The 57,671-nt window shown below is 70.2% G+C and carries 43 protein-coding genes, 4 tRNA genes and 1 pseudogene (2 of these 48 running past the window's edge); 21 read left to right on the forward strand and 27 right to left on the reverse strand.

Annotated features, from left to right (window positions below; translation table 11 throughout):
* From ABFC67_RS06515 to ABFC67_RS06530, 4 genes are all read right to left on the reverse strand, one after another.
* On the reverse strand, window positions 1–660 hold the 5' portion of the coding sequence (locus ABFC67_RS06515) for a hypothetical protein (RefSeq protein WP_318159400.1). The gene continues 639 nt to the left of window position 1, outside the view; the window shows 660 of its 1,299 coding nt (coding positions 1–660); the start codon lies at window positions 658–660; the stop codon falls past the left edge of the window.
* A gap of 86 nt (window positions 661–746) precedes the next feature.
* Window positions 747–1,067, reverse strand: coding sequence for a helix-turn-helix transcriptional regulator (locus ABFC67_RS06520; RefSeq protein WP_318159399.1), 321 nt, complete (start codon window positions 1,065–1,067; stop codon window positions 747–749).
* Window positions 1,067–1,429: a type II toxin-antitoxin system RelE/ParE family toxin gene (locus ABFC67_RS06525; RefSeq protein WP_318159398.1), complete on the reverse strand. Its 363-nt coding sequence runs from the start codon at window positions 1,427–1,429 to the stop codon at window positions 1,067–1,069. Before ABFC67_RS06525 ends, ABFC67_RS06520 begins: the two co-directional genes overlap by 1 nt.
* Before the next feature lie 76 nt (window positions 1,430–1,505).
* Window positions 1,506–2,858: a site-specific integrase gene (locus tag ABFC67_RS06530; protein ID WP_318159397.1), complete on the reverse strand. Its 1,353-nt coding sequence runs from the start codon at window positions 2,856–2,858 to the stop codon at window positions 1,506–1,508.
* A 299-nt stretch (window positions 2,859–3,157) separates the two neighbouring features.
* Here ABFC67_RS06530 and ABFC67_RS06535 point away from each other — a divergent pair.
* A tRNA-Thr gene (locus tag ABFC67_RS06535) sits at window positions 3,158–3,232 on the forward strand.
* Window positions 3,233–3,291: 59 nt separating this feature from the next.
* On the opposite strand, the gene ABFC67_RS06540 is transcribed toward ABFC67_RS06535, so the two are convergent.
* Both ABFC67_RS06540 and ABFC67_RS06545 read right to left on the reverse strand, forming a co-directional pair.
* Entirely contained in the window at window positions 3,292–4,422 is a 1,131-nt protein-coding gene (locus ABFC67_RS06540; RefSeq protein WP_346737190.1) for an HD domain-containing phosphohydrolase, read from the reverse strand.
* 637 nt (window positions 4,423–5,059) lie between these two features.
* On the reverse strand, window positions 5,060–7,009 hold the full coding sequence (locus tag ABFC67_RS06545) for an SUMF1/EgtB/PvdO family nonheme iron enzyme (protein WP_346737191.1): 1,950 nt from the start codon (window positions 7,007–7,009) through the stop codon (window positions 5,060–5,062).
* 86 nt (window positions 7,010–7,095) lie between these two features.
* Between ABFC67_RS06545 and rnd the strand changes: the two genes are divergently transcribed.
* The 3 genes from rnd to ABFC67_RS06560 all read left to right on the forward strand — a co-directional run bounded on the left by rnd (window position 7,096) and on the right by ABFC67_RS06560 (window position 9,270).
* Entirely contained in the window at window positions 7,096–8,217 is a 1,122-nt protein-coding gene (gene rnd, locus ABFC67_RS06550; protein WP_346737192.1) for a ribonuclease D, read from the forward strand.
* 1 nt (window position 8,218) lies between these two features.
* A complete protein-coding gene (locus tag ABFC67_RS06555) occupies window positions 8,219–9,145 on the forward strand; it encodes a homoserine kinase (protein WP_346737193.1) in 927 nt (308 codons plus the stop codon).
* 49 nt (window positions 9,146–9,194) lie between these two features.
* A tRNA-Ala gene (locus ABFC67_RS06560) sits at window positions 9,195–9,270 on the forward strand.
* A gap of 73 nt (window positions 9,271–9,343) precedes the next feature.
* Here the strand turns inward: ABFC67_RS06560 and ABFC67_RS06565 are convergent.
* A complete protein-coding gene (locus ABFC67_RS06565; RefSeq protein WP_346737194.1) occupies window positions 9,344–10,303 on the reverse strand; it encodes an alpha/beta hydrolase in 960 nt (319 codons plus the stop codon).
* 42 nt (window positions 10,304–10,345) lie between these two features.
* The gene (locus tag ABFC67_RS06570) at window positions 10,346–11,041 is read right to left on the reverse strand and encodes a hypothetical protein (RefSeq protein WP_346737195.1); all 696 of its coding nucleotides are present in this window, start codon (window positions 11,039–11,041) and stop codon (window positions 10,346–10,348) included.
* A gap of 209 nt (window positions 11,042–11,250) precedes the next feature.
* Here ABFC67_RS06570 and ompR point away from each other — a divergent pair, with 209 nt between their 5' ends.
* Window positions 11,251–11,982, forward strand: coding sequence for a two-component system response regulator OmpR (ompR, locus tag ABFC67_RS06575; protein ID WP_346737196.1), 732 nt, complete (start codon window positions 11,251–11,253; stop codon window positions 11,980–11,982).
* Complete coding sequence (locus ABFC67_RS06580) at window positions 11,979–13,268, forward strand: ATP-binding protein (RefSeq protein WP_346737197.1); 1,290 nt, start codon at window positions 11,979–11,981, stop codon at window positions 13,266–13,268. The genes ompR and ABFC67_RS06580 overlap by 4 nt, the downstream gene beginning before the upstream one ends.
* A gap of 156 nt (window positions 13,269–13,424) precedes the next feature.
* Here ABFC67_RS06580 and ABFC67_RS06585 read toward each other — a convergent pair whose 3' ends face one another.
* Window positions 13,425–13,868 (reverse strand): Hsp20/alpha crystallin family protein, encoded by a 444-nt coding sequence (locus ABFC67_RS06585; protein WP_346737198.1) that lies wholly within the window; start codon window positions 13,866–13,868, stop codon window positions 13,425–13,427.
* Window positions 13,869–14,058: 190 nt separating this feature from the next.
* Here ABFC67_RS06585 and ABFC67_RS06590 point away from each other — a divergent pair.
* From ABFC67_RS06590 to ABFC67_RS06620, 7 genes are all read left to right on the forward strand, one after another.
* A tRNA-Arg gene (locus ABFC67_RS06590) sits at window positions 14,059–14,135 on the forward strand.
* Between the two features lie 145 nt (window positions 14,136–14,280).
* Entirely contained in the window at window positions 14,281–15,816 is a 1,536-nt protein-coding gene (locus ABFC67_RS06595) for an aldehyde dehydrogenase family protein (protein ID WP_346737199.1), read from the forward strand.
* Window positions 15,817–16,096: 280 nt separating this feature from the next.
* Window positions 16,097–16,390, forward strand: coding sequence for a DUF4190 domain-containing protein (locus ABFC67_RS06600; RefSeq protein ID WP_346737200.1), 294 nt, complete (start codon window positions 16,097–16,099; stop codon window positions 16,388–16,390).
* A 7-nt stretch (window positions 16,391–16,397) separates the two neighbouring features.
* Window positions 16,398–17,435 carry a quinone-dependent dihydroorotate dehydrogenase gene (locus ABFC67_RS06605; RefSeq protein ID WP_346737201.1) on the forward strand — a complete coding sequence of 346 codons (1,038 nt, stop codon included), beginning with the start codon at window positions 16,398–16,400 and terminating at the stop codon, window positions 17,433–17,435.
* Window positions 17,425–18,468: a UDP-N-acetylmuramate dehydrogenase gene (murB, locus tag ABFC67_RS06610; RefSeq protein WP_346737202.1), complete on the forward strand. Its 1,044-nt coding sequence runs from the start codon at window positions 17,425–17,427 to the stop codon at window positions 18,466–18,468. Before ABFC67_RS06605 ends, murB begins: the two co-directional genes overlap by 11 nt.
* A 43-nt stretch (window positions 18,469–18,511) precedes the next feature.
* Window positions 18,512–18,895 carry a hypothetical protein gene (locus tag ABFC67_RS06615; protein ID WP_346737203.1) on the forward strand — a complete coding sequence of 128 codons (384 nt, stop codon included), beginning with the start codon at window positions 18,512–18,514 and terminating at the stop codon, window positions 18,893–18,895.
* Window positions 18,805–19,632 (forward strand): alkane 1-monooxygenase, encoded by an 828-nt coding sequence (locus tag ABFC67_RS06620; RefSeq protein ID WP_346737204.1) that lies wholly within the window; start codon window positions 18,805–18,807, stop codon window positions 19,630–19,632. Before ABFC67_RS06615 ends, ABFC67_RS06620 begins: the two co-directional genes overlap by 91 nt.
* Here the strand turns inward: ABFC67_RS06620 and ABFC67_RS06625 are convergent.
* Together ABFC67_RS06625 and ABFC67_RS06630 are read right to left on the reverse strand one after the other, a co-directional pair.
* Window positions 19,586–20,815: an MFS transporter gene (locus tag ABFC67_RS06625; protein ID WP_346737205.1), complete on the reverse strand. Its 1,230-nt coding sequence runs from the start codon at window positions 20,813–20,815 to the stop codon at window positions 19,586–19,588. The genes ABFC67_RS06620 and ABFC67_RS06625 overlap by 47 nt on opposite strands.
* 103 nt (window positions 20,816–20,918) lie before the next feature.
* A pseudogene (locus tag ABFC67_RS06630) lies at window positions 20,919–23,186 on the reverse strand (thiamine pyrophosphate-dependent enzyme).
* A 154-nt stretch (window positions 23,187–23,340) separates the two neighbouring features.
* On the opposite strand from ABFC67_RS06630, the gene ABFC67_RS06635 reads away from it, so the two are divergent.
* The 3 genes from ABFC67_RS06635 to ABFC67_RS06645 all read left to right on the forward strand — a co-directional run bounded on the left by ABFC67_RS06635 (window position 23,341) and on the right by ABFC67_RS06645 (window position 26,762).
* The gene (locus ABFC67_RS06635; RefSeq protein WP_346737206.1) at window positions 23,341–24,825 is read left to right on the forward strand and encodes a UbiD family decarboxylase; all 1,485 of its coding nucleotides are present in this window, start codon (window positions 23,341–23,343) and stop codon (window positions 24,823–24,825) included.
* A gap of 61 nt (window positions 24,826–24,886) precedes the next feature.
* Window positions 24,887–25,882 carry a peptidase U32 family protein gene (locus ABFC67_RS06640; RefSeq protein WP_346737207.1) on the forward strand — a complete coding sequence of 332 codons (996 nt, stop codon included), beginning with the start codon at window positions 24,887–24,889 and terminating at the stop codon, window positions 25,880–25,882.
* 7 nt (window positions 25,883–25,889) lie between these two features.
* Window positions 25,890–26,762: a U32 family peptidase gene (locus ABFC67_RS06645; RefSeq protein ID WP_346737208.1), complete on the forward strand. Its 873-nt coding sequence runs from the start codon at window positions 25,890–25,892 to the stop codon at window positions 26,760–26,762.
* 127 nt (window positions 26,763–26,889) lie between these two features.
* On the opposite strand, the gene ABFC67_RS06650 is transcribed toward ABFC67_RS06645, so the two are convergent.
* From ABFC67_RS06650 to ABFC67_RS06680, 7 genes are all read right to left on the reverse strand, one after another.
* On the reverse strand, window positions 26,890–27,744 hold the full coding sequence (locus ABFC67_RS06650; RefSeq protein ID WP_346737209.1) for a chorismate mutase: 855 nt from the start codon (window positions 27,742–27,744) through the stop codon (window positions 26,890–26,892).
* Window positions 27,745–27,816: 72 nt separating this feature from the next.
* Complete coding sequence (locus ABFC67_RS06655; RefSeq protein ID WP_346737210.1) at window positions 27,817–28,419, reverse strand: glutathione S-transferase family protein; 603 nt, start codon at window positions 28,417–28,419, stop codon at window positions 27,817–27,819.
* Window positions 28,420–28,441: 22 nt separating this feature from the next.
* A complete protein-coding gene (locus ABFC67_RS06660) occupies window positions 28,442–28,909 on the reverse strand; it encodes a hypothetical protein (RefSeq protein ID WP_346737211.1) in 468 nt (155 codons plus the stop codon).
* A gap of 23 nt (window positions 28,910–28,932) precedes the next feature.
* On the reverse strand, window positions 28,933–30,102 hold the full coding sequence (locus ABFC67_RS06665; protein ID WP_346737212.1) for an acyl-CoA dehydrogenase family protein: 1,170 nt from the start codon (window positions 30,100–30,102) through the stop codon (window positions 28,933–28,935).
* A 79-nt stretch (window positions 30,103–30,181) separates the two neighbouring features.
* Window positions 30,182–31,108: a 5'-nucleotidase gene (locus ABFC67_RS06670; protein WP_346737213.1), complete on the reverse strand. Its 927-nt coding sequence runs from the start codon at window positions 31,106–31,108 to the stop codon at window positions 30,182–30,184.
* Between the two features lie 84 nt (window positions 31,109–31,192).
* Window positions 31,193–31,957 carry an NAD kinase gene (locus ABFC67_RS06675; RefSeq protein ID WP_346737214.1) on the reverse strand — a complete coding sequence of 255 codons (765 nt, stop codon included), beginning with the start codon at window positions 31,955–31,957 and terminating at the stop codon, window positions 31,193–31,195.
* A gap of 224 nt (window positions 31,958–32,181) precedes the next feature.
* Window positions 32,182–37,125, reverse strand: a complete 4,944-nt coding sequence (locus tag ABFC67_RS06680) for an NAD-glutamate dehydrogenase domain-containing protein (protein ID WP_346737215.1) — start codon at window positions 37,123–37,125, stop codon at window positions 32,182–32,184.
* A gap of 348 nt (window positions 37,126–37,473) precedes the next feature.
* On the opposite strand from ABFC67_RS06680, the gene ABFC67_RS06685 reads away from it, so the two are divergent.
* On the forward strand, window positions 37,474–38,628 hold the full coding sequence (locus ABFC67_RS06685) for an efflux RND transporter periplasmic adaptor subunit (protein WP_346737216.1): 1,155 nt from the start codon (window positions 37,474–37,476) through the stop codon (window positions 38,626–38,628).
* Between the two features lie 10 nt (window positions 38,629–38,638).
* Window positions 38,639–41,761, forward strand: coding sequence for an efflux RND transporter permease subunit (locus ABFC67_RS06690; protein WP_346737217.1), 3,123 nt, complete (start codon window positions 38,639–38,641; stop codon window positions 41,759–41,761).
* Between the two features lie 292 nt (window positions 41,762–42,053).
* Here the strand turns inward: ABFC67_RS06690 and ABFC67_RS06695 are convergent, their stop codons facing one another.
* Both ABFC67_RS06695 and ABFC67_RS06700 read right to left on the reverse strand, forming a co-directional pair.
* A complete protein-coding gene (locus ABFC67_RS06695) occupies window positions 42,054–43,217 on the reverse strand; it encodes an acyl-CoA dehydrogenase family protein (protein WP_346737218.1) in 1,164 nt (387 codons plus the stop codon).
* Window positions 43,218–43,304: 87 nt separating this feature from the next.
* Window positions 43,305–44,096, reverse strand: coding sequence for a PHB depolymerase family esterase (locus ABFC67_RS06700; protein ID WP_346737219.1), 792 nt, complete (start codon window positions 44,094–44,096; stop codon window positions 43,305–43,307).
* A gap of 109 nt (window positions 44,097–44,205) precedes the next feature.
* On the opposite strand from ABFC67_RS06700, the gene ABFC67_RS06705 reads away from it, so the two are divergent.
* Together ABFC67_RS06705 and metH are read left to right on the forward strand one after the other, a co-directional pair.
* Complete coding sequence (locus ABFC67_RS06705; RefSeq protein WP_346737220.1) at window positions 44,206–45,147, forward strand: metalloregulator ArsR/SmtB family transcription factor; 942 nt, start codon at window positions 44,206–44,208, stop codon at window positions 45,145–45,147.
* Window positions 45,148–45,297: 150 nt separating this feature from the next.
* Window positions 45,298–48,966 (forward strand): methionine synthase, encoded by a 3,669-nt coding sequence (gene metH, locus ABFC67_RS06710; RefSeq protein WP_346737240.1) that lies wholly within the window; start codon window positions 45,298–45,300, stop codon window positions 48,964–48,966.
* 13 nt (window positions 48,967–48,979) lie between these two features.
* Here the strand turns inward: metH and ABFC67_RS06715 are convergent, their stop codons facing one another.
* Complete coding sequence (locus ABFC67_RS06715; protein ID WP_346737221.1) at window positions 48,980–49,345, reverse strand: lipid-A-disaccharide synthase N-terminal domain-containing protein; 366 nt, start codon at window positions 49,343–49,345, stop codon at window positions 48,980–48,982.
* 135 nt (window positions 49,346–49,480) lie between these two features.
* Here ABFC67_RS06715 and ABFC67_RS06720 point away from each other — a divergent pair.
* Window positions 49,481–49,555 (forward strand) — tRNA-Val (locus ABFC67_RS06720).
* A 65-nt stretch (window positions 49,556–49,620) separates the two neighbouring features.
* Here the strand turns inward: ABFC67_RS06720 and ABFC67_RS06725 are convergent.
* The 6 genes in view from ABFC67_RS06725 to ABFC67_RS06750 are tightly spaced (at most 19 nt apart) and all read right to left on the reverse strand, a layout consistent with a single transcriptional unit that may run on beyond the window.
* Window positions 49,621–50,211 (reverse strand): GspH/FimT family pseudopilin, encoded by a 591-nt coding sequence (locus ABFC67_RS06725; RefSeq protein ID WP_346737222.1) that lies wholly within the window; start codon window positions 50,209–50,211, stop codon window positions 49,621–49,623.
* A gap of 11 nt (window positions 50,212–50,222) precedes the next feature.
* Window positions 50,223–50,645 (reverse strand): DUF4124 domain-containing protein, encoded by a 423-nt coding sequence (locus tag ABFC67_RS06730; RefSeq protein ID WP_346737223.1) that lies wholly within the window; start codon window positions 50,643–50,645, stop codon window positions 50,223–50,225.
* Between the two features lies 1 nt (window position 50,646).
* Entirely contained in the window at window positions 50,647–51,057 is a 411-nt protein-coding gene (locus ABFC67_RS06735; RefSeq protein ID WP_346737224.1) for a type IV pilin protein, read from the reverse strand.
* A 9-nt stretch (window positions 51,058–51,066) separates the two neighbouring features.
* Window positions 51,067–56,631, reverse strand: coding sequence for a hypothetical protein (locus tag ABFC67_RS06740; RefSeq protein ID WP_346737225.1), 5,565 nt, complete (start codon window positions 56,629–56,631; stop codon window positions 51,067–51,069).
* Window positions 56,632–56,650: 19 nt separating this feature from the next.
* Window positions 56,651–57,325, reverse strand: coding sequence for a PilX N-terminal domain-containing pilus assembly protein (locus tag ABFC67_RS06745; protein ID WP_346737226.1), 675 nt, complete (start codon window positions 57,323–57,325; stop codon window positions 56,651–56,653).
* On the reverse strand, window positions 57,322–57,671 hold the end of the coding sequence (locus ABFC67_RS06750) for a PilW family protein (RefSeq protein WP_346737227.1). It continues 796 nt past the right edge of the window; only the last 350 of its 1,146 coding nucleotides appear in the window; its start codon lies off the right edge, out of view; the stop codon is at window positions 57,322–57,324. Before ABFC67_RS06750 ends, ABFC67_RS06745 begins: the two co-directional genes overlap by 4 nt.

Genomic DNA, 57,671 nt, shown 5'->3' on the forward strand with positions numbered 1-57,671 from the left:
TACCTGCTGCGCCCACTCCGGCGTAAGTTCGGCCAGCGTCATCTCGGTGATGTCGATGGAGATGAGCGGAAAGCCGAGCGACTTGCCGATCAGCGCCTTGCGCCCATCGAAAGCGTGCCCAAGTTCGATTTCCACGCCGCCGAGAACCATTGGTTCCGTCTGGACAGGTGGGCCGAGCACAGCGACGTCAAGCCGGAACCGACTGCCGAAAGGAGTTTCCAGCGGATGTTCGGTCGCCACGCTGTCAGCGCCGAGCAGCAAGTTGCCTTCCAACGGGTAATCCGACGCATCCACGTCCTTGAATGACCAAGGCATCGCAAGCCCGGCATCCATGCGCCGCGCAAGCTCTGCGGCGACCAATTCCTTGGCGCGCCGGTGTTCGGAGCTTTCTTGCACGGTGCGCTGCCGACGACCTTCTTCGTCGTCGAAGTGTGCTCTTAGGTTGTACGCGTGATCGGCGGGAAGCTGCCGGAAGTGGGAACGACGGCGTAGCTTCCCGTTCTCAAAAGTGGGACTAACCCACGTCACCATCTGCTTCAACGCATCAGGAGACACCAGAGGCCATAGCTTGCGCGCGTGTTCCCGACTACGCACATCGCGCGCAGTGATTCGGGTCTGAAACAACCCTTTCCGCGAGAAGACGACGACGGCCTCATCCATGCTTGATGTTCAGCACTCTTGCGTCACGGTGCAGCGTCCGAGCGAAACCTGGCCCGAGTGCGGCGTACCGGCAACGCGCGACATGGTCAAGCGGCAACGGAAATACCGGGCGCATGGGTGCGCCGTGCCGGCTGCACAATGATTTCGACACGCTGGTCCAGCGACACCAGCGCCTGCATCAACCGTTCCAACGAAATATTCTGGAGCTTGTAGCGGCGTACCTGCGACACCTTGGGCTGGGTCATACCAGTGATCGCCGCCGTCTCGTTCTGACTCAGACCACGCCGGTCAATCAGCTCGTTGAGCTTGAGTGCAAGCGCCGCCTTCGCCGACAGTTCTTCCGCGTCGTTGAAACCGAGATCCAGCAGCACGTTGTCGGTGCCTTGTGGATTGTTTTTGCGAGCCATCACGTTCTCCCGCCCGCCCCATAGCGGGCGAGCACTGCTTTCAGCCGCTTCTCGATCAGTTCCACGTCCGGCTGCGGCGTGGCGATGCCGGACTTGGATTTCTTCTGGAACGCATGCAGCACATGCACCGCGTCGCCAAGCCGCACGGTATAGACCGCGCGGAAGGTGTCGCCCCGGTGGTCTTCCACCAGTTCGTACACCCCGGAACCCAGCCCTTTCCAAAGCTTGGCCGAATCCGGCGTGCCGCCCAGCTGGACGACAAACAGCGCCACACCCATGTCCTTCTGCACGTCGACCGGGAACTCCTTGAAGTCCTTTTTCGACGAGCCTTCCCAATAGAGAAGCTTGCGTTTCTGTACCATGAAATTATATCCGTTCGGGTATGAATGGCAAGCCCTGAATTGTCGTATCGCTGATACGCCAATTCAGGCACCACGTTCAGGAGCCGATCGCCGCCGGCGCTTCTGGCGCCGCGCGCTTTGTGCCAGGCGGCACTGCGCGCTTCGGGCTTTTTCGGTGGCGATAGGGTCGATAGTTGCCCTGACTGGTGCGGGTCTTCTCGCCTTCCGCGACGGGGTAAGCGGCCGGCGGCTGCACAGTCGGCGTAGCCGACGCCCGGCTGTCGATAGCGTCTCGCCGCAGGTTGGCGACCCTCTCAGCAGCCGCCCGCACCGGGTCATCCTCGGTATGCACATACGTCATGAACTGCGTGACGGTCTTGTGCGCGGTTAGCGCCATGCCTACCTTGATGGGAACGCCGGAATTGGCGATGTCAGTGGCTGCGCGATGACGAATGCCGTGCGTGCCGACATGCGGCACCTTGGCCCGTTCCAAGATGCGCCGCCAGGAGTTGTAATAGGTGCTTTCAGGCAGCGGTTCCTCGCTGTCGAAGATGGCCGGGCACACGTAAGGCGAATCGTTGATGCGCGGGGCATTGGACAACAGTTGGTAGGCTGCTTCGCTCATCGGCTTGGAAATGTCGCCGGTCTTGCTGTCTGGCCAGACGACGCGGCGATTCTCGAAATCGACCCAAGCCCATTCAAGCGTGCGGATCTCTATCATGCGTGCCGAAAACTCGAATTGCAGGCGGATCGCCAACGTCAGGGTCGGGTGTTCCAGCCCTTCGGCATCCGCCCGGTCGAGATAGGCATAGAGGCGCGCCAGCTCGTCGTTGACGATGTAGCGCGTCTCGCCATCTTCCCGGTACTTGGGGACGTGGCGGCACGGGTTTGAGCCGTCCGGCCGGTAGCCCCACACCTCGGCCATGTTGAGCATCTTGCGGAGGCAAGCCAGAATCCGGTTGGCCGTGACGGCGATATGCGCCTTGTCCCGCATCAGCGCCGTAATGTCCGCGCGCGTCAGGTCGGGCACCTTCATCTTGCCCAACGTCGGGATGATGTGACGGTCGATGTAGCCCTGGTAGGTATCGACCGTTCGGGGCTTGTTGCGCGGCTTCGAGTATTCCTCGATGAACTGCTCACACAACTCCTTGACCGTGGGGGCCATGCGCGCGGCCAGCTTGGCGGCACTAGGGTCGCTGCCCTTGCGCACGTCGGCCAGCCAGTCCTGCGCGATCGAGCGGGCCTGCTCGACGGTCAGCTCGCCGAATTGGCCGATTTTCGGCTTGCGGCGCTCGCCCCAGTTCGTGCGGTACTGGAGCATGAAGACCTTGCGGCCGTGGGCGGTGACTTTGCAGAGGAATCCAGGGACAATGGTGTCCCGCAGCTCGTAGTCTTTGCTGGTGATTTCGGCCGCATCGACGGCGGATTTGGTGAGCTTGATCTTGGCCATGACGCCTCCTAGTTCGAGATCGAACGCAGGAACCAGCCAGGAGCCACGGCATCGGAAAGTGTGCCGCAATCGGTCTGGTCAAGGCGTAAGGTTAGACGGGACTAACTCTTTGGAAAACCAAGCCCAGCAAGGCTTAGCGGGTTCCAGCGTAGCCCCATGCTATTCCTCAAGAACAATCTCAAAATCCGTTTCTGGCGACAGAGTGTGGGTTCGAGTCCCACCTTCGGCACCAAGCACTTAGAGAAAAACCTTGGAGATCCTCTAGGTTTTCGGTGCGGGATTTGTGCAGACTTTCATGCGCCGGCATAGCTCAGTTGGTAGAGCAGCCGCCTTGTAAACGGCAGGTCGCTCGTTCGATTCGAGCTGCCGCACCACTCTCCCTCCCAAGCCCGGCCGCCCGCCCTCACGGGAACGTTGCCGGGACGCCCGGCAGCTAATCGAGCGCCGCGTCCTTGCCCCACAGCGCCCGCATGTTGACGGATTCGCCGAGCGCGTCCCGGGGCAGCGAATCGCGTATGGCGTAAGCCGGTTCGCTGGTATCGCGCCGGATCGGGGTGACCATGCGCAACCCGCCGGGGCCGATGACCGAACCGACGCGCGGCGTCGTACCGCTCTCCCCGCGCTGGATCACCACGGCAATGTCGCCGTTGTTGAGCCGAACCACCGCGCCCGGCGGATACACGCCGAGCACCCTGATGAACTGGCCGGCGAGCTCGCGATCGACCGGCACGCCCTCGTCGAGGAATATCCGCCGCAGCGCAATCCTGGAATCGAGCGCGGGGCGGTAGGCGCGGCCGGAGACGCGCGCGCAATAGACGTCGGCCAACGCGACGATCTGCGCCAGATACGGGATGTCGGCACCGCGTTTCCGCGCGGGATAGCCGCTGCCGTCGATCACTTCGTGGTGATGCCTCACGGCCTCGATCCAGCCGGCGTCCTCGACCCCGCAGGCGATCAGCATCTGCGCGCTGCGCTGCGGATGCTCGTGGACGCTGCGGCGCTGATCGTCGCTGAGGGGCGCCTGCTGGTACTGCAGCGCGTCCCGCAGGGCCATCATGCTCAGATTCATGGTCAACGCGGCGGACGTCGCCGCGACGGCATCGACCGCCGACATCCCGAGCGCGGCGCCGACCACGTGGCAGGCGGTCGCGCTGTCTACGGCGTGGCGGACCGAATAGGGGGCGTCGCGCTGCAGCATGATGGCCGCCAGCGCGACATCCGGATTGACGCTGCATGCCTCGCGCAGCAGGCCCGCAATGCGCCAGACCTGCGCGGGTAGCTCGTCGCCCGGCGACCGCAGGACGCAGGCGGCCTCCAGTTGCCGGCGCGCTTCGAGGATCAGCGCCAGCGGCGAGCGTTCGGGCGGCGCCTGCGCGCTTTCGTCGTGCGCGCGGGTCACGTCGGCGTCGATGAACAGCCCGAACGCGATCAGCTTTTCGAGCTGCCGTTCGGTGGCGACGACGGCCCCCTGGCGCAGCAGAAGCACCCCCTTGGCCTCGTAGACGTCCCAAGGCAGCGGCGTGCCGACCGCGATATCAGCCCGTTCGATGCGACGCCGAGGCACGGCCCGCGCCCCGCTGGCGAATTCGCCGATCGCGCATGGCTGGTGGAGATACCGTGGATGCGTGCAACCTGGTCGCGCCTCACGCAAGGGCTGGAATCGGCTACCGCGCCCGGAACCCGGCCGGCGTCCTGCCGCGGACGCCCGACGCGCCCGGGCGAACCGGCCGGAGAGTCGGCAGGCGAGCGTCGCGCAGCCCGCCGCACGCTCCGTGCCTGGCAGGTTCGCCACGCTAGCGGCGGACGACGCCGGATCTTGAATCGCCGTCGATGGTGCGCGACATCGCTGCAGGCGCAGGCCGGCAGAGCGCCGCGGGCACACCGCAGGTTCGCACTCCGGCCGGGGCGCGAGACATCACTTCGACCGCAGCGGCCGGGCGGGCGCGGCGCGGCGCCGTAGGCATCGTCCTACGTCCGCACGCGGCCGCCGCCGACAGACGACGCGGCGGCGTGGGCGCAGAGTCATCCGCGTACGCGCCGGCGCGTCAGGGGCGACGCACCCGACAGGAGGCCGGCCGGCGCGTGCACGGCCCGCAGCAATGTCGCCCGTGTCCTGCCGCCATGATTCCGCAGGCCGGGCCGATGAGCCGGGCTCCCTGCCGCCCTGTGCCGGGCCTGCCGGCCCAGCCTGCCGACGCCGCTCACAGATCCCGCGCGACGCGAAAGCCGAGCCGGCCACTGCGCGTGTCCGCGGGCGCGGGCAGGCGGAACGCCGAGCGCACCTGGTCCGGGTCGCTGCCCCAGGAACCGCCACGCACCACGCGACGCTCGCAGCCGGGGTTGATCCAGGCGCTGCCGTCGCGGGCGGCGCGCGTGTAGTTGTCGTGCCAGCAGTCGTCCACCCACTCCGACACGTTGCCGCCCATGTCGTACAGGCCGAACGGGTTGGGCGCGAAGCTCATCACCGGCGCCGGGCCCCAGTAGCCGTCGCGGTAGCCTGGAAAGGCGTTGCTCCACAGCCGGTGGCTGGGCGAGCGGTCGCCGGCGCCAGTGACGTTCTCGACCGGCTTGCGCGGCGCGCCATCGCCCCACCAGTAGCGCGTCACGCTGCCGGCGCGCAGCGCGTATTCGAACTCGGCCTCGCTGGGCAGGCGGTAGCGTTTGCCGGTGCGCTGCGACAACCAGCGCGCGTAGGCGTCGGCGTCGTTCCAGGACACGTTCACCACCGGGTCGCCGTCTCGCGCGCGCGCGCCGGTGTAGTCGTCCTGCCAGGTCGCGCGGCGCGAATCGCGCATGCTGCCGCTGGCCTCGTCGTACACGCTGGATCCACCGAGGCGCTCGGCGCTGGTGACGTAGCCGGTGGCGCGCACGAATTCGCGGAACTGGCCGACCGTCACCTCGCTGCGCGCCAGCGCGAAACCGTTGGCGATGTCGACCTGGTGCTGCGGCCCCTCGCTGGCGCGGTGGCCGGGCTCGCCGTCGGGCGAACCCATCAGGAAGCTGCCGGTCGGCACCACCACCATCGACGGCCCCTGCCCAGCGGTGTCGAGGAAGCGGTCGGCGAACACCTGGCCGGGGCGATAGCTGGCGTACAGCCGCGCGTTGCGCAGGCGCACGTTGAACTCGTCCACGCCGGGCACGTCCGGGCTGATGGCCAACGCCTGCCGCGCCAACTGCTGCGCCAGCGCGGGATTGCCGGCGTCGAGCGCCGAGCGTGCCTGCGCCAGCACGCTCTCGGCGCGCTGCCGGCGGATGCCCTCGACGCGGCCGCGCGTGTCCTGCAGCGCCTGCGACCCGGGCAGGATCGCCGCCGCCTGGGCCAGCGCCGCGTCGACCCCGGCGAAATCGTCCTGCGCGACCGCGGCCAGCGCCTGGTCGAGCGCACCGCGCTGGATCTGCTCCAGCCCCTGGTGCGCGACCGCGTTCTGCGGATCGGCAGCCAGCGCCTTGCGGTACAGGTCGAGCGCGCTGGCGCCGGCCGGTGTCGTCGCCTTGCCCTGTTTGAGCAGGTCGGCCGCCTGCACCAGCAGCGGGCGCACCTGCTGTTGCGCCTTGATGCGCTGGTCGAGGCGCGCCGCGTCGGCGTCGGAATCCGGTACCTGCTTCAGCGCGGCGAGCACATCGCCGGCCGCGTCGTCGTCGCCGGCGGCCAGCGCCTGCTCGCTTTCCGCCAAGAGGCGCGCGCGTAGCTCGGCGAGGCCGGCCTTGGCGCGGCGGTTGTCCGGCGCCAGCCCGAGCACTGCCGCGTACAGCGACAGCGCGGTGTCCGCGCCCGGCCCGACCAGGCGGCCACCCTGATAGGCCTTGCGCGCGCGATCGAGCAGCTTGTCGATCTCGGGCGTGGACGCCGCCTCGCCGCCGGCGACTGCCGCCGCCGCGTGGCGCCGTTCGATCACCACCGCGGGCGCCAGCGAGATCGGCGGCCCGGCGTCGCGCTCGGGCGCCTGCGACGGCGTGCCGGCCGGACGCTGCTCGAAGCCCATCGGCGCGGCCGCATTGTCCGCGATGCGGTCGCGCTCCTGCGGCGGCGCGCCGGGGCGCACGTGCAGCAGGTCCGGGTAGAAGCGATACAGCAGCGCGAAGCCGAGCAGCGCCACGCCCGCCGCGCCCCCGAGGGCGTGCTGGCGGCGGACGGTTTCGGTGCTGGGCATGGTTGGGTCCGGGCGGTGGCGCTGCTATCGTGGGGCGTTCACCATAGGCAATGCCACGCGGTTGGGCAACGGGCCCCAGGAGGCGCATGCAGCACATTACCGGACACCCCGCGCAGGCGGCATGGATCGCCGACGATGCGACCCTCGCCGCATTCATCGACGCCCTGCCGGCCGGCGCACCGCTCGGTCTCGACACCGAGTTCATGCGCCGCAGCACTTTCTATCCCCAGCTCGCGCTGCTGCAGCTCGCCGCCGACGGCCACGCGGCGCTGGTCGATCCGCTCGCCTTCGCGCCGGGCGCGGCGTTGCGCACGCGGCTGGCGGACCCGGGCACGACGTGCGTGATGCACAGCGCCAGCGAGGATCTCGAAGCGCTGGCCGCGCTGCTGCCCGCCGATCCGATCCGGCTGTTCGACACGCAGATCGCTGCGGCGATGGCCGGCATGGGCTTCGGGCTCAGCTACCAGAAGCTGGTCGCGGCCGTGACCGGCGTCGAACTGCCCAAGGGCGAGACCCGCTCGGACTGGCTGCAGCGCCCGCTCACCGCCTCGCAGCGCGAATACGCCGCCCAGGACGTACACCATCTCGATGCGCTGCACGCCGAGCTGCGCGAGCGGCTGGCCGCGCGCGGGCGCCTCGCCTGGCACGCCGAGGACTGCGCCCGCCTGGTCGAGCGCGGCCGCGCACGCGAAGGCGACGCGCAGCCGCAGCGCGCGTTCCGCAGCGCCGCCGACTGGCCGCGCGAGCAGCAGGCGCTGCTGCGCCGCGTGCTGCGCTGGCGCGAGTCGACCGCGCGCACGCAGGATGCGCCGCGCCCGTGGCTGCTGGAAGACGCGCAGGCGCTGTCGCTCAGCCAGCAGCCGCCGCGTTCGCTGGGCGAGCTGCACGAGCGCACCAAGGGCCAGCGCGCACTGCGCTCGGCACAGCGCGCCGACCTGCTCGACACGCTGCGGCGCCCGCTCGACGTCGCCGAGATCGAGGCCACCGCCGCGATCCCGGGCGCGCCCGAGGGCGAAGCCAAGCGCGCGCTGGCGGCGATGAAGCAGGCCACCGACGCGCTCGCCGTCGAACTCGACCTGCCCGGCGGCCTGCTCTGCCCGCGCCGCGCGCTGGAGGAATACGTCGTCACCCGCACCTGGCCGGAGCTGCTCGAAGGCTGGCGCCGCGAGGCGCTGGAAGCGCGTCTGGCGCGGCTGCTGCCGGACTGAGATGGCGACCGTCGCCACCGCGTTCGCGCCCGCCTGCGTCGGCAACGTCGCGGTTGGCTTCGACATCCTCGGCCACAGCATCGAGGGCCCCGGCGACAGCGTGCGCGTGCGCCGCATCGACGCGCCCGAAGTCCGCGTCGAGAACGTGCACGGCACCGTCGACGACCTGCCGCGCGACTCGCGCAACACCGCGGTCGCCGCGCTGCAGGCGCTGCGCAGCGCGTGCGGCATCGAGCACGGCTACGCCGTGTCGATCGGCAAGGGCATCCCGCTCGCTTCCGGCATGGCCGGCTCGGCCGCCAGCGCGGTCGCGGCGGTGGTCGCGGCGAACGCGCTGCTGCCGGCGCCGCTGCCGGCCGAGGCGCTGTTCGAGCACGCGCTGAGCGGCGAATCGGTCGCCAGCGGCGGCCGCAACGGCGACAACGTCGGCCCGCTGCTGCTCGGCGGCCTGGTGCTGGCCGCGCGCGGCAGGCTGGTTCCGATCGAAGTGCCGCCCGCGTGGCGCTGCGTGCTGGTGCACCCGCACGCGCACGTGCTGACCCGCGTCGCGCGCGAGCGCCTGCGCGAACCGTTCGCGCTGGCGACCGTGGTCGAGCAGACCGCCAACCTCGCCCTGGTGCTGGCCGGCTGCCAGCGCGGCGACGCCGCGCTGGTCCGCGCCGGCCTGGCCGACGCGCTGGCCGAACCGCGGCGCGCCGACCTGGTGCCCGGCTTCGCCACCGTGCAGCGGGCGGCGCGCGACGCCGGCGCGCTGGGCTGCAGCCTGTCCGGTGCCGGCCCGAGCATGTTCGCGTGGTTCGCCGACGCGAGCGCAGCGCACGCCGGAGCCGCGGCGATGCGCGCCGCCTTCGCCGCCGCCGGCCTGGCCAGCGACGCCTGGATCTCGCCGATCGCCGGTCCCGCCGCGCGCGTGCTCGAGGTGGCCTGACGGGGCTTGGCGACGCGCGCGCGCTGCTGCTAATATTCGCGGCTCGCGTGGGGCGGTAGCTCAGCTGGGAGAGCGTCGCGTTCGCAATGCGAAGGTCGGGAGTTCGATCCTCCTCCGCTCCACCACTTCCATCCAGACGAAGACGGCGCGTCGACGCTCGCAGCGTGACGCGCCGTTTTCGTTTATGCGCCACCTCGTTCAGCGGCCGGGCGCAGTCGCCGTCGAGGGACCGTCGAGCAGGCGCGCCACCGCCGGGTCGAGGCTGCGCATGAACGCCTCGACCTGCGCGGTGTAGGCGGAAGCCGTTCCCAGCGTCTCGTTGATCTCGCGGTGCGAGAGGTCTTCCTCGATCACCTGCGCGCGCGTGCCCAGCGACCTGGCCTTGGCGACGAAGCCCTGCGCCTGCGGGCAAGCGTTGTCGCGACGGCTGGAGCACACGGCAAGGAACGGCGCGCCCGCGGCGTCGAGCCGCACGTCGGGCGAAGCCGCGGCCCAGGTGTCCGGGTTGCTGCCGAAGGCATCGTCGAACAGGCGCATGTGCCGCGCCCGCATGACCGCGGCCACGTCGTAGGCCGCGCTGTCCAGCGACACGACGCCCAGCCACGGCGCAGCCCCCTGCGCCGTCGCGATCGACGGCGCGGCCTCGAGCAGCGACACCAGGTGCGCGCCGGCGGAATGGCCCATCAGGATGAAGCGCGCGCCGTCGCCGCCCCACGATGCCGCCTGCCGCTGCGCCGTCGCCAGCGCGCGTCCGACGTCGTCGGCCTGCTGCAGCGGCGCCGTGTCCGGCAGCATGCGGTAGTCGATCGAGATCAGCACGAAGCCGCGCGGCACCCAGCGCGCGACCTTGTTCTCGATCACCCTGCGCATGGCTTTGTCGCCACGCGCCCAGCCGCCGCCGTGCACCATGAAGATCACCGGCGCGTCCTGCGCGTGGGCGGGCGCATAGACATCCATGCGCTGCCGCGGATCGGGGCCGTACGGCACGTCGCGCACGACGCGGATGCCGGGCGGCAGCGTCGCCGGCCCGTCGCGGTCGCCCGCCTGCGCGCGCCGCTGCTGCAGCAGATCGCGCAGCGGACCGGCGGCGGCGGTCTGGTACGGCAGGGCCGCGGCCATGGCAAGCACACAGGCCAGCAGCATCGTCGGTTTCGTCATCCTGATTCCTCCGTTCGCATCATCGCGCATGTCGGTCGGCGCTCAGCACTGGATCGGGTTGCCCTGCGCATCCTTGCACGAGCCGCTGTGGGTGAGGCCCTGGCCTTTGGTGTAGCTGGTCTCGCCCTGATAGGTGTCGCCGCTGGCGCCGGTGACAGTGCTGTCGTGCGTGATGGTGCCATCGGCCGCGGTGGTGCTGCCGGCGTAGCTGCCCTTCGCGCCGCTGGCCGTGGTCTGGCGGCTGCTGCTGCGCTGGCCGTCGGCGCTGCGCGATGTGCTGCCGCTGCTGGAGAAGCTGCCGGCCGCTGCTGTGTTGAAGCTGTTCTGGTAGATGGGCTGGGAGGATCCGTCCGCGTTGCGCGTGTAGCTGTTGCGGCCGCTGTCGCTGCCGCCGTCGGCACCGGCGACCGTGTGGCCGCCCTGGTGGACGATGGTGCCGTCGGCCTCGCGCGTGGTGACGCGGCCGGCGCGCGCCGTGCCGCCGGGCCCAACGTAGGCGCCGCCGCTGACGTGGGTCACGCTGCCGTCGCCGTTGAAGCGGGTACCGCCGACGTGGATGCCGCGTTTGCCCGCCGCACCGCGCGCCGCGATGGCGTGCCCGGTTTGTGCGCCGCCGCCGGCGGTGCGCCGCGAACCCGCGGCTTGCCACGCGCCGGCGGCGGACGGTTGCGCCATCGCCAGCGCGGCTGCGCAGACGACGGCGAGCGGGACAAGGCGGATCATCGGCGAATTCGACATGGCGGGTTCCTCGACGGGTGATGGGTGCGCCGGCGAACCGCCCGGTCCGCGACGCGCCGCCATCGTTCCCCAATGCCGCCGCCGAGGTGTTTCCGGACGAGCGCAGGATGTCAGCGCCTGTTTCCGCAAGGCAGTCCGGAAACATCCGCTTACATACCCTGCCACGCCGCGCTTGCCGGCGTTCCGGGCACACGACATAGTCCGCGCCCATGGAAACCGCCCACATCCTCGTCGTCGACGACGACCTGCGCCTGCGCGACCTGCTCGAGCGCTACCTCGGCCAGCAGGGCTTCCACGTGCGCGGCGCGGCGCATGCGGCGGCGATGCGGCGCGCGCTGGCGGAGCACCACGTCGACCTGATCGTGCTGGACCTGATGCTGCCCGACGCCGACGGCCTGGAACTGTGCCGCACATTGCGCGCCGAGGGCGTCGAGACGCCGGTGATCATGCTCACCGCCAAAGGCGACGAGGTAGACCGCATCGTCGGTCTGGAGATCGGCGCCGACGATTACCTGCCCAAGCCGTGCAGTCCGCGCGAGCTGGTGGCGCGCATCCGCGCCGTGCTGCGCCGGCGTCCGCGCGCGCCGGCGGGCGCGCCGCAGGCCGCGCTGGCGACGGTGCGCTTCGGCCGATTCCGCTTCGACCCGGCTACACGGCAATTGCTGGACGGCGAGACGCCGATCAGGCTGACCAGCGGCGAATTCGCGGTGCTGGCGGCGCTGGCCGCACATCCGTTCGAGACGCTCAGCCGCGAGCGCCTGATTGCGCTGGCGCGGGGACGCGACCACGAAGCATTCGACCGCAGCGTCGACGTGATGGTGTCGCGCCTGCGCCGCTACCTCGAGGACGACCCGCGCCAACCGCGCTGGCTGCAGACGGTGTGGGGCGAAGGCTACGTGTTCGTGCCCGACGGATCCGTGTCCGCGAGGAACCCGCCGTGAAACGCGGCCCGAGCACGTTCGCGCTGGTGCTGGCGCTGGTGGCGCTGGCGCTGCTGCTGGCGCTGGGCCTGTCCGGCCTGCTGTCCACGCGCGCCAGGCTGCACATGGTCGGCGAGACCTACGGCCGCCTGATCGTGGTCGCCGCGCTCGCCGCCGACGACGTGGACGCGCGCCGCAACGCGGGCTCGGCGGCCACCCTGGCCGAACTGGAACGCGCCGGCGCGCGCTTCTCGACGCAGCAACCGCCCGCGCCGACGATCCGCGTCGCGCCCGCGCTGCTGGAAGTCGGACGCACCGTCGGCCGCCTGCTGGGCGATCCCGCGCGGGTGGCCGTGACGCAGACGCCCGAATCGCAGGTCTGGGTGCGCAGCGCGCACGATCCGCGGCGCTGGATCGTGCTGCGCGCGGCCAGCTACCGCCGTGCGGTGATCCAGTCGATGCTGCTGACCGCGCTGATCGCCGGCCTGATGGCGCTGGCGGCGGCGGCGCTCGCCGCGCGTCTGCTGACGCGGCCACTGGAGCGGTTGGCCGTCCGCGCGGAAGCGCTGCTCGCCGGCGCGCCGGTGCACGACACCCTCACCGGCAGTCCGCGCGAGGTGCGTCGCCTCGCCGACGCCATCGGCCAGGCCGGCGCACGCCTGCGCGGCGTCGCGCGCGAGCGCGAGCTGATGCTGGCCGGCATCTCGCACGACTTGCGCACGCCGCTGGCGCGGCTGCGCCTGGCGCTGGAGCTGGGCGACGCCGGCGATCCGCAGCGGCGCGCGGCGATGGTCGCCGACCTGGAACAGCTCGACGGCGCGCTCGAGCAGTGCCTCGCCTTCGTGCGCGACGGCCGCGACGAGGCGACGCGCGAGGTCGATATCGCCACCCTGGCCGGCCAGCTGCTGGCCCTGCGCGGGCAGCCCGACGACTGGCAGTTCGACGGCCCTGCGCAACTTCCCGCCCAGGTACGGCCCAGCCTGCTGCGCCGCGCGATCGGCAACCTGATGGACAACGCCGAACGCCACGGCGCGGCGCCGTTCCGGGTCGCGCTGGACAGTGATGCGCACGGCATCCTCGTGAGCGTGTCCGACCACGGCCCCGGCGTGCCGCCGGAACTGCTCGGTCAGCTCGGCCGTCCTTTCCTGCGCGGCGACCGCGCGCGCAGCAACGCGGGCACCGGGCTTGGCCTCAGCATCGCGATGCGCGCCGCCGAGCTGCACGGTGGCCGGCTCGATCTGCGCAATGCCCATGGCGGCGGCTTCGTCGCCACCCTGCACCTGCCCTGCTCGCCTGCGGCCCCCTGAGAGGGAACCGCTCCCCACGCGTTCCGCCGCACCCGTCCACCGCCTGCGCGCCCGTCACGACCGGCGGCGCGTGCGCCCCGGACTGTCTGCGCGCCGCGCGCTCGCGCCACCGCTACGGCGGCGACGCGGCGCGCAATCCCTGCGTGTCGGTTGCGCTCAGCTGACCGCGATCCTGCGGCCGTGACCGTTGCCCTTCTTGGGCAGCGTCAGCGACAGCACGCCGTTGTCGTAGTGCGCCTCGACCTTGGTGCTGTCCACTTCGGCCGGCAGCGCGAAACCGCGCAGCACCTTGCCGTAGTAGCGTTCCTGGCAGACCTCGGACTCACCCTTCTTCTCGGTCTCGCGCTTGACCTCGGCGCTGATGGTCACGCGATTGCCTTCCACCGACACCTCGATGTCTTCCTTCTTCACGCCGGGGATCTCGGCGTTGACGCGGTAGGACTTGTCCTCCTCGATCACGTCCATGCGCATGTCGGGCGTGGGCTCCATCTCGCGCCAGAACGGGCGCATGCCGACGTTGCGGAACATGTCCTCGAAGTCCATCGACGGATCGATGCGGGACAGGGTTTTGAATGGATTCCAGCGAGCCAACTGCGTCATGACAACCTCCGGGTCGAATGTTCGGCCGCGTCAGGAAACGCGACCGTCGGATTTCCGCATCTGCGGCGGCAAGGCCTGCTGCTGCGGACACCGCATCGAGGCTAGACGGCGCGGCGCGGCGGTTATTGAGCGAGGTCAACAACCGGCACGGATTGGCTTTGCGGCAACGTCCACGCACAATAGTCGGGCCGGCCCCGTAGCTCAGCTGGATAGAGCGCGCCCCTCCTAAGGGCGAGGTCACAGGTTCAAATCCTGTCGGGGTCGCCACGTTTTCCCGCGTCGGGCTCGCGGCGGACGCCGCCATGCGCGTCCCCGCCCGGCGGGCCACGTGCAGCGAGCCGCTTCCGCGCCTCTGCTAAACTTGCGGCTTTACGCGGCGCCTCGCGTCCGCCCGTTTCCCGCAGGAGCTCCCATGTCGCAGCAGATCCTCAAGGCGCTCGGCCTCGCCGAGACCAACTCCGGCACCTACCTCGGCAACGGCGAGTGGTCGAAGACCACCGACGCCGGCGTGCTCGCGCCGGTCAACCCGGCCACCGACGCGGTGATCGCCAAGGTGTACGCGAGCTCGGCGGCCGACTACGAGACGATCGTCCGGCGCGCGCAGGAGGCGTTCAAGGCCTGGCGCGCGACGCCGGCGCCGAAGCGCGGCGAGGCGGTGCGCCTGTGCGGCGAGGCGCTGCGCCGGCACAAGGACGCGCTCGGCTCGCTGGTCGCGCTGGAGATGGGCAAGATCAAGCCGGAAGGCGACGGCGAAGTGCAGGAGATGATCGACATCGCCGACTTCGCCGTCGGCCAGAGCCGCATGCTGTACGGCTACAGCATGCACTCCGAGCGCCCCGGCCACCGCATGTACGAGCAGTGGCACCCGCTCGGCCTGGTCGGCATCATCTCCGCGTTCAACTTCCCGGTCGCGGTGTGGGCGTGGAACAGCTTCCTCGCCGCGATCTGCGGCGACATCTGCATCTGGAAGCCGTCGCCGAAGGTGCCGCTGTCGGCGGTCGCCACCATGAAGATCTGCAACGAGGCGCTGCGCGCCGGCGGCTTCCCCGACCTGTTCTTCCTGTTCAACGACGCCGGCACCGAGCTGGCGGCGAAGTTCGTCGACGACCACCGCATCCCGCTGATCAGCTTCACCGGCTCCACCGCGGTCGGCCGCCAGGTCGGCGTGCGCGTGGCGCAGCGCATGGGCCGCTCGCTGCTGGAGCTGGGCGGCAACAACGCGATCATCCTCGACGAGAGCGCCGACCTGAAACTGGCGATCCCGGCGATCGTGTTCGGCGCGGTCGGCACCGCCGGCCAGCGCTGCACCAGCACGCGTCGCCTGATCGTGCACGAGTCGATCGTCGGCGCGGTGGTCGAGAAGCTGGCCGCCGCCTACAAGCAGGTCGAGACGAAGATCGGCGATCCCACCGATCCGAAGACGCTGATGGGTCCGCTGACCGACAAGGGCGCCGTGCAGCGCTACCTCGCCGCGGTCGAGAGGGCCAAGGCGGCGGGCGGCACCGTCGTCACCGGCGGCAAGGCGCTGAGCGACCGTCCGGGCAACTTCGTGCTGCCGACCATCGTCACCGGCCTGAAGAATTCCGACGAGGTGGTGCAGACCGAGACCTTCGCGCCGATTCTGTACGTGCTGCCGTTCAAGACGCTGGACGAGGCGGTCGAGATGCAGAACGCCGTGCCGCAGGGATTGTCCTCGGCGATCTTCACGCAGAACGTGAAGGCCTCCGAGCGCTTCCTGTCGGCGGCCGGCTCCGACTGCGGCATCGCCAACGTCAACATCGGCACCTCCGGCGCCGAGATCGGCGGCGCCTTCGGCGGCGAGAAGGAAACCGGCGGCGGCCGCGAGTCGGGTTCCGACGCGTGGAAGGCGTACATGCGCCGCCAGACCAACACCATCAACTGGTCGGACGCGCTGCCGCTGGCGCAGGGCATCAAGTTCGATTTCTGACGGGATTCTGGATCCGGAAAGGCACGATCGCGTAGGTGGGCCTTGGCCCACCGCATGCGCGGCATGATGTCGATACGGTGGGCTGAAGCCCACCCTACGCGACGTGTGTCATCCGGCGCGCCTCCGGAATCCGGACAGCGCCCGTGGCAGGAGCCTGCGTGCAGGCGACCTGTCGTCCGGCGGCTTCCTCATGCAAGCGGAAAGCCGCAACGGACGGCACAATGGCTTCCCGCTTGCGCGGGAATGACGACCATCCAATGGTTCCGGGGAGACCATCGCCATGAGCACGCCACTGCCCGCCCGCCGCACCAGCACCCTCGCCGTGGTCAGCCTGGTGTTCGGCCTGCTGTGCTGGTTCGCGCTGCCGGTGATCGGCGCGCTGATCGCGGTGGTCTGCGGGCACATGGCGCGCAGCGAGATCCGCCGGAGCCGCGGCGAGCTGGAGGGCGACGGCATGGCGGTCGCCGGGCTGGTGCTCGGCTGGCTGCATCTCGCCGCGGCGATCCTCGCCGTCGTCAGCGCTTTCCTGTTCTTCGGCGGCCTGGTCTGGTTCGCGCATTTCTTCCACGGTTGACCGCTCCTTGTACGCACTCGCCCGCCCACTGCTGTTCTGCCTCGACGCCGAGCGCGCGCACGATCTCGGCCTGATCGGCATCGAATCCGCCTACCGCACCGGCCTGAACGCGCTGCTGGCGACGCGCCCGGCGCCGCTGCCGACGCGCGCATTCGGGCTGGAATTCGCCAACCCGGTCGGCCTCGCCGCCGGCCTGGACAAGAACGGCGCGCATGTCGACGCGCTGGCCGCGCTGGGCTTCGGCTTCGTCGAGGTCGGCACGGTCACGCCGCGGCCGCAGCCCGGCAACCCGAAGCCGCGCATGTTCCGCCTGCCGGAACACCAGGCGGTGATCAACCGCATGGGCTTCAACAACGACGGCGTCGACGCGCTGGTGCGCAACGTCGAGCGCGCCCGCTACGACGGCGTGCTCGGCATCAACATCGGCAAGAACAAGGACACGCCGAACGCGCGCGCCGCCGACGACTACCTCGCCTGCCTCGAACGCGTGTACGCCCGCGCCAGCTACGTTACCGTCAACATCTCCTCGCCGAACACGCAGGGGCTGCGCGACCTGCAGGGCGAGGAGGCGCTGAAACGCCTGATCGGCACGCTGCGCGACGCGCAGGAGCGGCTGACCGTGCAGCACGGCCGCTACCGGCCGATGCTGCTGAAGATCGCGCCGGACCTCACCGAAGCCGAGCAGGACGGCATCGCCGAGGCGCTGCTGCAGGTCGGCGTCGACGGGCTGATCTGCACCAACACCACCATCGACCGCGACGCCATCGCCGGCCATCCGCTGGCGCAGGAAGGCGGCGGCCTGTCCGGACGCCCGGTGTTCGCCAGGTCCACCGCCGTGCTGCGCGGCATGGCCGAGCGCCTCGGCGACCGCATCCCGCTGGTCGGCGTCGGCGGCATCCTCGGCGGCGACGATGCCGCGGCCAAGATCCGCGCCGGCGCCGCGCTGGTGCAGTGCTACACCGGCCTGGTGTTCCGCGGCCCGGAACTGATCGGCGAATGCGTGGAGGCGATCCGCACCCTGCGGACGCACGCCGATGCGGCCTGAGCGCGTCGACATGGGCGGCTACGCGCTGACCGAGGACGCGCCGCTGGCCAGCCGCAACACGCTGCGCGTCGCCGCGCGCGCGGCGCTGCTGGCCGAAGTGCACGACGCCACCGTCCTGCCCGGCCTGTTCGCGCAGCCGGCACTGCGCGACGGCCGCGTGCTGGTGCTGGGCGAAGGCTCCAACGTGCTGTTCACCCGCGACTATCCCGGCACCGTCGTGCAACTCGTCACCCACGGCGTCGAGGTGCTGGAAGAACGCGACGGCGTCGCGCGCGTGCGCGTCGCCGCCGGCGAGCGCTGGGACGACTTCGTGCGCTGGTCGCTGGGCCAAGGTTTCGCCGGGCTGGAGAACCTGATCCTGATTCCCGGCACGGTCGGCGCCGCGCCGATCCAGAACATCGGCGCCTATGGCGTCGAGGCCGGCGAATTCGTGCACGCGGTGGAGGCGTTCGATCGCCGCACCGGCGCTACCGTGCGCCTCGACCGCGCCGCCTGCGCGTTCGCCTACCGCGACTCCGTGTTCAAGCGCGAGCCGCAGCGCTGGGTGGTGGTCGCCGTCGAGTTCGACCTGCCGCATGCGCACGCGCTGAAGCTGGATTACGCCGGCGTGCGCGAGGAACTGGCGGCGATGGGCGTGGACAAGCCCGCGCCCTACCACGTCGCCGAGGCGGTGGTGCACCTGCGCACGCGCAAGCTGCCCGACCCGGCGGTCATCGCCAACGCCGGCAGCTTCTTCAAGAACCCGCGCGTGCCCGCGGTCCAGGCCGAAGCGCTGAAGCGCGAGCACCCCGCCTTGCCGCTATGGCCGACCGCCGACGGCGCCGCCAAACTGTCCGCCGCGTGGATGATCGAAGCCTGCGGTTTCAAGGGTTTGCGTGAGGGTGATGCGGGCATTTCCAACCGGCACGCCCTGGTGCTGGTCAACCACGGCCGCGCCAGCGGCGCCGAACTGTGGGCGCTGGCCGAGCGCGTGCGCGAAGGCGTGCGCGCGCGCTTCGGCGTGACCCTCGAACCGGAGCCGGTGATCGTCTGACCCGCGTGGCGCGGCGGGCGGCGACGGGCTTACATTGGCCGCCATGCAAGCGCGCGACCTCGGTTACCTCGCCGTGTTCGTCCTCGTCCTGCTGCCGCCGGCAGCCGCGGGTCTGGCGGACGCCGGGCTCGCGCCCGGCCTCGCCGCCTGGCTGCCGATGGTGGTCGTGTTCGGGCTGGTGCCGCTGGCCGACGCGCTGATCGGGCAGGACCGGCACAACCCGTCGCCGGCCGAGGCCCACGCTCGCGAGGAGGCGCGCGTTTTCCGCTGGCTGACCTGGCTGTGCGTGCCGGCCTGGCTGGCGCTGCAGGCGTGGTGCGCGGCGCGTTACGCGGCATGGCCGCCGGGCCGGCGGGACGGCTCGGCTGGCTGCTGTCGTGCGGCGTGCTCGGCGGCATCCTCGCGATCAACGTGGCGCACGAGCTGATCCACAAGCCCGGACGCCTCGAACCGTTCCTCGGCGGCGTGCTGCTCGCCAGCGTCGGCTACGTGGGCTTCAAGATCGAACACGTGCGCGGCCACCACGTGCATGTGGCGACGCCGGCGGATGCTTCCTCGGCACCGCTGGGACGCTCGTTGTATGCCTTCCTGCCGCGCGCCCTGCTGCGCAATGCCGTCGCCGCCTGGCGGCTGGAGGCCGCGCGGCTGCGTGCGCGCGGCCAGGCCGTCGTCTCGCCGCACAACGAGCTGCTGCGCTGGAACGCGCTGTGGCTGGCCATGCTCGCCGCCTACGCCCTCGGGTTTGGCGTCGCCGGCGCGCTGTTCTTCCTGGCCAGCGGGCTGGTCGCCGCCGCCAGTCTGGAGGTGATCAATTACGTCGAGCACTACGGGCTGCGCCGTCGCGAGACCGCGCCCGGCCGTTACGAGCGCGTCGACCATCGCCATTCCTGGAACTCCAGCGCGCGCCTGACCAACTGGCTGCTGTTCCATCTGCAACGCCACTCGGACCACCATGCGCATGCACGGCGCCGCTATCAGGTGCTGCGCCACCACGACGAAAGTCCGCAACTGCCCGCCGGCTACGCGGCGATGTTCCTGCTCGCGCTGCTGCCGCCGCTGTGGCGCCGCGTGATGGACCGCCGCGTGCGCGCCTACTACGACGGCCCCGCGTCGCCGCTCACGCCGCGCGGCGCGGGCGCTCCAGGCTCGGCAGGAACACCGTGAGGATGCCGAGCAACGGCAGGAACGCGCACAGGCGGTAGACGAACTCGATGCCGTGGTGGTCGGCGAGCTGGCCCAGCACCGCGGCGCCGATGCCGCCCATGCCGAAGGCGAGTCCGAAGAACAGGCCGGAGATCGCGCCGACGCGGCCGGGGATCAGCTCCTGCGCGTAGACCAGGATCGCCGAGAACGCCGACGCCAGGATCACGCCGATGATCACCGTCAGCACGCCGGTCATCGCCAGGCCGGCGTGCGGCAGCATCAGCGTGAACGGCGCGACGCCGAGGATCGAGCCCCAGATCACGTACTTGCGGCCGATGCGGTCGCCGACCGGGCCGCCGATCAGCGTGCCCGCCGCCACCGCGGCCAGGAACACGAACAGGTGCAACTGCGCGTCCTGCACCGACAGGCCGAACTTGTGGATCAGGTAGAAGGTGAAGTAGCTGCTGATGCTGGCAAGGTAGAAGTACTTCGAGAACACCAGCGCGAACAGCACCGCCAGCGACTGCGCGACCACGCGCCGCGGCAGCGTCGGATGCGCATGCTCGGCGACGCGCGGACGCTTGGCGCGTTCGGCCATGTGGTCGCGGTACCAGCCGCCGACCTGCAGCAGCACCACGATCGCCAGCAGCGCGGCCAGGGCGAACCAGGCGACGCTGCCGCGGCCGCGCGGCACCACGATCCACGCCGCCAGCAGCGGACCCAGCGAAGAGCCTAGGTTGCCGCCGACCTGGAACACCGACTGCGCCAGGCCGTGGCGGCCGCCGGAGGCGAGCCGCGCCACGCGCGAGGATTCCGGATGGAACACCGACGAGCCGCTGCCGATCAGCGCCGCGGCGACCAGCAGCATCGGGAACGTGCCCACCGTCGCCAGCAGCAGCAGGCCGGTCAGCGTGAAGCCCATGCCGACCGGCAGCGAATACGGCATCGGCCGGCGGTCGGTGTACAGCCCGACCACCGGCTGCAGCAGCGAGGCGGTAAGCTGGAAGGTCAGCGTGATCAGGCCGACCTGCGCGAAGCTGAGCGCGAAGCCGTCCTTCAGCAGCGGATAGATCGCCAGGATCAACGACTGGATCATGTCGTTGAGCAGGTGCGAGAAGCTGATCGCTCCCAGGATCGGGAAGACGGTACCGCTGCGCCGCGGAGCGGCGACGGCAGACGCGAGTTCGTCGGCGCGAATTTGCATGACGCGATTCCCGGGACAGCCGCGGCGTCGGAACCTTCCGGTCGGGCGGCGGCGGGACGCCGCCGCTAGCAGAATACGCCCCTCCCGGCCGCGGCGGCCGGGCTCAGGCCAGCGCCTCGGCGGCGGCGACGATATCGGCCTCGCCCGGCAGCACCAGGAACGCGGCGCCGGCCAGCGGCGTGTAGGTGTCGGCGCCGACCACGCGCTTCAGCGGCGTCTTGCCGAGGCCGGCCTCGACGATCGCGGTGATGACGCCCTAGCCCACCCCGGCGCTGCGGCGGCCCTCCTCGACCACCAGGATGCGCTTGGCGGTCTTCGCCTGCTCGGCGATGAAGGCGTCGTTCAGCGGCACCAACCAGCGCAGGTCGACCACGCGCACCTTCCAGCCGAGCTTGCGCTCGATCTCGCGCGCGGCGCGCAGGCTCATCGGCACGCCGTTGCCGAAGGTGAACACGACGAGATCCTTCGCCTTGGCCTCGTACACGCGGCCCTCGCCCAGCGGCATCGCCTGCTCCGGCGACGGATAGGCGAACTGCCAGGCGCCGTCGCCGGGCTCGTACAGGTCCTTGGCCATGTACAGCGCGATCGGCTCGAGGAACGCGCACACGCGGCCGTCGACCTTGGCCAGCGCCATCAGCGTGCGCAGCATCGTCGCCGCGTCGTCGCCGCGCGAGGGGCAACCGACCACCAGGCCCGGGATGTCGCGCAGCGCGGCGATCGAGTTGTCGTTGTGGAAGTGCCCGCCGAAGCCGCGCTGGTAGCCGAGGCTGGCGATGCGCATCACCATCGGGTTGCGATACTGGTTGTTCGAGAAGAACTGCAGCGAGCAGGCCTCGCCGCGGATCTGGTCGCAGGCGTTGTGGAAGTACGCGAGGTACTGGATCTCGGGCATCGGCAGCATGCCCATGTTGGCGTAGCCCTGCGCCAGGCCGAGGATGATCGTCTCGTCCAGCAGCGTGTTGAACACGCGCGTGCCCTTGAACGCCTTGTGCAGGCCCTTGGTCACCGTGTACACGCCGCCCTTCTGCGCCACGTCCTCGCCGAACAGCAGCGCCTCGGGATACTTGCAGAACAGGTCGTGCAGGGCCTGGTTGATCTGGATGGCGAGATGCCGCGGCGGCTGCTTCTCCGGCAGCTTGCCCTCGCCGCCGAACACGGCCAGGCGCTTCTCCGCATAGTCGGCGCGCGCGGCCTCGGCGGCCACCGCGTCCGGCGTGTACGGCGCCAGCGGCGCGATCACCTCGTCGAGGCGCTCCAGCCTGGGCCGGCGGTCGGCTTCCTCGGCGGCGGCGAAGCAGCGCTTGCGGATCGCCTCGTAGTGCTCCAGCAGCGATTCGCGGGTGAACAGGCCGGACTCCAGCGCGATCGCCGCCGAACGCAGCAGCGGGTCGGTCGCCTCGACCGCCACCAGTTCCTCGATCGAGCGCCACTCGATCTCGAAGTCGGTGCCGGCGTGGCCCATCACGCGCGTGGTGCGCAGGTGCAGGAAGGTCGGCCGGCGCGTCGTGCGGCAGTGCTCGACCGCGCGCGCCACGTCGGCGTAGCCGGCGGCGAGGTCGAGGCCGTCGGCGTAGAAGTAGTCGAGGTCGCGGCGGCCCTGGAAATTGGCCGACACCCAGTCGGCCGGCGTCTTCACCGAGATGCCGATGCCGTTGTCCTCGCACACGAACAGCACCGGCGCCGGCACCTTCTGGTAGGCGGTCCAGGCGGCGGCGTTGAAGCTGGTCTGCGCGGTGGCGTGGTTGCTGGAGGCGTCGCCGAACGAGCAGATCGCGATGCTGTCGGCGGGGACCGGCAGCGCGTGGCCGATGCGCCGCGCCTGCTCGATCGCCACCGCGGTACCGAACGCCTTGGGCAGGTGCGAGGCGATGGTCGAGGTCTGCGGCAGCACCCACAGCGGCTTCGAGCCCCACACCTTGTGGCGGCCGCCCGAGGCCGGGTCTTCCTTGCTGGCCGCGAACGACAGCGCGGAATCCATCACCGGGTCCATGCCCGGCAGCTTGCGGAAGCGCTCGGCCATGAAGCCGCCGGAGCGGTAGTGCAGGAACGCCGGATCGGTGTGGCGGGTCAGGCGCGCCACCATCGCGTTGCCCTCGTGGCCGCTGGAGCCGATCGTGTAGAACACCTTGTTCTGCACGCGCAGCACGCGCGCCATCAGGTCGAGGTGGCGGCTGATCAGTTGCGACTCGAGCAGTTCGAGGAAGTCGCGCGCCGTGCAGGCACTGCCGGGCAGCACCGGCGCGTCGGCGGCGGGCGCGCGGCGCGCTTCGCCGCGCCAGTCGCGCACGAACTCGGCGAAATTCTGGTCGACGATCTCGGCGCGGTTGAAGCCCTTGTGGCGGGCGGGGATCGGATGGGAAGTGGCGGCCATGGCGCTCGGCGGTACGGTCTGCGGCAGGGGGGGGGGGGGGCAAAGTCCCCAAGGATACCACCCGCCCCACCGCGCATCCCGGCGCGCGCTTGATCTCGGACAGGGCAGCGGCGCCGTGCGCCCACTACGTTGGGCCGCCCACGGGAGCGACGCCTTGAGCTACCACGACCTGCGCGATTTCCTGCAAGCCCTCGAAAGCCGCGGCCAGTTGAAGCGCGTGGCCGTGCCGGTCGATACCCGCCACGAGCTGACCGCGTTCTGCCAGCGCGTGCAGATGCGCGGCGGCCCGGCCCTGTTGTTCGAGCGCGCCGGCGGCAGCCGGCTGCCCTTCCTCGGCAACCTGTTCGGCAGCGTGGAGCGCATCGAGATGGCGGTCGGCGGGCGCCCGCTGGCCTCGCTGCGCGAGCTGGGCGAGCTGCTGGCGGCGCTGAAGGAGCCGCGCTGGCCGGGCAGCCTGCGCGAGGCGCTGGGGGCGCTGCCGGCGTACGCGCAGCTCGCGCACGTCGCGCCGCGCCAGGTCGGCTCGGCCGCGTTCCAGGAGCACGTGCGCGAAGGCGCCGACGTGGATCTTGCCGAGCTGCCGATCCAGACCTGCTGGCCGGAGGACGCCGGCCCGCTGATCACGCTGGGCCTGGTGATCACCCGCAGCGAGCGCCTCGACCGCCAGAACATCGGCATCTACCGCATGCAGGTACTCGGCCCGAACCGCGTGATCATGCGCTGGCTGGCGCACCGCGGCGGCGCGCAGGACTACGCCGAATGGCGCGACCGCCGTCCCAACGACCCGTTTCCGCTCTCGGTCGCGATCGGCGCCGACCCCGCCACCACGCTGGCCGCGGTGGCGCCGGTGCCGGATACGCTGTCGGAACACGAATTCGCCGGCCTGCTGCGCGGTGCGCGCGGCCACGTCGTGCGCTCGGCGCTGACCGGGCTCGACCTGCCCGCCTCCGCCGAGATCGTGCTGGAAGGCCACATCCATCCCGGCGACACCGCGCTGGAAGGGCCGTTCGGCGACCACACCGGCTACTACAACGCGCAGGACCACTTCCCGGTCTTCACCATCGACCGTGTGAGCCGCCGCGGCGATGCGATCTACCAGGGCAGCTGGATGGGCCGCTCGCCGCATGACGAGCCGTCGATGCTGGCGATGGCGCTGAACGAGCTGTTCGTGCCGATCCTGCGCCGCATCTTTCCCGAGATCGTCGATTTTCATCTGCCGCCGGCGGCGTGCTCCTACCGCGTCGCCGTGGTCAGCATCCGCAAGCGCTACCCCGGCCACGCGCGGCGCGTGATGTTCGCGGTGTGGTCGTACCTGCGCCAGTTCACCTACACCAAGTTCGTGATCGTCACCGACGACGACGTCGACGTGCGCAACTGGGACGAGGTGCTGTGGGCGGTGTCGACGCGCGTCGATCCGGCGCGCGACTGCCTGCTGGTCGAGCGCACGCCGGTCGACTATCTCGACTTCGCCAGCCCGCAGGCGAATCTCGGCGGCAAGCTCGGCATCGACGCAACGAACAAGTGGCCGGGCGAAACCGAGCGCGCGTGGGGCCGGCCGATCCGCACGGACGCGGCGGTGGAACGCCGCGTCGACACGCTGATGCGCGAGGTGTTCGGACCCGTTGACGCACGTCAATGAGGCCGCGGATGCGCGTCACTACGCTGCCCGGGCACCGCCCGGTGCGCGCAGGGAGTCCACGATGCAGCTGATCTGCCCCGCCGGCAGCCTGCCTTCGCTGCAGGCCGCCATCGACCACGGCGCCGACGCGGTCTACGTCGGCTTTCGCGACGAAACGAACGCGCGCGCGTTCCCCGGACTCAACTTCGACGATCCCGACCTGCACGCCGGCGTCGCCTATGCGCACGCGCGCGGACGCAAGGTCTACGTCGCGCTGAACACCTATCCGACGCCGGACGGCCTGCCGCGCTGGGAGGAAGCGGTGGATCGCGCCGCCGACCTCGGCGCGGACGCGCTGATCGTCGCCGAGATGGCGGTGCTGGAATACGCGACCAAGCGCTATCCGCGCATGCCGCGCCATCTGTCCGTGCAGGGCTCGGCGACCACGCGCGCGGCGCTGCAGTTCTACTTCGAGGAATACGGCATCGCCCGCGCGGTGCTGCCGCGCGTGCTGGCGATCCAGCAGGTCGAGCGCCTTGCGGAAAAAACGCCGGTGCCGCTGGAAACCTTCGCCTTCGGCAGCCTGTGCATCATGGTCGAAGGGCGCTGCCATCTCTCCAGCTACACCACCGGCGTGTCGCCGAACCGCCACGGCGTGTGCTCGCCGGCCGGCAGCGTGCGCTGGGGCGAGGAGCCGGACGGGCGCACCGCGCGCCTCAACGACGTGCTGATCGACAAGTTCGCCGACAGCGAGCCGGCCGGCTATCCGGTGGTGTGCAAGGGCCGCTACTACGTCAACGGCCAGGTATTCCACGCGCTGGAGGAACCGACCAGCCTGAACACGCTCGACCTGCTGCCGCGCCTCGCTTCCAGCGGCATCGCCGCGCTGAAGGTCGAGGGGCGCCAGCGCAGCCCGGCCTACGTCGCCACCGTCACCGGCGTGTGGCGCAAGGCGATCGACCGGGTGATGAAGATGCGCGGGAGCTTCCGCGTCGAGAGCGCATGGCAGAACGACCTGTCGCGCGTCGCCGAAGGCACGCAGACCACGCTCGGCCCCTACCACCGTCCCTGGCAATGAGGTTCGCATGCGCCTGACCCTTGGCCCCATCCAGTATTTCTGGCCGCGCCTGCGCGTGCTCGAGTTCTACGCCGAGATGGCGGAACTGCCGCTGGACACGATCTACCTCGGCGAAACCGTGTGCAGCAAGCGCAGGGAATTGCGCGGCGCCGACTGGCTGGAGCTGGCGCGCGAGCTCGCCGCCGCCGGCAAGCAGGTGGTGCTGTCGACGCTGACGCTGATCGAGGCGGAATCGGAGCTCTCCAGCGCCAAGCGCATCGTCGAGAACGGCGAGTTCATGGTCGAGGCCAACGACATGTCGGCCGTGCAGTTGCTGCGCGAGCGCGGCCTGCCGTTCGTGGTCGGGCCAGGCGTGAACGTCTACAACCAGCGCGCGCTGGCGACGATGACGCGCTCGGGCATGCGTCGCTGGGTGCTGGGCGTCGAGCAGGGCCGCGAGCTGCTGCACGAGATGCGCGGCCATGCCGCGGCCGAGGACATCGCCATGCCCGAGGTCGAGGTGATCGGCTGGGGCCGGCTGCCGCTGTCGTACTCCGCGCGCTGCTTCACCGCGCGCGCCTACAACGTGCCGAAGGACGACTGCGGCTTCCGCTGCATCAACCACCCCGACGGCATGCCGCTGACCACGCGCGAGGGCGAGCCGTTCCTCAACATCAACGGCGTGCAGGTGCAGAGCGCCAAGGTCTGCGACCTTGCCCCCGAGCTGCCCGAGCTGATCGCCGCCGGCGTCGACCTGCTGCGCATGTACCCGCAGTCGGAAGGCACCGCGGACGCGGTGCGCCGCTTCCGCGCGGCGATCGACAGCGGCATCGCCCCCGCCGAGCGCGTCGGCGACTGCAACGGCTACTGGCACGGCGGCGCGGGGATGGCCACGCTATAGGGCGCCCCTCCCCGACCCTCCTCCGCTGCGCGGGGGAGGCAGCGATCCGACGCATCCCCCCTGCTTGCGGAGGGAAGGTCGGGAGCGTGGCGAGGCGCACCGCACCGAGCGCCGCGCCCCGAAGCGTTCAGGCCGCCTTGCCGGCGCGATGCGCGTCGCGCGCGGCGACGGCGAAGCGCGCGCCGCGGTTGAGCAGGATGCGCAGCGCCAGCGGCAGGCTCTCCCACGGCAACTGGTCGAGCAGGTTGCGCGCGGTCAAGCCGAGTTCGGTATCGCCGATCACGGCGAGGCGGCGCTGGAAGAACAGCGTATCCGGGTCTTCCAGCCGGCTGGCCAGCAGCATGAACTCGATGGCCCTGCCGCGCACCGCCGCTTCGGCCTCGGCGCCCGGCGCGCAGGCGTGCAGGCGCACGTCGTCGCCTTCGAGCACCCAGCGCAGGTCGAGATCGATCACTTCGATGGCGAGCCGACGCCCGCGCATGAAGGCGAGCTTGCCGGCGCGCTGCGGCGCGGCCAGCACGTGGTTCACCGCGGCTTCGAGCAGGCGCGCGTGCCAGGCATAGGGCACCGCGCGCAGCGGCACGGCCAGTCGCTCCGGCGGCGGCAGCAGGCGCAGCAGTCGCATGGCTTGGTCTCCGGCGTCGGGAAGGCGGACGATAGCGGCGCCGGACCCGGCGCCGCCCTGATCCAGGTCAGGCTGCCGCTGCAGCTCGACCGCGCAGTCGACCGCCGTGCGCAGCAGCCGTTCGCCGTGCTGCGCGGCGAGGCCGCGGCGCTGCGCGCGGCCGCGCGCGCGCTCGAGCACCGCGCGCTCGCGGGCGTCGTCGCGCGGCGCGAGGCCATAGGCGCGCTTGCTGGCGCCGATGTCGCGCACCACGCGCTGGCGCAACGCCAGCAGGTCGACCAGCGCGTCGTCGACGACGTCGAGCAGGCGGCGCCGCAGGCGCAGGGTCAGCGGGATCGGTTGGCTCGGGTTCGGCATGCGCCTGCAGCATCCGCGATCGCGTGACGCCCGGCCTTGTCGTACGTCAAGCGCGGCCGCCGCGGGTTGCGCTCAGGCGCTCATCGACACGAAGCCGGGCTGCGCGCGCACGCGCGCCAGCCAGGCGGCGATCGCGGGATACGGCGCAAGGTCGAAGTCGCCGTCGCCGGCGCAGTGGGTGTAGGCGAACAGCGCGATGTCGGCCACCCCGTAGACCGCGCCGCCGAACCACGGGTGCGACTGCAGGTGCCGCTCCATCACCGCCAGCGCCTGCGCGCCACGCTCGTGCAGTCGCGGCAGCTCGGCGCGACGCGGGTGGCCGTCGGGCAGCCAGCGGCAGATGAAGCGTGCCACGGCGAGATACGGCTCGTGGCTGTACTGCTCGAAGAACATCCACGCCAGCGCCTGCGCGCGCTGCCAGGGATCGGCCGGCAACAGCGGCGTGCCCTCGGCGAGGTAGCACAGGATCGCGTTCGATTCCGGCAGGTAGCGGCCGGGCGCGGCTTCCAGCAGCGGCACCTTGCCGTTGGGGTTCATGGCGAGGAAGGCCGGCGTGCGCGTCGCGCCGGCGGCGCTGTCGACCTCGACCCAGCGGTACGCGCGGCCGAGCTGCTCCAGCAGCAACTGCACCTTGTAGCAGTTGCCGGAGGCGCGCATGCCGTGGACGGTCAGCATCTTCGCCGCTCCGGCCGTGCGGTTACTTCTTGTCGCCCGGTTTGGCCACGGGCAACTTCATCGATGCCGGGTCGTAGACGCAGCCGGGATACGCCGTGGCGATCTCGGGGACATTCGGGCTGACGCAGTCGTATTGCACGGTCGGCTCGCCTGTGGTGCCTTTGACCACTTTGGGCAGGAAGCGCACGAAGGCGCTGTCCATGCCGACGGCTGCGGTGAACTTGATCGTGATCACGCCACCGTGACCGACGAACACGGCCTGGATTTCCTCGGTGGTGAGCGTGTACGGCGGCCCCATGTTGACGTCGCGGTTGCGCTCGGGCGGCTTGTAGGGATTGGCAAGGATGGCGTTGGCGACGGCCTGCTTGGTGGTCGCCACCAGCAGCGAATCGAGCGCCAGCCGCAGCGAATCCGGCTTCAGCGCGGCGGAGGCGGTGCCGGCCGCCAGCAGCGCGGCGGCGGCGAGGCATGCGAACAACGTACGGGTCATCTCGATCTCCTGCCGTTCCGGATTCAGAACGCGTTGATGCCGGTAAGTTCACGGCCGACGACCAACTGGTGCACCGTCTCGGTGCCCTCGTAGGTGATCACCGACTCGAGGTTCAGTGCGTGGCGGATCGCGCCGTGCTCGGTGGTGATGCCGGCGCCGCCGAGGATGTCGCGGCACTCGCGGGCGATGTCCAGCGCCATGCGCACGTTGTTCCACTTGGCCAGCGACACCTGGGTCGGCTGCATGGCGCCCTTGTCCTTCAGCCGGCCGAGCTGCAGCGAGATCAACTGCGCGGCGGTGATGCGGCGGGCCATGTCCGCGAGCTTCAACTGGATCGCCTGGTTGGCGGCCAGCGGGCGGCCGAACAGGATACGCTCGCGGGTATAGTCGAGCACTTCCTTCAGGCAGGCCTGGGCGGCGCCGATCGGGCCCCAGGTGATGCCGTAGCGCGCCTGGGTGAGGCAGCCGAGCGGGCCCTTCAGGCCCCTCACGTTCGGCAGGCGGTTGGCCTCCGGCACGCGCACGTTGTCGAAGAACAGCGCCGAGGTCACCGAGGCGCGCAGGCTCATCTTCTTGTGCACTTCCTGCGCGGTGAAGCCCTTGGTGTCGGTCGGCACGATGAAGCCCTGGATGCCGTCGTCCGTCTGCGCCCAGACGATGGCGATGTGCGCGAGGTTGCCGTTGGTGATCCACATCTTGGCGCCGTTGATCACCCAGTCGCCGCCGTCCTTCTTCGCGTTCGTCTTCATGTTGGCCGGATCGGAGCCGCCGTGCGGCTCGGTCAGGCCGAAGCAGCCGATCACCTCGCCCGCCGCCATCTTCGGCAGATAGCGCATCTTCTGCTCTTCCGTGCCGTAGGCGTAGATCGGGTACATGCACAGCGAGGACTGCACCGAGGCGAAACTGCGCAGGCCGGAGTCGCCGCGCTCCAGTTCCTGGCAGATCAGGCCGTAGCTGACGCCGCTCATGCCGGCGCAGCCGTACTTCTCGGGGATCGTCGCGCCGAGCAGACCGAGCGCGGCGATCTCGGGAATCAGCTCCTTCGGGAAGCGCGCCTGGTCGAAGCAGTCGCCGATGATCGGCAGCACCTTCTCGTCGACGAAACGCCCCACCGTGTCCTGCACCATGCGCTCCTCGTCGGTGAGCAGCGCACGCACGTCGTAGAGGTCGAGGGGGTTCAGGCTGGCGGCCATTGCGGATTCCCGGCGGAAGGTGGCAAAGCGGCCATTCTACCGGTGCGGGCGCCGCGGGTCACGACGCGGGGCTGCGGCCTCAGCCGGCGTTGCGCACGCCGTGCGGGACGTGCCCCGCGGCGACGTGCAGGCTGGCCGATTCGACGTTGGCACGCAGGTCGTCGAAGAAGATATCGGCGCCGAACGCCTTCAGGAAAGGGCCCTTGTCGCGCCCGCCGAGGAACAGCGCCTCGTCGATGCGCACGCCCCACAGGCGCAGGGTGCGGATCACCCGCTCGTGCGCCGGCGCCGAACGCGCCGTGACCAGCGCGGTGCGGATCGGCGCGTCCTCCGCCGGGAACGCCGCCTGCAGGCGATACAGCGCAGCGAGGAAGCCGCGGAACGGCCCGCCCGCCAGCGGCTCGCCGGCGCGCTCGGTTTCGATGCGGTGGAACGCCTCCAGGCCCTGCTCGTGCGAAACCCGCTCGGACTCGTCGCCGAACAGCACCGCGTCGCCGTCGAAGGCGATGCGCAACTGCTCGGAAGTACCGGCCGCCGGATGCGACGGCAGGATGGTCGCCGCCGCCACGCCGGCGGCGAGCGCGCGCGCGACGTCGTCGGCGTTGGCGGACAGGAACAGGTCGGCACCGAACGGCTGCACGTATTCCGAGGTCGGCGCGCCGCTGGTGAACGCCGCGCGCACGATGTCGAGGCCGTGGTGCTTGATCGAGTTGAAGATGCGCAGGCCGGTATCGCCGGAATTGCGCGACAGCAGGATCACCTCGACGCGCGGCGCCGCCGGCGAGCGGCTGTTCAGGGCCAGCAGCTTGCGCGTCAGCGGAAACGCCACGCCCGGGGCCAGCACGTCGTTCTCGTGCTCGATCTGGTAGCGCCGGTAGGCGTCCAGCCCTTCCCGCTCGAACAGCGCGTGGCTGTCGCCCAGGTCGAACAGCGCCCGCGAGGAAATCGCCACGACCAGGCGATCGTCCCGTACGGACTCGGGGGCATGGACGTTCGGCGTGGCCATACGGCAAGTCTAATGGGTGGGGGAAGGGAGTGGGGAGTGGAGCAAACACCGTTGCTCGGCTCGCCCTACTCCCTACTCCCCGCCTCAAAGCACAAACTGCTCATCCAGGATGCGCTGCTCCAGCCTGTGGTCCGGATCGAACAGCAGGGTGACGGGATGCTCGCGCGCTTCGGCGATCTCGACTTCGGCGACGTCGCGCACTTCGAGGAAGTCGGCGGTGGCGCTGACCGGGCGCGCGTGCGGGTCGCACACGCGGATGCGCACCGCGGTCGCGGCGGGCAGGATCGCGCCGCGCCAGCGGCGCGGGCGGAACGGGCTGATCGGCGTCAGCGCCAGCACGTTGGCGTCCAGCGGCAGGATTGGGCCGTGCGCGGACAGGTTGTAGGCGGTGGAGCCGGCCGGCGTCGACACCAGGATGCCGTCGCAGACCAGTTCCGCGAGCTTGACCGCGCCGTTCAGCGCCACCTCGAGGTGCGCGGCCTGGTTGGTCTGGCGCAGCAGCGACACCTCGTTGAAGGCCAGCGCGGCGTGCGTCGTGCCGGCCGTATCGGTCGCGTGCATCGCCAGCGGGTGCAGCGTGGCGGGCTGCGCCGCGGCCAGGCGTTCGCGCAGGTCCTCGGCGCGATACTGGTTCATCAGGAAGCCGACGCGGCCGAGCTTCATGCCGTATACCGGCACGCCACGCGCGAACGGCTGGTGCAGCGTGCGCAGCATGAAGCCGTCGCCGCCCAGCGCCACGACCACGTCGGCCCGCTCGATCGGTGCATCGCCGTAGCGGCGGACCAGTTCGGCGCACGCACCCTGCGCCTCCACGGTCGGATTGGCGACGAAGGCGATGCGTTGCGACATGCGGCTCCCCTGCGGCAGGCGTTGCCACGCATGGTAGCTCACCATCGGCGCCGCACGACGCCGCAGGAGCCTGCGTGCAGGCGACCCCAGGCCCACCCCATCCGGAACGGGCGAGGAAGACGGGGCCGCGCGCCGGAACGAGGCGTCGATGCCGACGCTGGCGCACGGGGCGGAATCCCCGCGCCACGGCGCTGCCGCCGCGGCGCGGAACTCCGGCCGACCGCTTACGCCGCGCCCGCGTGCGCGAGCTGGGCCAGGCGGCGCAGCGCGACCGAGGCGATCGGGTAGTCGACGCTCTGGCTGCGGATCTCGGCGAGCATGCCCAGCGTGAACTTCAGCGCCGCGTCGTCACGGCCCAACCACGCCGCCACCGCGCCGTCGGTCTTGCCCTTGCCGGCGCCGGCCAGCACCTGCACCGCCAGCGTGCGGTGCTGCGCGTTCAGCTCGTCGCGCAGCGAGCCGCGAGCCTGCGCGTGCCAGCGGCTTTCGACCGGCAGCGTCTCGATCTGGTCGCGCAGCCAGTCCAGCTCCAGCGCCTCGCCCAGCTCGAAGAACACCGCCGCGACCTTCGCCACCGGCTTGCCGCTGTCGCGCGCCACCTCGACCACGTCGAGCGCGGCGCCCAGCACCGGGATCACCGCCAGCTCGTGCGCCAGCGCCTCGGGCAGGCCGCGCTCGGTCCACGTGGCGGCGTCGGCCGCGAATGCCGCCTGGCCGGCCGCGGTCAGCGCGGCGGGCAGCGCACGGCGCAGCTCGGCGACGCCCGGCGCGTAGCGTTCGACGTTGCCGGCGATGTCCAGGCTGCCGCCCGGGCGATTCAGCAGCCAGCGCGTCAGGTGGCGCAGGAGGTGCCAGACCTTCAGCATCGCGTCGACCTGCGCGGCATCGGCCACCTTGCCGTCGAGCGCCTCGACCGCGCCCCACAGCGTGCGCGCGTCGAGGATCTCGCGCGCCGCGGTGTAGGCCTTGGCGATCGCCGCCGGCCCCTGCCCGGTGTCCTCCTGCATGCGCAGCATGAAGGTGGCGCCCATGCGGTTGATCGTCGAGTTGGTCACCGCAGTGGCGATGATCTCGCGCTTCAGCCGGTGGCGCTGCATGTGCGCGGCGTACGGCGCGTGCAGTGGCTTCGGGAAGTAGCGCACCAGTTCCTTGGACAGGTACGGATCCTCCGGCACGTCGGAGTCGAGCAACTGCTGGAACAGCTTGATCTTGTCGTAGGACAGCAGGATCGCCAGCTCCGGCCGGGTCAGGCCGAGGCCGCGCGCCTTGCGCTCGGCCAGCTCGGCATCCGCGGGCAGCGACTCGACCTGGCGGTCGAGCAGGCCCTCGGCTTCCAGCGTGCGGATGAAGTGCGCCATCGAGCCCAGGCGCGCCACCGACATGCGCTCCATCAGGCTGATCGCCTGGTTCTGCCGGTAGTTGTCCCACAGCACCAGGCGCTCGACTTCGTCGGTCATCGCCGCGAGCTGCTTGTTGCGCGCATCCAGAGCCAGCTCGCCGCGCTGCACGGCGTCGTTCAGCAGGATCTTGATGTTCACCTCGTGGTCGGAGGTGTCGACGCCGGCGGAGTTGTCGATGAAGTCGGTGTTCAGCAGCACGCCGCCCTGCGCGGCCTCGATGCGGCCCTTCTGGGTGAAGCCGAGGTTGCCGCCCTCGCCCACGATCTTGCAGCGCAGCTCGCCGCCGTTGATGCGGATCGCGTTGTTGCCGCGGTCGCCGGCGTCGGCGTTGCTCTCGCTGGACGCCTTGACGTAGGTGCCGATGCCGCCGTTCCACAGCAGGTCGACCGGCGCCTTCAGCACGGCCGACATCAGCTCGGCCGGCGACATCTGCGCGACGCCCTCGGCGAGGCCGAGCACGGCGCGCACCTCGGGCGAAACCGGGATCGACTTCAGCGTGCGCGCGTACACGCCGCCGCCCTTCGAGATCAGCGCCTTGTCGTAATCGTCCCACGACGAGCGCGGCAGCTTGAACAGGCGCTCGCGCTCGGCGAACGATTTCGCCGCGTCCGGATCCGGATCGAGGAAGATGTGACGGTGGTCGAACGCGGCCAGCAGGCGCGTGCGGCGCGACAGCAGCATGCCGTTGCCGAACACGTCGCCGGACATGTCGCCGATGCCGACGCAGGTGAAGTCCTCGTTCTGGCAATCGCGGCCGAGCGCGCGGAAGTGGCGCTTGACCGACTCCCAGCCGCCCTTGGCGGTGATGCCCATGCCCTTGTGGTCGTAGCCGTTGGAGCCGCCGGACGCGAACGCGTCGCCCAGCCAGTAGCCGTACTCGGCGGAGATCGCGTTGGCGATGTCGGAGAACTTTGCCGTGCCCTTGTCGGCGGCGACCACCAGGTACGGATCGTCGCCGTCGTGGCGCACCACCGCTTCCGGATGCGCGACCTTGCCGTCGACCAGGTTGTCGGTGATGTCGAGCAGGCCGCTGACGAAGATGCGGTAGCAGGCGATGCCCTCGGCCAGCACCGCGTCGCGGTCGCCGCCGATCGGCGGGCGCTTGACGAAGAAGCCGCCCTTCGAGCCGACCGGCACGATCACGGTGTTCTTCACCATCTGCGCCTTGACCAGGCCCAGCACCTCCGTGCGGAAATCCTCGCGGCGGTCGGACCAGCGCAGGCCGCCGCGCGCGACCGGGCCGAAGCGCAGGTGCACGCCCTCGACGCGCGGGCTGTACACGAAGATCTCGCGGTACGGCCGCGGCTTCGGCAGGTCCGGCACCTGCGCGCAGTCGAACTTGACGCTGATGCAGTCCTTCGGCTTGCCGTCGCGGGTCTGGTAGTAGTTGGTGCGCAGGCTGGCGCGGATCACGCCGACGAAGCTGCGCAGGATGCGGTCCTCGTCCAGGCTGGCGACGTTGTCGAGCAGCGTCTTGATCGCCTCGACCAGCGCCTCGACCTGCGCCGCGCGCGGTTCGCCGCGAACGGCGACCAGGCGGGCGACGAAGTCCGGGTGCGCCTTGGCGGTCGCCTCCGGCAGCAGCGCGGTCAGCTCGTGCTCGAAGCGGCGGCGCGCCTCGCCCAGCGCGGCCGCGCCCTCGCGCTGCGGATCGAATTTCGCCTCGAACAGTTCGACCAGCAGCCCGGCGATCAGCGGGTAGCGGTTGAGCGTCTCTTCCACGTAGCTCTGCGAGAACGGCACGCCGACCTGCAGCAGGTACTTGCAGAAGCCGCGCAGCAGCGCGACCTGGCGCCACGACAGGCGCGCGCCGAGGATCAGGCGGTTGAACGCGTCGTTCTCCGCCTCGCCGCGCCAGACGCGCTCGAAGGCGTCCTCGAACGTCGCGCGCACCTCGGCGACGTCGAACGTCATCGCCTGCGCCGGCTGCACCGCGATGTCCTGGATGAACAGCCGCGTGCCCTGCACGTCGAGCTCGTGCAGGTCCTCGGTCAGCACGCGCATGCCGAGGTTCTCGAGCAGCGGCAGCACTTCCGACAGCGCGATGTCGGCGCCCGAGCGGAACACCTTGAAATGCAGCTCCTCGGGGCGGTTCGGCGAGCGGTACAGCGACTGGCGGATCGCGTCGGGGCCTTCCAGCGAAGCGGCCAGCTCGACGTCGCCGGCGGCGATCGCCGGGGTGACCTCCTCGATGTAGCCGGGCGGCAGCGCGCGGCCGTAGCGGGCGGCCAGATCGAGGCCGCGCTGCTCGCCGAGGCGCTGCACCAGCGTCTCGCGCAGCTCGTCGTGCCAGTCGCGCACGATCTGCGCCAGCCGCGACTCGATCTCGTCGGCGTCGAACTCGACGTGGTCGCCCGGGCGCGGCCGGATTACCAGGTGCAGGCGCGCCAGCGGCGATTCGCCCAGCAGCATCGAGGAATCCAGGCGCTCGCCGTGCAGCACCTGCTTCAGCGTCGCCTCGATGCGCTCGCGCACGCCGGTGCTGAAGCGCTCGCGCGGCACGAACACCAGGCACGAGACGAAGCGGCCGTACTTGTCGCGGCGCGCGAACAGGCGGGTGCGTGCGCGCTCGCGCAGGTCGAGGATGCCGGTGGCGATCGCGTACAGTTCGTCCTCGCCGGCCTGGAACAGCTCGTCGCGCGGCAGCGTCTCGAGGATGTGGCGCAGCGCCTTGCCGGAGTGCGAGTCGCGCTTCAGCCCGGAGCGGTTCATCACCGCCTCGAACTTCTGCCGCACCAGCGGCACGTCCTGCGGGCGGCGCATGTAGGCGCTGGAGGTGAACAGGCCGAGGAAGCGCTGCTCGGCGACCGGCCGGCCCTTGGCGTCGAAACGCAGCACGCTGATGTAGTCCATATAGCCAGGACGGTGCACGGTCGCGCGCGCGCTGGTCTTGGTCAGGATGATCGCGTCCATCGAGCCCGACTGCGGCAGCGTGGTCGCCACCAGGGTGCGCAGCGAGCGCGGCGCCAGCGAGCGCTCGCGCCCGCGCAGGATGCCGAGGCCGGAGCCTTCGACCGCCTTCAGCACCTCGTCGCCGCCGACCGCGGCGATCTCGTACTCGCGGTAGCCGAGGAAGGTGAAGTGGTCGTCGGCCACCCAGCGCAGGAACTCCTGCGCCTCGGCGACGCCCTGCGCGTCTAGCGGGTTGTGGCGCTGCGGCAGCTCGGCGGCGATCGCCAGCATGCGCTCGCGCATGGCCGGCCAGCCGCCGACCGCGGCGCGCACGTCGTCGAGCGCGGCGCGCACGGCGTCGGCCAGGCGCGCCAGTTCGGCGGCGTCGGCGACGCGGTCGATCTCGAAGTGCATGATCGACTCGGCGGCGCCGCCCGGCGCGCGTTCGCCCAGCGCCTGCAGCGCGCCGGCGCCGTCGCGCGCGACCGGCAGCACCGGATGCAGCACGGCGTGGATCTGCAACCCGGCGGCGCTCAGCGCCATGCCGGCCGAATCCACCAGGAACGGCATGTCGTCGGTGATCACCTGCACGACGGTGCGCGGGCATTCCCAGCCGTTCCTGCCGGACTCGGGATTGAACACCCTGACGCTCGCGCTGCCCGCGGCGCGCACGCGCACGAACTCCAGCAGGTCCGCCGCCAGCATGGCCCACGCGGGCGCATCATGCAGGGCCGTATCGCCTGCGGCGATGCGCGCGAACAGGGCCGAAGCCAGCGTCCGCGCCTGCTCGAGGCGAGTACCCGTAACCGTGGGACCGAATTCGCGTACAACCGTGGCGGCGAAGGCTGCGCCGTCTGCAGAACGCTGGGCATTCATGATGGGCGGTATGTGTGGGCCGAATGATTTGGGGGGGATGGATTCGAGTCGAGTCGCGGGAAATCCGCGGAAGCATAGCTCCGGCGAGCGGAACGAATCCACAACGCCGGCCGCCGTCGCGCGGGGCGTGACGATCCGGCAAAGCCCCGCGTCTAGGCCATTGGTAGGATTGGAGCCGCAACGCCGTGGATATTAAACTTGTCGGTATACCGCAAGTCCGGACGAGCCGGGGGTGCGCAACGCCGTTCCGGCTTGCCGCACCGCGCTTGCCGCACCTGCCGTGGCTCGCGCCAGCCGCGCGGGCGCGCGCGCGCGCCGGACCGCCAACGCCACAGACAGGGAGTTCCCATGCCGTCGTTTCCCCTGCGCGCCCTGATCGTGGGGACCGCCGCCGCGCTGCTGCTCGCCGCCTGCGGCAATTCGAAGCAGGCCGCGCCACCGCCGACCGAGGTGGGCGTGGTGCGCGCGCACGCCGAGGACGTGCCGCTGGTGCGCGACTTCGTCGGCCGCCTGACGGCCTACCGCACCGCCGACGTGCGCGCGCGCGTCGCCGGCATCCTGCTCAAGCGCGAGTACACCGAAGGCACCGACGTCGCCCAGGGCCAGGTGCTGTTCCGCATCGACCCGGCGCCGCTGCAGGCCGCGCTGCACGCGCAGGAAGCCGCGCTGGCCGAAGCCCGCGCGAATGCGCAGAACGCGGAGGAAACGGTCAAGCGCCTCGGCCCGCTCGCGGCCAAGGGTTGGGCTTCGCAGCAGGACCTCGACAACGCGCAAGCGAACGCGCGCAGCACCGCCGCCGCGGTCAAGCAGGCCGAGGCCAACGTCGCCAGCGCGCAGCTCAACCTCGGCTACGCCACCGTCACCGCACCGATCACCGGCCGCGCCGGGCAGCAGATGGTCACCGAGGGCGCGCTGGTCGGCCAGGACGGCCCGACCGAACTGACCGTGGTCCAGCAGATCGACCCGATCTACGTCAACTTCGGCCAATCGTTCGCGGAACTGCAGGCGCTGCGCAAACAGCAGGCGCAGGGCCTGCTGAAGCCGGCCGGCAAAAGCCAGGTCGAGGTGCAGGTGGTGCTGCCGGACGGCAGCGTGTATCCGCACGCGGGCACCCTCGGCTTCACCGACCTCGCGGTGGATCCGGGCACCGGCGCGCTGTCGCTGCGCGGCACCCTGCCCAACCCCGAGCGCACCCTGCTGCCGGGCATGTTCGTCAAGGTGCGCCTGGCCCAGGGCCGCCACGCGCACGCGTTCCCGATACCGCAGGCGGCGGTGCAGCGCGACGCCGACGGCGCCTACGTGCTGGTGGTCGGCGGCGACGGCAAGGTCGCGCGCAGGCCGGTCGACCTCGGCGACATGCGTGGCGGCAACTGGGTGGTCACGCGCGGCCTCGCCGAGGGCGAGCAGGTGATCGTCTCCGGCCTGCAGCACGTGCACCCGGGCGACGCCGCGCGCGCCGTGCCCTACGCGCCGCTGCCGGCCGCGGCGGCCGGCACGCACTGAGGCCGCGCACATGGCCCGCTTCTTCATCGACCGACCGGTGTTCGCTTGGGTGATCGCGCTGCTGATCACCCTCGCCGGCACGATCGCCATCTTCAACATGCCGGTCGAGGCGTATCCCTCGATCGCGCCGCCAAGCATCAACGTTTCCGCCGGCTATCCGGGCGCCAGCGCGCAGGTCATCGAGCAGTCGGTCACCTCGGTGATCGAGCAGCAGTTGACCGGCCTGGACGGCCTGCTCTACTTCAGCTCGACCTCCAGCCAGAGCGGCCAGGCGCAGATCACGGTGACGTTCCAGAACGGCACCGACCTCGACATCGCCGCGGTGCAGGTGCAGAACCAGGTCGACCGCGCGATGCCGCGCCTGCCGCAGGAAGTGCAGCAGCAGGGCGTGCGCGTGCAGAAGGCCAGCGCGGGCTTCCTCGAAGTGGTCGCTTTGCGCGCGTCCGGAGGGCAGTACGACAGCTACGCGCTGAACAACCTGGTCGCCTCGCAGGTACTCGACCAGATCCAGCGCGTGCCCGGCGTCGGCAGCGCCAACCAGTTCGGCTCCGAGTTCGCGATGCGGATCTGGCTGAACCCGGAGAAGCTGCAGGGCTACGACCTGACCGCGACCGACGCGCTCGACGCGGTGCGCGCGCAGAACGTGCAGGTCGCCGCCGGCGCGATCGGCGCGCAGCCGGGCAGCGGCGGCCAGGCGCTCACCGCCGCGGTGACCGCCGAGAGCCGCTTCACCGATCCGCAGCAGTTCCGCGACATCATCCTGCGCGCCAACGCCGACGGCAGCGTGGTGCGTCTCGGCGACGTCGCCCGCGTCGAGCTGGGCGCCTACGCCTACACCCACGACTCGCGCGTGGACGGCCAGCCGATCGCCGCGTTCGGCATCCAGCTGCTGCCGGGCGCCAACGCGCTGCAGGTGGCCGACGCAGTCAGCAACCGCATGAACGAGCTGGCGCGCAACTTCCCGCCCGGCGTCAACTGGTTCATCCCCTACGACAGCTCGACCTTCGTGCGCACGTCGATCGAGGAAGTGGCGAAGACGCTGCTCGAGGCGATCGTGCTGGTGGTGCTGGTGATGTGGCTGTTCCTGCAGAACGTCCGCGCCACCCTGATCCCCACCCTTGTGGTGCCGGTGGCGCTGACCGGCGCGTTCGCCGGCATGTGGCTCGCCGGCTTCTCGATCAACGTGCTCAGCCTGTTCGGCCTGGTGCTGGCGATCGGCCTGGTCGTCGACGACGCGATCGTGGTGGTGGAGAACGTCGAGCGCATCATGCGCGAGGAAGGCCTGCCGCCGAAGGAAGCGACGCGCAAGGCGATGGACCAGATCATCGGCGCGATCGTCGCCATCACCATCGTGCTGGCCGCGGTGTTCGTCCCTTCCTCGCTGCTGAGCGGCAGCGTCGGCGCGATCTACCGCCAGTTCGCGCTGACCATCGCGATCTCGATGGGCCTGTCGGCGCTGATGGCGCTGACCTTCACCCCGGCGCTGTGCGCCAGCCTGCTGAAGCCGGTGCACCACGAACCGAAGGGGCTGGCGTGGTTCAACCGCCTGTTCGCGCGCATCAGCGGCGGCTACCTCGACCGCGTCGGCAAGGCGTTGCACCACGCGCCGCGCTGGGTGTTCGGCTATCTGCTGGTCATCGCCGCCGCCGTGCTGCTGTTCTGGCGGCTGCCCAGCAGCTTCCTGCCCGACGAGGACCAGGGCTACGTGCTCGCGCTGGTGCAGCTCCCGCCCGGCGCCACCATGGACCGCACCGTGGCGGTCGAGGCCGAGATGACGCGCATCCTGAAGCGCAACCCGGCGGTCGACCGCGTGCTGACGGTGGCCGGCTTCAGCTTCATCGGCCAGGGCGACAACGTCGGCCTCGGCTTCATCCGCCTGAAGGACTGGGGCGAGCGCGACGTCAACGCGCTCCAATTCATCGACTGGGCCAACGCCGAGCTGGCGAAGGTGCCGGAAGCGCGCATCTTCTTTTCCAACCTGCCGACGATCCGCGGCCTCGGCCAGTTCGGCGGTTTCGACTTCCGCCTCGAGGACCGCGCCGGCCAGGGCCACGCCAAATTGATCGCGGCGCGCGACCTGCTGCTGGCGAAGGCCGCCAGGGACCCCGACCTGCAGAACGTCCGCCAGAACGGCCTGGAGGACGCGCCGCAGTTGCAGTTGCACCTCGACCGCGTGCAGGCGCAGTCGATGGGGGTGTCGATCGGCGACGTCTACAACGCGCTGCAGTTGATGCTGGCGCCGGTCTACGCCAACGACTTCTTCTACCAGGGCCGTGTGCTGCGCGTGGTGATCCAGGCCGATGCGCCGTTCCGCATGCGCCCGGAGGACCTGCAGCACTACTACACGAAGAACGCGCGCGGCGGGATGGTGCCGCTGTCGTCGGTGATCGACGCCAAGTGGACGGTGGGCTCGCCCAGCCTGGATCGCTACAACGGCTACGGCGCGGTTTCGATCACCGGCAGCCCGCCGCCGGGCAGGAGTTCCGGCGACGCCATGCGGGCGATGGCGCGGATCGTCGCCAACGACCTGCCGCAGGGCTTCGGCTTCGAGTGGTCGGGCCAGTCCTACCAGGAGATCCTGTCCGGCGCGCAGGCGCCGATCGTGTTCTCGCTGTCGCTGATCGTGGTGTTCCTGTGCCTGGCCGCGCTGTACGAGAGCTGGTCGATCCCGTTCGCGGTGATGCTGGTGGTGGCGCTCGGCGTGTTCGGCGCGCTGGTGCTGACCACGCTGCGCGGATTGCCCAACGACATCTACTTCAAGGTCGGCCTGATCGCGATCATCGGCCTGTCGGCGAAGAACGCCATCCTGATCATCGAATTCGCGGTCGCCGCGCAGCGCCGCGGCATGGGCGCGATCGCCGCCACGCTGCAGGCCTGCCGACTGCGCTTCCGCCCGATCCTGATGACCTCGATCGCCTTTATCCTCGGCGTGCTGCCGCTGGCGGTGTCCACCGGCGCCGGCGCCAACAGCCGCCACGCCATCGGCACCGGCGTGATGGGCGGCATGCTCGGCGCGACCCTGCTCGGCGTGCTGCTGGTGCCGGTGTTCTACGTGGTGGTGCGGCGCATGCTCGGCGACCGCTCCGACGGCACCGAGGACACCGGCGAGGACGTGATCCGGCCGTTCGACTGAGCGGCGCGGCGGTTCCGAACGACCGACGCACGGAGGTAGATGCGGTACGTCCCGTGAATCCCCGCGAGGCGAGCCGTGCGTCGCTCGCCTCCCTCTCCCCAGCGGGGAGAGGATCGGGGTGAGGGGGAGCCGTCCGCAGGACGGCCGCCCTTCGTTGCCAGCAAAGCGCGCGCTGCGCGCTTCCCCCTCACCCTGCCCTCTCCCCGCCGAGGAGAGGGGAAAGCCGTCTTCATCGCGCGCGATTCGGCGCAGCCCGTTTTCCGCCCTCGCAAGCGCGACGGGAACTGGTCGACTAGCGCAGCCCCGTCTCGTTGCGCGCAATCACCATGCGCTGGATCTCGCTGGTGCCTTCGTAGATCTCGGTGATCTTGGCGTCGCGGAAGTAGCGTTCCAGCGGCATTTCCTTCGAGTAGCCCATGCCGCCATGGATCTGCAGCGCCTGGTGGGCGACGAACATCGCCGTCTCCGAGGCGAACAGCTTGGCCACCGAAGCCTCGGTGCCGAAGCGGCCGCCGTTCTTCTCGGTTTCGCCCTTGGCGAACGCGGCGCGCAGGGTGAGCAGCGTGGCGGCATCGAGCCGGCACTTCATGTCGGCGATCTTGGCCTGGGTCATCTGGAAGCTGCCGATCGCCTGGCCGAACGCCTTGCGCTCGCGCGACCACGCCAACGCGGCTTCATACGCCGCGCGGGCGATGCCGACCGCCTGCGAGGCGATGCCGATGCGGCCGGCGTCGAGCACGCCCATCGCGATCTTGAAGCCTTCGCCCTCGGCGCCGAGCAGGTTCCCGGCCGGGCACTTGTAGTCGGTGAACTCGATCTCGCAGGTGGCCGAGGCGCGAATGCCGAGCTTGGGCTCGGTCTTGCCGCGGTGGAAGCCTTCCTGCTCGGTGTCGATGATGAAGGCGCTGACGCCCTTGGCGCCGACGCCCGGCTTGGTGATCGCGAACAGCACCGCGTAGCGCGCCACCGGGCCGGAGGTGATCCAGCTCTTCTTGCCGTTGATCACGTAGTGGCTGCCGTCGGCACTCTTGACCGCGCGCGTGTGCATCGAGGAAGCGTCGGAGCCGGACTGCGGCTCGGTCAGCGCGTAGGCGCCGATCGCCTCGCCGGAGGCGATCGCACGCACGTACTTCTGCTTCTGCGCCTCGCTGCCGTGCTTGAGGATGCCGTTGCAGAACAGCGAATTGTTGACCGACATGATGGTCGAATGCGCGGCGTCGGCCGCGGCGATCTCGACCATCGCCAGCACGTAGGCGATCGAGTCCATGCCGGCGCCGCCGTACTCGGTCGGCACCTCGATGCCCATCAGGCCGAGCTGGCCCATCTCGCGGATGTTGTCCAGCGGGAACTCGCCCGACTTGTCGAACTCGGCGGCCACCGGCGCGATGCGCTTCTGCGCGAAATCGCGGGCGACGGACTGGATCGAGAGCTGGTCTTCAGTGAAACGGAAATCCATGCGTGACTCCTGCGCCGCGCTGCATGCGGCGATCGTTGCCTTGGGGTGTCCGCCAACGCGTCGAACGCGCGTTTGAACCGGCTTATTCTAGCGGCTTTCGCCCGGCGCCGCCGCGTCCGCGGGCAGGCGCTGGCGCAGCATCCAGTCGAGCAGACCGGGCGTGGCGTAGGCGCGCGGCCAGATTACGTGGGTGGCCGGCCGCGGACCGTGCGCGTACTCGGTATAGCGCGGGTGGCCGCCGGCCGCGCGCAGCGCGCGCACCACCGCACGCGAGCCGACCATTGCGCCGCCGTAGCCGGTCTCCACGTCGGTGTCGTTGTCGTCGGCGGCGTGGAACACCCATTCGGGCACCCGCACGATCGACGCCAGTCCGGCCCGTTCGGTCATGCCCGACATCGGCACCGCGGCGGCGAAGCGGTCGGGATACGCCTTCAGCAGGTCCCACACGCCGGTGCCGCCGGACGACAGGCCGGTGAGGTAGACGCGGCGGCGATCCACCGGCCAGCGCGCCTCGATGTCGGCGATCACCGCCATCACGTCGGCCGGCTTCCAGTAATCGACGGGATTCTGCGGCGCGGCGAACAGCACCGGGATGCGCCGTCGCACCGCCGCGTCGAGCAGTTGCAGCGCGCCGTTGGCGCCGTGGGCGATCTGCGCATCGTTGTCGTCGCCGTTCTGGCCGGCGCCGTGCAGGAACACGATCAGCGGCAGGCGCGCGCCCGGCCGCGCGAACGGCGGCACGTACAGACGGTACGGCAGGCCATCCGGCCGCTGCACGCGCGCGCGCAGGAAATCGTCGGGGCCGACCGTCGGCGCAGCCGACGCGCGCATCGCGGGCATCAGCAGCAGCAGGATCAGCGCAAGCGTCAGGCCTCGCATCGGGGTCCGCGTCGTCGGCAAAGCCGCCAGCATAGCGCGCACGCCTTGACGCTGTCCGCGCGCGGCCCTAGGCTTATTTATCCCTTTATCGCGATGGAAGGATGGAATAATGGACCTGGCTGCGGTGTCGTCCCTGCTGCGCCTGCTCTCCGATTCCACCCGCGTGCGCCTGCTGGCCCTGCTGCAGCGCGAGGAGCTGACCGTCGCCGAACTGGCCGAGGTGTTGCGCCTCGCCCAGCCGCGCGTGTCCACCCACCTGGCCAAGCTGAAGGAAGCCGGGCTGGTGCGCGACCGCCGCGCCGGCGTGTCCGCCTACTACCGCTTCAACGGCGATCTCGACACGCGCGAGGAGAACCTGCTGCGCGCGCTGGAGGCCAGCGTCGACGACGCCCTGCTGGCCGACGACGCCGCCCGCCTGCCCGGGGTGCTGGCGCGACGCGCCGGCGCGTCGGGCTGGGCGGACACCGTCGCCGGCGACATGGAGCGCCACTATTCGCCCGGCCGCACCTGGGAAACGCTGGCGCGTACGCTGCTGCAACTGCTGGAAACCGGCGACGTGCTCGACGTCGCTTCCGGCGACGGCGTGCTCGCCGAGCTGCTGGCGCCGCACGCGCACGCGATCGTTTGCGTGGACTCCGGCGAGCGCGTGGTCGAGGCCGCGCGCGAACGCCTGAAGGCGCTGCGCAACGTCGAGGTGCGCCAGGGCGACATGCACGCGCTCGACCTCGGCGCGCGCCGCTTCGACCTGGTGCTGATGATGCACGCGCTGACCTACAGCGACCGCCCCGCGCAGGCCCTTGCCGAGGCCGCGCGCGTGCTGAAGCCCGGCGGCCGCCTGCTGGCGGCGACGCTGGCGCGGCACGCGCACAAGGCCGCGGTGGCGCCGTTCGACCATCGCAACCTCGGCTTCCGCCGCGAGGACCTCACCGGCTACGCGCGCCGCGCCGGCCTCGAGGTGCTGAGCTGCGCGCGCGTCTCGCGCGAGCGCCGGCCGCCGCATTTCGAGGTGCTGTCGCTGCTGGCGCGCAAGCCCGGCCAGGCGACCGGCTGACTTCGACAACACCCCGCGACTCCCAGCAACGCATCGACCATGGACCCGGAGAAACACGTGAACGGCCCCGCCCTGCCCTGGCTGCGCCCCGAGCGCAGCGAACGCCTGCTCGACGCCCTCGCCCGCCGCATCCTCGTGCTGGACGGCGCGATGGGCACCATGCTGCAGGCGCACCGGCTGGACGAGGCGGGCTACCGCGGCGAGCGTTTCGCCGAGGGCTGCGACAGCGCCACCGCGCACGCGCACGGTCCCGGCTGCGGCTGCGACCAGAAGGGCAACAACGACCTGCTGACGCTGACCCGGCCCGACATCATCCGCGCCGTGCACGACGCCTATCTCGAGGCCGGCGCCGACCTGGTCGAAACCAACACCTTCAATTCGACGCGCATCAGCCAGTCCGACTACAAGCTGGAGCACCTGGTGCCCGAGCTGAACCGCGAGGGCGCGCGCCTGGCGCGCGAGGCCTGCGACGCGATGAGCGCGCGCACGCCCGGGCGTCCGCGCTTCGTCGTCGGCGTGCTCGGCCCGACCAACCGCACCGCATCGATCAGCCCCGACGTCAACCGTCCGGATTTCCGCAACGTCGGCTTCGACGAGCTGGTCGTCGCCTACGTCGAGGCCGCGCGCGCGCTGGTCGAGGGCGGCGCCGACGCGCTGATGGTCGAGACTATCTTCGACACGCTGAACGCCAAGGCCGCGCTGTTCGCGCTCGACATGCTGTTCGAGGAACTGGGCGGGCGCCTGCCGGTGATGATCTCCGGCACCATCACCGACCGCTCCGGGCGCACGCTGTCCGGACAGACCGCCGAAGCGTTCTGGTATTCGGTGCGTCACGCGCGCCCGCTGTCGGTGGGGCTGAACTGCGCGCTCGGCGCCGCCGAGCTGCGCCAGTACGTCGACGCGCTGGCGCAGGTCGCCGACACGCACGTCAGCACGCATCCGAACGCCGGCCTGCCCAACGCGTTCGGCGAGTACGACGAGACGCCCGCGGCGATGGCGGCGACGCTGGGCGAGTTCGCCGCGTCCGGCCTGGTCAACATCGTCGGCGGCTGCTGCGGCACCACCCCTGCGCACATCGCCGCGATCGCGCAGGCGGTGGCCGCGCTGCCGCCGCGCGCGATCCCCGCCATCGAGCCGTACTGCCGGCTGGCCGGCCTGGAACCGTTCGTGATCACGCCGCAGATCAACTTCGTCAACGTCGGCGAGCGCACCAACGTCACCGGCTCGGCGCAGTTCAAGAAACTGATCAAAGAAGACCGCTACGACGAGGCGCTGGCGGTGGCGCGCCAGCAGGTCGCCAACGGCGCGCAGATCATCGACATCAACATGGACGAGGGCCTGCTCGACGCCGAAAAGGCGATGGTGCGCTTCCTGAACCTGATCGCCGGCGAGCCGGACATCGCGCGCGTGCCGGTGATGATCGACTCCTCGAAATGGAGCGTGATCGAGGCCGGCCTGAAGTGCGTGCAGGGCAAGCCCGTGGTCAATTCGATCTCGCTGAAGGAAGGCGAAGCGCCGTTCCTCGAGCAGGCGCGCCTGCTGCGCCGCTACGGCGCCGCGGTGGTGGTGATGGCCTTCGACGAGCAGGGCCAGGCCGACACGGTCGAGCGCAAGGCGGCGATCTGCCGGCGCTCCTACGAGCTGCTGACCGAAACGGTCGGCCTGGCGCCCGAGGACATCGTCTTCGACCCCAACATCTTCGCCATCGCCACCGGCATCGAGGAGCACAACGGCTACGCGGTGTCGTTCATCGAGGCGGCGCGGCGGATCAGGCGCGAATTCCCGCTGGCGCACGTCTCCGGCGGCGTCTCCAACGTCTCGTTCTCGTTCCGCGGCAACAACACCGTGCGCGAGGCGATCCACTCGGTGTTCCTGTACCACGCGATCCGCGCCGGCATGGACATGGGCATCGTCAACGCCGGCGCGCTGGCGATCTACGACGAGCTGCCCGCGGAACTGCGCGAGGCGGTCGAGGACGTGGTGCTGAACCGCCGCGAAGACGGCACCGAGCGCCTGCTGGAGATCGCCGAGCGCTACAAGGCGAAAAAGGGCGAAGCTGCCGCCGAATCGGCGGCATGGCGCCAGTTGCCGGTGCGCGAACGGCTCAGCCACGCGCTGGTGCACGGCATCGACCAGTACGTGGTCGAGGATACCGAGGAGGCGCGCCTGCAAACCGCCCGCCCGCTCGGCGTGATCGAAGGCCCGCTGATGGACGGCATGAACATCGTCGGCGACCTGTTCGGCGCCGGCAAGATGTTCCTGCCGCAGGTGGTGAAGTCGGCGCGGGTGATGAAGAAGGCGGTAGCGCACCTGATCCCGTTCATCGAGGCCGAGAAGGCGCGCACCGGCGAAGCGATGAAGTCGAACGGCAAGATCGTGGTGGCCACGGTCAAGGGCGACGTGCACGACATCGGCAAGAACATCGTCGGCGTGGTGCTCCGCTGCAACAACTTCGAGGTGATCGACCTCGGCGTGATGGTGCCGGCGCAGAAGATCCTGGATACGGCGAAGGCGGAGAACGCCGACATGATCGGCCTGTCCGGCCTGATCACGCCCTCGCTGGAGGAAATGGGCCACGTCGCCCGCGAGATGCAGCGTCAGGGCTTCCAGGTGCCGCTGCTGATCGGCGGCGCCACTACCTCGCGCGCGCACACCGCGCTGAAGATCGAGCCGCACTACAAGGCGCCGACGGTGTGGGTGAAGGACGCCTCGCGCGCGGTCGGCGTGGCGCAGACGCTGGTCAGCAAGGAGCAGATCGACGCGTTCGTCGCCGGCATCCGCGCCGACTACGCCGAAGTGCGCGAGCGCCACCGCAACCGCGGCTCCGGCAAGCGGCTGGTCTCGCTGGAGCGGGCACGCGCACAGCGCTACGCCTGCGACTGGCGCGCCTACGCGCCGCCGGCGCCGCGCAAGCCGGGCATCACCACGTTCGACGACTACGGCCTCGCCGAACTCGCCGCGTGCATCGACTGGACGCCGTTCTTCCACGCCTGGGAGCTGGCCGGCCATTTCCCGGCGATCCTCGACGACGCCGTGGTCGGCGCGCAGGCGCGCGAGCTGTACAGCGACGCGCAGGCGCTGCTCGCGCGCATCGTCGGCGAGAAGTGGCTGACCGCGCGCGCGGTGATCGGCCTGTGGCCCGCCAACAGCGTGGGCGACGACGTCGAGGTCTACGCCGACGCGGCGCGCGGCGAGCGGCTCGCCACCGTGCACTTCCTGCGCCAGCAGGTGGAGAAGCCGGTCGAGCGCCCGGACTTCTGCCTGGCCGACTTCGTCGCGCCGAGGGACAGCGGCGTCGCGGACTGGTTCGGCGGCTTCGCCGTCACCGCCGGCATCGGCATCGAGCCGCACCTGGAACGCTTCCAGCGCGAGCACGACGACTATTCGGCGATCCTGCTCAAGGCGCTGGCCGACCGCCTCGCCGAAGCCTTCGCCGAACGCATACACCAGCGCGTGCGCAAGGAATTCTGGGGCTACGCGCCCGACGAAGCACTCGGCAACGACGAGCTGATCGCGGAAAAATATCGTGGTATCCGCCCCGCGCCCGGCTACCCGGCCTGCCCCGAGCACACCGAGAAGCGCACCCTGTTCCGCCTGCTCGACGCCACCCGCAACGCCGGCATCGAGCTGACCGAAGGTTGTGCGATGTATCCGGCGGCGGCCGTGTCGGGCTGGTACATCTCCCATCCGAACAGCCAGTATTTCGTGGTCGGCCGCCTCGGCAAGGAGCAGATCGAGGACTACGCGCGGCGCAAGGGCTGGAAGCTCGCCGAGGCCGAGCACTGGCTGGCCTCGTGGCTGGACTACGATCCGGAATGAACGCGGCGCGGCCTCAGCTTTCCTCGGAACCGCCCGGGCGGACCACCATCGGGCGGTGGTGGCGAAGGTGCACGGCGAGGTTGTAGACCGACACGAACGCCGGGAAGAAATTCGACAGGATGCCGACCGAGTCGTTCTTGCCGAACACGAAGTAGGCGAGCAGCAGCGCGCTGCCGGACACCGAAAGCCACCAGAACGCCAGCGGCATCACCACGCGCTTGTGCTTGCGCGTGTAGTACAGCTGGACGAACCAGCGGCTGGTGAACATCAGCGAACCCAGGAAGCCGATCGCCTTCCAGGGCGTGAGTTCGAAAGCGCGCAAGGCGGCGAGCAACTGCGCAAGCTCGTGCTGGATCAGGTCCATCGGGCGGGTCCGCATGCATGGAATCGGGGCGCGGATTCTAGCAACCCGCCGCTGAACTCCCGCGCCGCACCCGCGCGCGGCATCGAACGCCGGCCCTCGCGCGGGGCTTGACCGTGCCGGCCCGCAGCCCCTAGAATTTCGCGCTCTTTCGGGCGGTTAGCTCAGCGGTAGAGCACTGCTTTCACACGGCAGGGGTCACAGGTTCGAACCCTGTACCGCCCACCAGTTCGTCAACTAAAAAGGCCGGGATGTCGCATCCCGGCCTTTTTCGTGCGCGCAGCGCCAGCCGGTCAGTTGCAGGTGTCGGTCGCGGTCATCGCCGATGCATAGGGCCGTCCCGAGGGGTCGACCCTGAGCAGGCTGCCCGGCACCTTGGTCGTGTTGGTGCCGAGGCTGTCGGAATCGCTGCTCTTCGCGCACACGCGCACGGTGGCGACGGCGCTGCCGTCCGGGAGGCTGCCGGTCGACTGGAACGTCAGCGCGCTCGATCCGCGCATCGTCATCCCGGCAGTGGGCTGGCCCACGCGCATCAGGGTGTTCGCGGCCGGGCAGGTCGGGCCCAGCGAGAGCGCCGTGCCGGCGGTGGTCGCCGCGGCGGCCGGCGCGTTGCACACGACCACCCAGCCCCCCTCGAACGGCGCCGAGCTGGCGCAGGCGATGCCGTTGGTGCTGGCGCAGACGGTCACCTGCATATGCTGCGCGACGGCCTCGCCGCGCGCGTACTGGATGTCGGCGAGCAGATGGTTGGTCGCCGTGGTCACCGCGTTGCGGTGCATGAAGTCGCGGAAATTCGGCAGGGCGATGCCGGCCAGGATCGCCATCACGACGACCGTCACCATCAGTTCGATCACGCTGAAACCGGAGTGTCGCGTCGTCCGCATTTCGCTCGTCCTCATGGCTTGCCGCAGGTCGCGGCGGCCTGGGCGCGCGCGTCGGTGATCGCCTTGGCGCGCTGCTCGGCGCCGAGCTTGGTGCCGCTGTCGACGTCGCCGCTGATCACCATGCCCTTGCCGCTTTCCAGCAGTCGCAGGTTCGCGCGGGCGGCCGCGCAGGCGCGCTCGGTGTACTGCGCATCGGCCTTGTCCAGCGCGCTGCCGCCGCCCGGCGCGGCGTCGGCGGCCGGCTGCGCCGCCTCCGGAGGCGGCGTGATGCCGCTGCCGGCATCGACGCTGACGCGCTGGCTGCGCTGCCCGGGCGGAGGCTGCTGCGCGTAGTGCACCGTGCCGTTGGCGTCGGTCCACTTGTAATAGTCGCCGCCCGCGGTGACGGCGGCGAAGGCCAGCAGCGCAAGCGGAAGCAGCCGGCGGGCGCGCACGTCACTTGCCCCAGCAGTCGTCCGGCGTGGCCGCCGCGGTCCCGCTGGCGGTGCGCTTGCCGGTGTTGTCGATGCCCAGCGTGGCGCACTGCGTGTCCTGCGCCTGGCTGCCGACCGGTACGGCGCGCAGCGAATAGGCGGTGGTGCTGGCGCTGACGATGCCGAACGTGTAGTAGCTGCCGGCCGAGCTGGCGGACAGGCCGATCGACGCCGCATTGGCCGTGTAACGATTGCTCGAATAGAAGAACCGCTCCTGGCGCTGCGCGGCGTCCATCAGCACGCGCTTGGCGTCGGCACGGTGCGCACGCAGCGCGTACTGCCGGTACGACGGGATCGCGATCGCGCCGAGGATGGCGATGATCGCCACCACCACCATCAGCTCGATCAGCGAGAAACCTCGTGTGGCTCGCATGCTTCCCCCTTATTTGCCCGTCGGCTCGCGCCAGGACACCTCGCCCGGGTGCACCGACAGCAGCGTCAGGATCTTCTTGCAGATGATCGCACCGGTCGAGGTCTGCACGCAGGCAGTCACCTCGCGCGCGCCGGTGCCCTCGCCGATATGCAGGCTGGGCGCCGCCGGCAGGCCGGAGCCGAGGCTGATCGCGCGCTTGACCGTGCCGTCCGCGTTGGTGCCGAAGAACTGCAGCGACGGGTCGGCGGTGCCGGTCTTGTAGTTTTGACCATACAGGAAACCGGTGCCCACGTCCGTGCAGGTGTCCGTGCCCGGCACGTAGCTGGTGGTCAGCAGCACGCCGCCGATCAGCGCCTGGTTGGCGATGACGCGCTCGGCCGCGCCGACGGGGGTGCCGTCCGGATCCGTTGACGGCGTCGCGGAAGGCGCGGCGAGGTTCATGTACCAGCCGAGCTGTCCGGCAGTGTCGAAGCTGTTCAGCAGTTGGCTGAAGGTGGTCACGCCGCTGGGCGCGCCGCTGCCGCTGAGCGTGCCGCTCGTGTTGACGTTGAGGCCGGTGACGTCGACCAGATCGCTGGTGGCGAGCGGCAGCGCCTTGTATTGCTGGTCGGTGGTCGGCAGCAGCGAGGTGTCGATCAGGCCGACGATCTTCTGCTGGCCCTTGGTCGCCATGTCGTACTTGGTGAAGATGCGGCCACTGCCGAAGAACACCATCGGCGCGCCGCGGTCGTTGCGGCCGATGGTCGGATGCGCCGTAATCGGGCGATCGGCGTTGTAGACCAGGTCCGCGGTCCAGTTGGCCGGGTCGGTGTCCTCGTTGATGCCGATCTTGTACAGCGAGCCGGAGAACTCGTTGCTGTCGGTGCTGCCCGCCGGACGCACGTCGCGCACGCTGCCGAAGTACATCGACTCGGCCGCATAGTTGAGGTCGTAGTCGGAAGCCAACAGGTCGCCGGCGAAGCTGTTGGCGCCGAGGCTGCTGCCGCCGACGTTGGTGAAGTCGAAGGTGCGCAGCGGCGTGACCGAATGGGTCGAGCCGACCATCGTGGCGAGGTCGTATACCGACACCTTCATCGCCTGGTTCGACGCCGCACGCCCGCCCTGGCTGCCGAGGCCGCCGTTGTCGGTGGCGCCACTGCCGATGAACAGGAAGAACTTGCCGGTGCTGGTGCCGGAGGTGCCGCCGGTGATGATGCTGCCCTGGTTGATCTTGTCGTGCACCACGGCGATCGCCGGCACCGACGAGGCGTAGGTCTGGGTCACGATCTCGGCCAGCACGGTAGGCACCGCTTCGGGATTGGTGATGTCGAGCACCGCGAACGCCGAGTACGACTGCTGGCTGGTGCAGTGCGTCGAGTCGTATACCGGCGCGGTCGGGTCGCAATTGCTGTTGCCGTCGGCGGCGCTCGAGGTCGGCAGCTTGATCGGGCCGCCGCCCAGCCGGAACGGCACGATCATCAACGTGCCCCAGCCGTCGACGTGGCCGGCGCTGTCGATGCAGGGATCCTGCGCGGGCGTGCACGAGCCGGTGTCGAACACGCGCGCGTCGGTCACCACGGGATTGCCGTCGACGTAGAACACGTGGGTGTAGTCGCTGCGGGTCAGCCAGCGCAGGTGCGGCAGCAGGTTGCCCGGCACGTAGGCCCACAGCTCGCTGCCGAGCGGCTGCGCGGTCGGGGTGGCCTTGGACGGCTGCACCGGCACGTAGTTGCCCGAAGCGTCCGTCGGCGGCAGGGTGCCGATTGCCTGCTGTTTGGAGTTGAAGAAGCCGCCGTTGAAGGCATGCAGCATGCCGTCGTTGGCGCCGACGTACACCACCTGGCGACGGTTGCGGTACACGTTGCGGAACGCGCCGTAAGTGTCGTCGCCGTACAGCAGGTCGTAGGCCTCGGACGGCGCGCTCACCACCACCGGGGTGGAGTCCACGATGTCGCCGAGGCGCATCGTGCGCAGCGTGCCGTTGTTGTCATAGTCGATGGTGCGCGGACGCATGCCGGTCACTTCGAAGCCGCGGATCCACTTGAGGATGTTCTGCGCCTCGCCGGGATTGGTCGAAGTGCCGTCGCCGGGGTCGTCCGAGTTCAGGAACTCGAAGTTACCGACGTAGGCCGTCGTCGTCACGCCCTTGACCTTCGAGGTCGTCACGCCGCCCCAGAAACCGTCGCTGCTGGAGCTGCTGCCGCTCCAGATGAACTGGCGCTGCTCGCCGCTGTCGACCACGCCGTTATGGTTGGCGTCGACCCAGGTGAAGACGTAGCGGCTGGGCCCGGCATCGGTGATCTGTCCCGCGTAGGCGCGCTGGCCGGCGAACGTGCTGCTGTTGCTCCATAGCTGCTTCTGCGCGCTCCAGACCGTGCGGAGTGGCCCACCAGAACAATTCGGCTGTGCGTCATCAAGGTCGCACACTTCATAGCTGGTCGAGGTTTCCGGATCGAACTTGGTCGGGTCCTGCTTTTCGGCGGTGCTCAGCGTGAAGCGCTTGAACTTGGTGCGCCGGTCGTTGATGTCGTAGAAGAACGCGATCACCGGGTCGGTATCGTAGTCGTCGAGTATCGCGTTGGCGTTGCCGTCCTCGCGCAGGTAACCGTAGGTGTCCGTCCACAGGCCGTTCAGCGAGCCGATCCAACTGGCGACTCCGCCCGCCGAGTCCTTGCGCTCGGGCAGGTACAGCGCCTGGTAGGTCAGGCCGATGCCGCGCGCGCTGTTCGACACCACCGCTGCCGCCGTACCGGAGCCGGCGCGCTTGAGGATCGAATCGAACACCTGCGACAGGCGCGAATACAACTGCGCCGGGTTGCGCACCAGGAAGTAGTTGTCCGGGATGCCGTCGGCACCCTTCTGCCCGGTGAAGTTGTTGGTCACGTCCCACTCGGCGGGATTGCCGTAGGTCGGCAGGTTGTTGCCGTCCTGGTCGTTGAAGCCGCCGTACTTGGCCGCGAAGAACAGCGGGTTGTCCAGCGGACGCTGCTCGGCCGGGCCGGTGGTGTACTTCTCCACCGACGGCGGCGACCAACTGCGCGCGCCGCCGTAGCTGCCGAACAGCAGGCTGCCGTTGGTGTTGCCCGGGCGCAGCACGGTGAACTTGGCGCCGCTGGCGGCCTGGCCGTTGCCGGCATTGAACGCGCCCGCCGCGGTATAGCCGATCTGCAGCGCATTGCCTGCGTACGCGACCAGCGATTCCGTGCGCACCAGGATCTGGCTGTCCTGGATGTTGCTGGCATTGCAGGCGTTGGACGGCGTGCCCTCGCAGATGTCGGGCACCTTGTCGTTGTTGCCGTCATAGCTGCAGGCGGCGCCGCGACAGAAGCTGAGCAACTCGGTCACGTCCTGGTCGTGGTCGTTGCCCCACTGCGAGTCTTCCCAGACGATCTCGAAGCTGCCCGAGGTCGGGCCGTGTGCGTCGGACGTGGTCGGCAGGCCGAACACCCGGCAGTTGCTGGTGCAAGTGGTGACCGTGCCGGGATTCTGGTTGGCGGCGATCTTCAGCCACTGGGCCTGCGTGAGCGTGGTGGACGTCTTCTGGCCGATCACCAGGTTGCCGAGGTAGCAACTGCGCCAGCCGGTGGCGCTGTTCAGCAAGGCGCTGCCGTTGTTGTTGGCCTGGCAGGCCGGGGTGATCGTGATCAGGTCGTAGTTGCCGCCGCCGGTGGACACCGGGATCTGGAACGTCGGCAGCGTCTCCGCCAGCGCGATGGCGTAGGTCTGCACCTTCTGCGTGCCGGTGAGGTCGGAACGGATGTCGTTGGTCCAGGCCTCGTAAGCGAGGCCGGCCAACTGGTAGCCGCCTTCCAGCGAAGGGATGTCCGGGCAGATGCCGTGCGCCAGCGCCAGGTCGGTGACGGTCTGCGGCAGGCAGGTGTCCTGGTAGGTGGTGCTGTCCAGCGCAGCGACGCGGCCCAGCAGCCACTGTTGCGGCGCGCCGGTGCTGGTCTTGGTGTTGAGGTTTTCGTTGTTGCCGACCAGCGTGGTCGCCGCGTCGGCCTGCAGCTTGAGGTTGGGCACCGAGCCGATGCCGTCGGAGTCGAACGAGTTCAGGCCCGTGCTGAGCACGATGATGTTGCAATTGGCGCAGTACGGCGCGCCTTCGGGGCTGGTGGCGGTCTTGTAAGGGTCGGCCCAGGTCGCGTTGGGCAGGCCGGTCATCGAGGGCACGGTCGCCGGCCGGTTGGAAAGGTCGCTGAGCGTCGATTCGCTGGGGTTGTAGCTGCTGGTCGGCGTGGCGCCGTTGCCGATGATGTAGCGCAGCGCTTCGGCGTACATCTCCGCCAGCGGATTGCCGGAGTCCTTGCAGCGATAGGCCGTGGTGCCGCCCGATCCGTCGGGGTCGAGCAGGTGGCCGTTGGCGCCCGAGACGTTGCGCTGCAGGATGCCGTAGGTGCCGCAGTCGCCGTAGTTATCGCTGTTGGCGTCCCAACCGACGATGTGGAAGCGGTTCAGCGTATTGACGATGCCTTCGTTGCCGGAACTCTGGTTGCAGAACTGGCCGGTCTGCAGGTTGATCTCGTTCTTGCTGTTGCTGCAACTGGTATCGCCGCCGTTGTCGGCGATGAAGTTGATGTTGCGACGCAGGATGCCGCCGGTGCGCGGCGCCGAGTAGCTGCCGGTGATCAGGCCGAAGCGCATCTGCTGCTTCTCGCCGTACTTCTGCAGCAGGCCGATCGGCTTGTAGTGCGTGACGCTCGAGCTGTCGGTGTAGGCCTGGCAGAACGATTCCTGCGTGCCGCTGGCGTTGCAGACCTGCACGCGCACGTTCAGCTCGTCGAGCTTGTCGTTGCTGCTGGAGGCGTAGTCGCCCGGATTGATATCGCCCTGCGTACCGAATTTCGCCTGGATCGCCTCCCGCCACAGGCACTGCTCGCGCGCGGTCGAGCCCCATTCGCTGAACGCCCCCTTGGCGACGCGCAGCAGCGGAGGACTGTTGTTGGAGAGCGTCGTCGTGCCGTCGGCGATGGAGACGTTGCACATCGAGATCGGATAGGTGCTGTACGGCGTGTACTTGTTGACGTCCGACGCGTTGTACACCTTGACCCAGGCGTGCAGGTCGCTGGGGATGAACGAGCGTTCCAGCACCGTCTGGCTGGTGGTGTCGACGACGCGATAGCCGCCGTACAGCACGTAGCGCAGCACGTCGACGCGGCTCATCGCCACCCAGTTCAGGAAGTTGCCGCTCCACTGGCCGCTGCACTGGTGGCTGGTCGCGGCGCCCGATGCGGTGAACACGCCGCCATGGCTGTTGACGCTGATCGTCGTGTCGTAGGTGTAGCAAAGGTCGGGATCGAAATAGCCCGAATAGCTGAAGTTGTTGTTGTAGGTGGTATCGACGATGCCGTCGCCGTCGAGGTCGGTGTAGTCGGTGTAGGCCTTGATGTAGAGCTGCTCGTCGCGCGACATCACGAACATCGTCAGCGGCGGCACGGCGCTGGTGTTGATCACCGGATAGGCGGTGAAGTCGCCCATGGTCTTGTCGGAGATCTGCGCGGCGGACGCCGGCATCGCCGCCAGCATCGGCAGCGCGACCAGCGCGGCCGCCAGGCCGGCGACGAAGCCCTTGAGGGTAATGGTCCGGATCAACATGGCGAAGCTCCTGCCGGGGTCAGTTGCGCACCGCGATGCGGTACTGGCTGATGGTGACCGCGCGGCCGTTGCCGGGCGCGGTGGCGACGCTCATCACTTCGAAATACTTCGACGCGCCACCGCCGGCCGCGCCGCTGCCGATGCCGCGATAGCCGGCCGCCTGCGCGCCGCCGCTGCCCTCGCCCAGCACCGTGCCGTCGGGCACCACGGCCAGCGCGGCGGTCGGTATGCCGGTGCAACTGGTGCCGCTGACGGGCAGGCACAGCAGCACGTCGGTCTTCCAGGTATTCGGGGCGTACAGGCTCTCGCCGGATTGCAGGCTGGAGTAGAGCAGCTCCGGATGGCCGTTGGTGTCCTTGGTCAGGCCACGCTGGAACGCGTTCCAGGGCGCCTTGGACGGGTCGAAATCGAAGTTGTCGTCCGGAATCTCGCCGCTCCACGACGCCGGCCAGCCGCGGTTGAAGATGTGCTCCTCGAACAGCGAGGTCGAGCCGGAGGTGGTCAGCGCGGTGCGCATGGACTCGGACGTCTCGAACGCGCGCTCGCGGCTGGCCACGTTGTTGACCATGCGCATTTCCAGCAGCGTGCCCTGCATCGCGATCACCGCGACCACGGACAGCACGACCAGGAACACCAGTCCGACGAACAGGGCGACGCCGCGCTGGCGGCGCGCAGTGCTCAGGTTGCGGCTCATGACTTGTTCCTGATGCGGTTGCGGATCTGCACGGTCTGCACGATGGCGTTGCGCACGAACTTGCCGGCGGTGAAGCTGCCGCGGCTGTACGGGGTGAAGCCCGGGCACTTGCTGGCGTCGACCGAGGTCGGCGTGACCACGTAGGTGCAGGCGTTCGCGTCGGTGGCGGCAAGATCCGGGGTCAGCGAGAACGTGCCCGAATAGCCGACGCCCTGGTCCGGCGTCTGTCCCACCGCGACCAGGCCCAGCTTGACCGCGATCACCTGCGGCCACAGGTTGCCGGCGGTCACCGCCGCCGCGGAGAGATAGCGCACCGGCACGATCTGGTTGGGGTTCGCCGCGTCGA

It is taken from the genome of Mizugakiibacter sp. (assembly GCF_039680435.1).
Lineage (GTDB): Bacteria > Pseudomonadota > Gammaproteobacteria > Xanthomonadales > Rhodanobacteraceae > Mizugakiibacter.

Coding starts and splice junctions, on each gene's coding strand:
- ABFC67_RS06715 (WP_346737221.1), bottom strand. CDS start 49,345: ATGCGGACCCGCCCGATGGACCTGATCCAGCACGAGCTTGCGCAGTTG.
- ABFC67_RS06675 (WP_346737214.1), bottom strand. CDS start 31,957: ATGTCGCAACGCATCGCCTTCGTCGCCAATCCGACCGTGGAGGCGCAG.
- ABFC67_RS06640 (WP_346737207.1), top strand. CDS start 24,887: ATGCAGCTGATCTGCCCCGCCGGCAGCCTGCCTTCGCTGCAGGCCGCC.
- ABFC67_RS06520 (WP_318159399.1), bottom strand. CDS start 1,067: ATGGCTCGCAAAAACAATCCACAAGGCACCGACAACGTGCTGCTGGAT.
- ABFC67_RS06680 (WP_346737215.1), bottom strand. CDS start 37,125: ATGAATGCCCAGCGTTCTGCAGACGGCGCAGCCTTCGCCGCCACGGTT.
- ABFC67_RS06645 (WP_346737208.1), top strand. CDS start 25,890: ATGCGCCTGACCCTTGGCCCCATCCAGTATTTCTGGCCGCGCCTGCGC.
- ABFC67_RS06740 (WP_346737225.1), bottom strand. CDS start 56,631: ATGTTGATCCGGACCATTACCCTCAAGGGCTTCGTCGCCGGCCTGGCG.
- ABFC67_RS06615 (WP_346737203.1), top strand. CDS start 18,512: ATGCAAGCGCGCGACCTCGGTTACCTCGCCGTGTTCGTCCTCGTCCTG.
- ABFC67_RS06570 (WP_346737195.1), bottom strand. CDS start 11,041: ATGTCGAATTCGCCGATGATCCGCCTTGTCCCGCTCGCCGTCGTCTGC.
- ABFC67_RS06665 (WP_346737212.1), bottom strand. CDS start 30,102: ATGGCCGCCAGCCTGAACCCCCTCGACCTCTACGACGTGCGTGCGCTG.
- ABFC67_RS06655 (WP_346737210.1), bottom strand. CDS start 28,419: ATGCTGACCGTCCACGGCATGCGCGCCTCCGGCAACTGCTACAAGGTG.
- ABFC67_RS06585 (WP_346737198.1), bottom strand. CDS start 13,868: ATGACGCAGTTGGCTCGCTGGAATCCATTCAAAACCCTGTCCCGCATC.
- ABFC67_RS06735 (WP_346737224.1), bottom strand. CDS start 51,057: ATGCGAGCCACACGAGGTTTCTCGCTGATCGAGCTGATGGTGGTGGTG.
- ABFC67_RS06685 (WP_346737216.1), top strand. CDS start 37,474: ATGCCGTCGTTTCCCCTGCGCGCCCTGATCGTGGGGACCGCCGCCGCG.
- rnd (WP_346737192.1), top strand. CDS start 7,096: ATGCAGCACATTACCGGACACCCCGCGCAGGCGGCATGGATCGCCGAC.
- ABFC67_RS06555 (WP_346737193.1), top strand. CDS start 8,219: ATGGCGACCGTCGCCACCGCGTTCGCGCCCGCCTGCGTCGGCAACGTC.
- ABFC67_RS06705 (WP_346737220.1), top strand. CDS start 44,206: ATGGACCTGGCTGCGGTGTCGTCCCTGCTGCGCCTGCTCTCCGATTCC.
- murB (WP_346737202.1), top strand. CDS start 17,425: ATGCGGCCTGAGCGCGTCGACATGGGCGGCTACGCGCTGACCGAGGAC.
- ABFC67_RS06660 (WP_346737211.1), bottom strand. CDS start 28,909: ATGACCCGTACGTTGTTCGCATGCCTCGCCGCCGCCGCGCTGCTGGCG.
- ABFC67_RS06530 (WP_318159397.1), bottom strand. CDS start 2,858: ATGGCCAAGATCAAGCTCACCAAATCCGCCGTCGATGCGGCCGAAATC.
- ABFC67_RS06690 (WP_346737217.1), top strand. CDS start 38,639: ATGGCCCGCTTCTTCATCGACCGACCGGTGTTCGCTTGGGTGATCGCG.
- ABFC67_RS06600 (WP_346737200.1), top strand. CDS start 16,097: ATGAGCACGCCACTGCCCGCCCGCCGCACCAGCACCCTCGCCGTGGTC.
- metH (WP_346737240.1), top strand. CDS start 45,298: ATGGGCACCATGCTGCAGGCGCACCGGCTGGACGAGGCGGGCTACCGC.
- ABFC67_RS06565 (WP_346737194.1), bottom strand. CDS start 10,303: ATGACGAAACCGACGATGCTGCTGGCCTGTGTGCTTGCCATGGCCGCG.
- ompR (WP_346737196.1), top strand. CDS start 11,251: ATGGAAACCGCCCACATCCTCGTCGTCGACGACGACCTGCGCCTGCGC.
- ABFC67_RS06700 (WP_346737219.1), bottom strand. CDS start 44,096: ATGCGAGGCCTGACGCTTGCGCTGATCCTGCTGCTGCTGATGCCCGCG.
- ABFC67_RS06620 (WP_346737204.1), top strand. CDS start 18,805: ATGGCCGCCGGGCCGGCGGGACGGCTCGGCTGGCTGCTGTCGTGCGGC.
- ABFC67_RS06525 (WP_318159398.1), bottom strand. CDS start 1,429: ATGGTACAGAAACGCAAGCTTCTCTATTGGGAAGGCTCGTCGAAAAAG.
- ABFC67_RS06545 (WP_346737191.1), bottom strand. CDS start 7,009: ATGCCCAGCACCGAAACCGTCCGCCGCCAGCACGCCCTCGGGGGCGCG.
- ABFC67_RS06745 (WP_346737226.1), bottom strand. CDS start 57,325: ATGAGCCGCAACCTGAGCACTGCGCGCCGCCAGCGCGGCGTCGCCCTG.
- ABFC67_RS06625 (WP_346737205.1), bottom strand. CDS start 20,815: ATGCAAATTCGCGCCGACGAACTCGCGTCTGCCGTCGCCGCTCCGCGG.
- ABFC67_RS06695 (WP_346737218.1), bottom strand. CDS start 43,217: ATGGATTTCCGTTTCACTGAAGACCAGCTCTCGATCCAGTCCGTCGCC.
- ABFC67_RS06670 (WP_346737213.1), bottom strand. CDS start 31,108: ATGGCCACGCCGAACGTCCATGCCCCCGAGTCCGTACGGGACGATCGC.
- ABFC67_RS06725 (WP_346737222.1), bottom strand. CDS start 50,211: ATGCGGACGACGCGACACTCCGGTTTCAGCGTGATCGAACTGATGGTG.
- ABFC67_RS06650 (WP_346737209.1), bottom strand. CDS start 27,744: ATGCCGAACCCGAGCCAACCGATCCCGCTGACCCTGCGCCTGCGGCGC.
- ABFC67_RS06595 (WP_346737199.1), top strand. CDS start 14,281: ATGTCGCAGCAGATCCTCAAGGCGCTCGGCCTCGCCGAGACCAACTCC.